Annotated in this window: 63 protein-coding genes and 9 pseudogenes (1 of these 72 running past the window's edge); 22 read left to right on the plus strand and 50 right to left on the minus strand. The window is 32.9% G+C overall.

Translation table 11 applies throughout. From position 1 onward, the window contains the following. Positions 1-121: 121 nt before the first annotated feature. Entirely contained in the window at positions 122-1,330 is a 1,209-nt protein-coding gene (locus COO03_RS14740) for an L-lactate MFS transporter (protein ID WP_097897884.1), read from the plus strand. Positions 1,331-1,379: 49 nt separating this feature from the next. Here COO03_RS14740 and COO03_RS14745 read toward each other — a convergent pair whose 3' ends face one another. Further along, positions 1,380-1,796 carry a permease gene (locus tag COO03_RS14745; RefSeq protein WP_230322480.1) on the minus strand — a complete coding sequence of 139 codons (417 nt, stop codon included), beginning with the start codon at positions 1,794-1,796 and terminating at the stop codon, positions 1,380-1,382. Between the two features lie 174 nt (positions 1,797-1,970). Between COO03_RS14745 and COO03_RS14750 the strand changes: the two genes are divergently transcribed. Further along, positions 1,971-2,411 carry an NUDIX hydrolase gene (locus tag COO03_RS14750; RefSeq protein WP_141523354.1) on the plus strand — a complete coding sequence of 147 codons (441 nt, stop codon included), beginning with the start codon at positions 1,971-1,973 and terminating at the stop codon, positions 2,409-2,411. A 134-nt stretch (positions 2,412-2,545) separates the two neighbouring features. Beyond that, positions 2,546-3,100: pseudogene (locus COO03_RS14755) on the plus strand (alpha/beta fold hydrolase); the annotation flags it as partial. A 245-nt stretch (positions 3,101-3,345) separates the two neighbouring features. Here COO03_RS14755 and COO03_RS14760 read toward each other — a convergent pair. Then, a complete protein-coding gene (locus COO03_RS14760) occupies positions 3,346-4,134 on the minus strand; it encodes a LysR family transcriptional regulator (protein ID WP_097897886.1) in 789 nt (262 codons plus the stop codon). Positions 4,135-4,254: 120 nt separating this feature from the next. On the opposite strand from COO03_RS14760, the gene COO03_RS14765 reads away from it, so the two are divergent. The 9 genes and pseudogenes from COO03_RS14765 (at position 4,255) to COO03_RS28030 (ending at position 9,959) form a co-directional block, all read left to right on the plus strand. Further along, entirely contained in the window at positions 4,255-4,803 is a 549-nt protein-coding gene (locus tag COO03_RS14765) for a DUF4865 family protein (RefSeq protein ID WP_097897887.1), read from the plus strand. Between the two features lie 44 nt (positions 4,804-4,847). Beyond that, complete coding sequence (locus COO03_RS14770; RefSeq protein WP_097897888.1) at positions 4,848-5,261, plus strand: tautomerase family protein; 414 nt, start codon at positions 4,848-4,850, stop codon at positions 5,259-5,261. Further along, the gene (locus COO03_RS14775; protein ID WP_097897889.1) at positions 5,261-5,569 is read left to right on the plus strand and encodes a carboxymuconolactone decarboxylase family protein; all 309 of its coding nucleotides are present in this window, start codon (positions 5,261-5,263) and stop codon (positions 5,567-5,569) included. The genes COO03_RS14770 and COO03_RS14775 overlap by 1 nt, the downstream gene beginning before the upstream one ends. A 581-nt stretch (positions 5,570-6,150) precedes the next feature. Then, complete coding sequence (locus tag COO03_RS14780; RefSeq protein WP_097897890.1) at positions 6,151-6,609, plus strand: hypothetical protein; 459 nt, start codon at positions 6,151-6,153, stop codon at positions 6,607-6,609. A gap of 67 nt (positions 6,610-6,676) precedes the next feature. After that, positions 6,677-7,200: pseudogene (locus COO03_RS14785) on the plus strand (DUF6843 domain-containing protein). A 54-nt stretch (positions 7,201-7,254) separates the two neighbouring features. Further along, a complete protein-coding gene (locus COO03_RS14790; RefSeq protein WP_097897891.1) occupies positions 7,255-7,839 on the plus strand; it encodes a GrpB family protein in 585 nt (194 codons plus the stop codon). Between the two features lie 41 nt (positions 7,840-7,880). Next, a complete protein-coding gene (locus COO03_RS14795) occupies positions 7,881-8,219 on the plus strand; it encodes a nucleotidyltransferase domain-containing protein (RefSeq protein WP_097897892.1) in 339 nt (112 codons plus the stop codon). A gap of 376 nt (positions 8,220-8,595) precedes the next feature. Continuing rightward, positions 8,596-9,087, plus strand: coding sequence for a hypothetical protein (locus tag COO03_RS14800; RefSeq protein WP_170958212.1), 492 nt, complete (start codon positions 8,596-8,598; stop codon positions 9,085-9,087). 123 nt (positions 9,088-9,210) lie between these two features. Beyond that, positions 9,211-9,959: pseudogene (locus COO03_RS28030) on the plus strand (LAGLIDADG family homing endonuclease). A gap of 783 nt (positions 9,960-10,742) precedes the next feature. On the opposite strand, the gene COO03_RS27100 reads toward COO03_RS28030, so the two are convergent. The 9 genes and pseudogenes from COO03_RS27100 to COO03_RS14845 all read right to left on the minus strand — a co-directional run bounded on the left by COO03_RS27100 (position 10,743) and on the right by COO03_RS14845 (position 14,652). Next, a complete protein-coding gene (locus COO03_RS27100; protein ID WP_176524432.1) occupies positions 10,743-11,111 on the minus strand; it encodes a hypothetical protein in 369 nt (122 codons plus the stop codon). Continuing rightward, on the minus strand, positions 11,098-11,280 hold the full coding sequence (locus COO03_RS27105) for a hypothetical protein (protein WP_176524431.1): 183 nt from the start codon (positions 11,278-11,280) through the stop codon (positions 11,098-11,100). The genes COO03_RS27100 and COO03_RS27105 overlap by 14 nt, the downstream gene beginning before the upstream one ends. After that, positions 11,277-11,867: an ImmA/IrrE family metallo-endopeptidase gene (locus COO03_RS14815; RefSeq protein ID WP_170958213.1), complete on the minus strand. Its 591-nt coding sequence runs from the start codon at positions 11,865-11,867 to the stop codon at positions 11,277-11,279. The genes COO03_RS27105 and COO03_RS14815 overlap by 4 nt, the downstream gene beginning before the upstream one ends. After that, positions 11,816-12,058, minus strand: a complete 243-nt coding sequence (locus COO03_RS14820; protein ID WP_097897894.1) for a hypothetical protein — start codon at positions 12,056-12,058, stop codon at positions 11,816-11,818. The genes COO03_RS14815 and COO03_RS14820 overlap by 52 nt, the downstream gene beginning before the upstream one ends. After that, positions 12,051-12,407 (minus strand): helix-turn-helix domain-containing protein, encoded by a 357-nt coding sequence (locus tag COO03_RS14825; RefSeq protein WP_097897895.1) that lies wholly within the window; start codon positions 12,405-12,407, stop codon positions 12,051-12,053. The genes COO03_RS14820 and COO03_RS14825 overlap by 8 nt, the downstream gene beginning before the upstream one ends. 120 nt (positions 12,408-12,527) lie before the next feature. Beyond that, positions 12,528-12,665: pseudogene (locus COO03_RS14830) on the minus strand (DUF1963 domain-containing protein); the annotation flags it as partial. A gap of 3 nt (positions 12,666-12,668) precedes the next feature. Next, positions 12,669-13,076: a J-domain-containing protein gene (locus COO03_RS14835; protein WP_097897896.1), complete on the minus strand. Its 408-nt coding sequence runs from the start codon at positions 13,074-13,076 to the stop codon at positions 12,669-12,671. A 327-nt stretch (positions 13,077-13,403) separates the two neighbouring features. Next, positions 13,404-13,781, minus strand: a complete 378-nt coding sequence (locus COO03_RS14840; RefSeq protein ID WP_097897897.1) for a YxiJ-like family protein — start codon at positions 13,779-13,781, stop codon at positions 13,404-13,406. 19 nt (positions 13,782-13,800) lie between these two features. Next, complete coding sequence (locus tag COO03_RS14845; protein WP_097897898.1) at positions 13,801-14,652, minus strand: patatin-like phospholipase family protein; 852 nt, start codon at positions 14,650-14,652, stop codon at positions 13,801-13,803. Between the two features lie 190 nt (positions 14,653-14,842). On the opposite strand from COO03_RS14845, the gene COO03_RS14850 reads away from it, so the two are divergent. Continuing rightward, the gene (locus COO03_RS14850) at positions 14,843-15,220 is read left to right on the plus strand and encodes a PH domain-containing protein (protein WP_097897899.1); all 378 of its coding nucleotides are present in this window, start codon (positions 14,843-14,845) and stop codon (positions 15,218-15,220) included. A gap of 165 nt (positions 15,221-15,385) precedes the next feature. Here the strand turns inward: COO03_RS14850 and COO03_RS14855 are convergent, their stop codons facing one another. The 9 genes from COO03_RS14855 to COO03_RS14895 form a co-directional block, all read right to left on the minus strand. Next, positions 15,386-15,856 (minus strand): GNAT family N-acetyltransferase, encoded by a 471-nt coding sequence (locus COO03_RS14855; RefSeq protein ID WP_097897900.1) that lies wholly within the window; start codon positions 15,854-15,856, stop codon positions 15,386-15,388. 7 nt (positions 15,857-15,863) lie between these two features. Beyond that, a complete protein-coding gene (locus COO03_RS14860) occupies positions 15,864-16,385 on the minus strand; it encodes a YfiT family bacillithiol transferase (protein ID WP_097897901.1) in 522 nt (173 codons plus the stop codon). A 32-nt stretch (positions 16,386-16,417) separates the two neighbouring features. Further along, positions 16,418-16,939, minus strand: a complete 522-nt coding sequence (locus COO03_RS14865) for a GNAT family N-acetyltransferase (protein WP_097897902.1) — start codon at positions 16,937-16,939, stop codon at positions 16,418-16,420. A gap of 327 nt (positions 16,940-17,266) precedes the next feature. Next, positions 17,267-18,028: a class I SAM-dependent methyltransferase gene (locus COO03_RS14870; protein ID WP_097897903.1), complete on the minus strand. Its 762-nt coding sequence runs from the start codon at positions 18,026-18,028 to the stop codon at positions 17,267-17,269. A 233-nt stretch (positions 18,029-18,261) separates the two neighbouring features. Beyond that, on the minus strand, positions 18,262-19,041 hold the full coding sequence (locus COO03_RS14875) for an undecaprenyl-diphosphate phosphatase (protein WP_097897904.1): 780 nt from the start codon (positions 19,039-19,041) through the stop codon (positions 18,262-18,264). Positions 19,042-19,336: 295 nt separating this feature from the next. Beyond that, on the minus strand, positions 19,337-19,711 hold the full coding sequence (locus COO03_RS14880; protein ID WP_097897905.1) for a nucleotide excision repair endonuclease: 375 nt from the start codon (positions 19,709-19,711) through the stop codon (positions 19,337-19,339). 152 nt (positions 19,712-19,863) lie between these two features. After that, the gene (locus tag COO03_RS14885) at positions 19,864-20,430 is read right to left on the minus strand and encodes a GNAT family N-acetyltransferase (protein WP_097897906.1); all 567 of its coding nucleotides are present in this window, start codon (positions 20,428-20,430) and stop codon (positions 19,864-19,866) included. A gap of 199 nt (positions 20,431-20,629) precedes the next feature. After that, positions 20,630-21,745 (minus strand): NAD(P)/FAD-dependent oxidoreductase, encoded by a 1,116-nt coding sequence (locus COO03_RS14890; protein WP_097897907.1) that lies wholly within the window; start codon positions 21,743-21,745, stop codon positions 20,630-20,632. A 106-nt stretch (positions 21,746-21,851) separates the two neighbouring features. After that, complete coding sequence (locus COO03_RS14895; protein WP_097897908.1) at positions 21,852-22,505, minus strand: YdeI/OmpD-associated family protein; 654 nt, start codon at positions 22,503-22,505, stop codon at positions 21,852-21,854. Between the two features lie 407 nt (positions 22,506-22,912). Here COO03_RS14895 and secY point away from each other — a divergent pair, with 407 nt between their 5' ends. Continuing rightward, positions 22,913-24,217: a preprotein translocase subunit SecY gene (gene secY, locus COO03_RS14900; protein ID WP_097897909.1), complete on the plus strand. Its 1,305-nt coding sequence runs from the start codon at positions 22,913-22,915 to the stop codon at positions 24,215-24,217. Positions 24,218-25,072: 855 nt separating this feature from the next. On the opposite strand, the gene COO03_RS14910 is transcribed toward secY, so the two are convergent. The 3 genes from COO03_RS14910 to COO03_RS14920 form a co-directional block, all read right to left on the minus strand. Beyond that, positions 25,073-25,396 carry an RNHCP domain-containing protein gene (locus tag COO03_RS14910; RefSeq protein WP_170958214.1) on the minus strand — a complete coding sequence of 108 codons (324 nt, stop codon included), beginning with the start codon at positions 25,394-25,396 and terminating at the stop codon, positions 25,073-25,075. 678 nt (positions 25,397-26,074) lie between these two features. Beyond that, positions 26,075-26,572, minus strand: coding sequence for a DUF421 domain-containing protein (locus tag COO03_RS14915; protein ID WP_097897911.1), 498 nt, complete (start codon positions 26,570-26,572; stop codon positions 26,075-26,077). Between the two features lie 284 nt (positions 26,573-26,856). After that, a complete protein-coding gene (locus COO03_RS14920; RefSeq protein ID WP_097897912.1) occupies positions 26,857-27,357 on the minus strand; it encodes an undecaprenyl-diphosphatase in 501 nt (166 codons plus the stop codon). Between the two features lie 767 nt (positions 27,358-28,124). Here COO03_RS14920 and COO03_RS14930 point away from each other — a divergent pair. After that, positions 28,125-28,679, plus strand: a complete 555-nt coding sequence (locus COO03_RS14930) for a TetR/AcrR family transcriptional regulator (protein WP_097897914.1) — start codon at positions 28,125-28,127, stop codon at positions 28,677-28,679. A 274-nt stretch (positions 28,680-28,953) separates the two neighbouring features. Here COO03_RS14930 and COO03_RS14935 read toward each other — a convergent pair whose 3' ends face one another. The 8 genes and pseudogenes from COO03_RS14935 to COO03_RS14965 all read right to left on the minus strand — a co-directional run bounded on the left by COO03_RS14935 (position 28,954) and on the right by COO03_RS14965 (position 35,652). After that, the gene (locus COO03_RS14935; protein WP_097897915.1) at positions 28,954-29,235 is read right to left on the minus strand and encodes a cupin domain-containing protein; all 282 of its coding nucleotides are present in this window, start codon (positions 29,233-29,235) and stop codon (positions 28,954-28,956) included. Positions 29,236-29,280: 45 nt separating this feature from the next. Beyond that, positions 29,281-30,699 carry an MATE family efflux transporter gene (locus COO03_RS14940; protein ID WP_097897916.1) on the minus strand — a complete coding sequence of 473 codons (1,419 nt, stop codon included), beginning with the start codon at positions 30,697-30,699 and terminating at the stop codon, positions 29,281-29,283. Between the two features lie 45 nt (positions 30,700-30,744). Then, positions 30,745-31,161: pseudogene (locus COO03_RS14945) on the minus strand (aldehyde dehydrogenase family protein); the annotation flags it as partial. After that, a complete protein-coding gene (locus tag COO03_RS26525; protein WP_306620453.1) occupies positions 31,136-31,342 on the minus strand; it encodes an aldehyde dehydrogenase family protein in 207 nt (68 codons plus the stop codon). The pseudogene COO03_RS14945 and the gene COO03_RS26525, both read right to left, overlap by 26 nt. Further along, positions 31,326-32,642, minus strand: coding sequence for an NAD(P)/FAD-dependent oxidoreductase (locus tag COO03_RS14950; protein ID WP_097897917.1), 1,317 nt, complete (start codon positions 32,640-32,642; stop codon positions 31,326-31,328). The genes COO03_RS26525 and COO03_RS14950 overlap by 17 nt, the downstream gene beginning before the upstream one ends. A 379-nt stretch (positions 32,643-33,021) precedes the next feature. After that, a complete protein-coding gene (locus COO03_RS14955; protein ID WP_097897918.1) occupies positions 33,022-33,900 on the minus strand; it encodes an SDR family oxidoreductase in 879 nt (292 codons plus the stop codon). A gap of 12 nt (positions 33,901-33,912) precedes the next feature. Further along, on the minus strand, positions 33,913-34,260 hold the full coding sequence (locus COO03_RS14960; RefSeq protein ID WP_097897919.1) for a lipase chaperone: 348 nt from the start codon (positions 34,258-34,260) through the stop codon (positions 33,913-33,915). Positions 34,261-34,278: 18 nt separating this feature from the next. Next, positions 34,279-35,652 (minus strand): aminotransferase-like domain-containing protein, encoded by a 1,374-nt coding sequence (locus COO03_RS14965; protein ID WP_097897920.1) that lies wholly within the window; start codon positions 35,650-35,652, stop codon positions 34,279-34,281. A 125-nt stretch (positions 35,653-35,777) separates the two neighbouring features. Between COO03_RS14965 and COO03_RS14970 the strand changes: the two genes are divergently transcribed. From COO03_RS14970 to COO03_RS14980, 3 genes and pseudogenes are all read left to right on the plus strand, one after another. Further along, complete coding sequence (locus COO03_RS14970; RefSeq protein ID WP_097897921.1) at positions 35,778-36,716, plus strand: DMT family transporter; 939 nt, start codon at positions 35,778-35,780, stop codon at positions 36,714-36,716. 213 nt (positions 36,717-36,929) lie between these two features. Then, positions 36,930-37,394, plus strand: a complete 465-nt coding sequence (locus COO03_RS14975; protein ID WP_097897922.1) for a GNAT family N-acetyltransferase — start codon at positions 36,930-36,932, stop codon at positions 37,392-37,394. Positions 37,395-37,689: 295 nt separating this feature from the next. Beyond that, positions 37,690-37,809 (plus strand): annotated as a pseudogene (locus tag COO03_RS14980) (IS3-like element ISBce13 family transposase); the annotation flags it as partial. Between the two features lie 111 nt (positions 37,810-37,920). Here the strand turns inward: COO03_RS14980 and COO03_RS14985 are convergent. From COO03_RS14985 to COO03_RS14995, 3 genes and pseudogenes are all read right to left on the minus strand, one after another. Beyond that, a complete protein-coding gene (locus tag COO03_RS14985) occupies positions 37,921-38,259 on the minus strand; it encodes a hypothetical protein (RefSeq protein ID WP_097897923.1) in 339 nt (112 codons plus the stop codon). A 303-nt stretch (positions 38,260-38,562) separates the two neighbouring features. Continuing rightward, positions 38,563-39,140: pseudogene (locus COO03_RS14990) on the minus strand (NUDIX hydrolase). A gap of 79 nt (positions 39,141-39,219) precedes the next feature. Then, entirely contained in the window at positions 39,220-39,777 is a 558-nt protein-coding gene (locus COO03_RS14995) for an HAD-IIIA family hydrolase (RefSeq protein WP_097897924.1), read from the minus strand. A gap of 234 nt (positions 39,778-40,011) precedes the next feature. On the opposite strand from COO03_RS14995, the pseudogene COO03_RS28150 reads away from it, so the two are divergent. Next, a pseudogene (locus tag COO03_RS28150) lies at positions 40,012-40,149 on the plus strand (MFS transporter); the annotation flags it as partial. A 69-nt stretch (positions 40,150-40,218) separates the two neighbouring features. Here COO03_RS28150 and COO03_RS15005 read toward each other — a convergent pair. The 7 genes from COO03_RS15005 to COO03_RS15040 all read right to left on the minus strand — a co-directional run bounded on the left by COO03_RS15005 (position 40,219) and on the right by COO03_RS15040 (position 46,582). Continuing rightward, on the minus strand, positions 40,219-41,034 hold the full coding sequence (locus tag COO03_RS15005; RefSeq protein ID WP_097897925.1) for a MerR family transcriptional regulator: 816 nt from the start codon (positions 41,032-41,034) through the stop codon (positions 40,219-40,221). Positions 41,035-41,901: 867 nt separating this feature from the next. After that, on the minus strand, positions 41,902-42,270 hold the full coding sequence (locus tag COO03_RS15015) for a hypothetical protein (RefSeq protein ID WP_097897927.1): 369 nt from the start codon (positions 42,268-42,270) through the stop codon (positions 41,902-41,904). A 716-nt stretch (positions 42,271-42,986) separates the two neighbouring features. Continuing rightward, positions 42,987-43,472, minus strand: a complete 486-nt coding sequence (locus COO03_RS15020; protein WP_097897928.1) for an SRPBCC family protein — start codon at positions 43,470-43,472, stop codon at positions 42,987-42,989. Between the two features lie 154 nt (positions 43,473-43,626). Then, positions 43,627-44,475: a GNAT family N-acetyltransferase gene (locus COO03_RS15025; RefSeq protein WP_097897929.1), complete on the minus strand. Its 849-nt coding sequence runs from the start codon at positions 44,473-44,475 to the stop codon at positions 43,627-43,629. Between the two features lie 27 nt (positions 44,476-44,502). Continuing rightward, on the minus strand, positions 44,503-45,138 hold the full coding sequence (locus COO03_RS15030; RefSeq protein WP_097897930.1) for an SDR family oxidoreductase: 636 nt from the start codon (positions 45,136-45,138) through the stop codon (positions 44,503-44,505). Between the two features lie 34 nt (positions 45,139-45,172). Continuing rightward, the gene (gene mtnN, locus COO03_RS15035) at positions 45,173-45,880 is read right to left on the minus strand and encodes a 5'-methylthioadenosine/S-adenosylhomocysteine nucleosidase (protein ID WP_097897931.1); all 708 of its coding nucleotides are present in this window, start codon (positions 45,878-45,880) and stop codon (positions 45,173-45,175) included. 24 nt (positions 45,881-45,904) lie between these two features. Further along, positions 45,905-46,582, minus strand: coding sequence for a DUF3885 domain-containing protein (locus COO03_RS15040; protein WP_097897932.1), 678 nt, complete (start codon positions 46,580-46,582; stop codon positions 45,905-45,907). Between the two features lie 375 nt (positions 46,583-46,957). Here COO03_RS15040 and COO03_RS15045 point away from each other — a divergent pair, with 375 nt between their 5' ends. The 3 genes from COO03_RS15045 to COO03_RS15055 all read left to right on the plus strand — a co-directional run bounded on the left by COO03_RS15045 (position 46,958) and on the right by COO03_RS15055 (position 49,995). After that, positions 46,958-47,653 carry a response regulator transcription factor gene (locus tag COO03_RS15045; RefSeq protein ID WP_097897933.1) on the plus strand — a complete coding sequence of 232 codons (696 nt, stop codon included), beginning with the start codon at positions 46,958-46,960 and terminating at the stop codon, positions 47,651-47,653. After that, a complete protein-coding gene (locus tag COO03_RS15050) occupies positions 47,643-48,797 on the plus strand; it encodes a sensor histidine kinase (protein WP_097897934.1) in 1,155 nt (384 codons plus the stop codon). The genes COO03_RS15045 and COO03_RS15050 overlap by 11 nt, the downstream gene beginning before the upstream one ends. Positions 48,798-48,981: 184 nt before the next feature. Then, positions 48,982-49,995: a D-alanyl-D-alanine carboxypeptidase family protein gene (locus tag COO03_RS15055; protein WP_097897935.1), complete on the plus strand. Its 1,014-nt coding sequence runs from the start codon at positions 48,982-48,984 to the stop codon at positions 49,993-49,995. Between the two features lie 61 nt (positions 49,996-50,056). Here the strand turns inward: COO03_RS15055 and COO03_RS15060 are convergent, their stop codons facing one another. The 9 genes and pseudogenes from COO03_RS15060 to COO03_RS15100 all read right to left on the minus strand — a co-directional run. Further along, positions 50,057-50,824, minus strand: a complete 768-nt coding sequence (locus COO03_RS15060; RefSeq protein WP_373605253.1) for a glycosyltransferase — start codon at positions 50,822-50,824, stop codon at positions 50,057-50,059. Positions 50,825-50,889: 65 nt separating this feature from the next. Continuing rightward, positions 50,890-51,363, minus strand: a complete 474-nt coding sequence (locus COO03_RS15065) for a DinB family protein (RefSeq protein ID WP_097897936.1) — start codon at positions 51,361-51,363, stop codon at positions 50,890-50,892. A gap of 17 nt (positions 51,364-51,380) precedes the next feature. Continuing rightward, positions 51,381-52,121 (minus strand): alpha/beta fold hydrolase, encoded by a 741-nt coding sequence (locus COO03_RS15070; protein ID WP_373605254.1) that lies wholly within the window; start codon positions 52,119-52,121, stop codon positions 51,381-51,383. Positions 52,122-52,274: 153 nt separating this feature from the next. Further along, entirely contained in the window at positions 52,275-52,823 is a 549-nt protein-coding gene (locus tag COO03_RS15075; protein ID WP_097897937.1) for a hypothetical protein, read from the minus strand. 128 nt (positions 52,824-52,951) lie between these two features. Further along, positions 52,952-53,482, minus strand: a complete 531-nt coding sequence (locus COO03_RS15080) for a GNAT family N-acetyltransferase (RefSeq protein ID WP_097897938.1) — start codon at positions 53,480-53,482, stop codon at positions 52,952-52,954. Positions 53,483-53,497: 15 nt separating this feature from the next. After that, positions 53,498-53,608 (minus strand): annotated as a pseudogene (locus COO03_RS27645) (flavin reductase family protein); the annotation flags it as partial. Between the two features lie 89 nt (positions 53,609-53,697). Continuing rightward, complete coding sequence (locus COO03_RS15090; RefSeq protein WP_097897939.1) at positions 53,698-55,638, minus strand: AMP-binding protein; 1,941 nt, start codon at positions 55,636-55,638, stop codon at positions 53,698-53,700. A 48-nt stretch (positions 55,639-55,686) separates the two neighbouring features. Next, entirely contained in the window at positions 55,687-57,228 is a 1,542-nt protein-coding gene (locus tag COO03_RS15095; protein WP_097897940.1) for an acyl-CoA carboxylase subunit beta, read from the minus strand. A 2-nt stretch (positions 57,229-57,230) separates the two neighbouring features. Continuing rightward, positions 57,231-57,671, minus strand: the 3' portion of a protein-coding gene (locus COO03_RS15100) for an enoyl-CoA hydratase (protein WP_097897941.1). 348 nt of this gene lie beyond the right edge of the window; 441 of the gene's 789 nt are visible here — the last part of the coding sequence; its start codon lies off the right edge, out of view; its stop codon occupies positions 57,231-57,233.

Raw genomic sequence — 57,671 nt, forward strand, 5'->3', positions numbered from 1 at the left:
CTTTTTGTATGTTATATACAATACGTTATCTTAATTTCCATTTTAATATTCGTATTTCGTATAGGATCATGGATATACTAATTTTGAAAAATCATGTCACTACAAGAAAGGGACAGTTAGCATGAAACAAGCATCTGTAAAACCATGGCTTATTGTCCTAGGCACAATTATTATACAAATTGGTCTTGGAACAATTTACACATGGAGTTTGTTTAATCAACCTTTAGTGAGTAAATTTGGCTGGGAACTTCAGGCTGTAGCGATTACTTTCTCCATTACCAGCTTTTCTTTATCGTTTTCCACTTTGTTTGCAGGAAAATTACAGCAAAAAATAGGCCTTCGTAAACTAGTTGCAATCGCAGGAATTGTATTAGGACTAGGCTTAATACTTAGCTCACGAGTTTCCTCATTACCTTTATTATATATATTAGCTGGTGTGGTAGTAGGTTATGCAGATGGGACAGCTTATATCACATCATTATCCAATTTAATCAAATGGTTTCCAAATCGTAAAGGTCTCATTTCGGGTATATCTGTTTCCGCTTACGGAATGGGAAGTTTAATTTTTAAATACGTAAATGGTATGCTAATTGATACAGTTGGGGTATCACAAGCTTTTTCATATTGGGGTATTACTGTTTTGATTTTAGTGCTAGTAGGTTCATGCTTTTTGCGTGAAGCCACTACAAATGAGGCAGTATCTCAAACATCGAGTAATGATTATACAACTCAAGAAATGTTACGCACAAAACAAGTATACCTTTTATTCTTTATGTTATTTACGTCATGTATGAGCGGCTTATATTTAATTGGTATGGTAAAAGATATAGGCGTTCAGCTGGTAGGACTTAGTGCTGCAACTGCCGCTAACGCTGTTGCAATGGTTGCAGTCTTTAATACTATTGGTCGAATAATTCTTGGAACGTTATCGGATAAAATAGGACGATTAAAGATTGTTTCAGCAACGTTTGTTATTATCGGATTGTCTGTTTTTACATTAAGCTTTATGCAGTTAAACTACGCAATTTATTTCGCCTGCGTAGCAAGTGTTGCTTTTTGTTTCGGAGGAAATATTACAATATTCCCAGCCATCGTAGGTGATTTCTTCGGTTTGAAAAATCATAGTACAAATTACGGGATCGTTTATCAAGGATTTGGATTTGGCGCGCTTGCAGGTTCGTTTATAGGTGTACTATTAGGCGGATTCCAACCAACTTTTATTACAATTGGTGTGCTATGTATTGTGTCCTTTATTATTGCAATCTCCATTCGCCCTCCAGGCCCAAAAAAGAAAAAAGAAATACAAAAATCATATCAAAAAGTCGTTTAATTCATATAGAATTTTTCGTAAAAAAGAGCCCTAATATGAAGGGCTCTTTTTAAAGAGATTTAAATTTTTTATTTCCAGTTATTTTATAAATTATATAGTTCGCACCAAAATACGTGACACCAAATAATAAAAAAAATGCTATAAATAAAATAAGAGCTATTAAACAACCTCCAATATCTCCATTAAAATTTGCAACTGCATTTGAAAAATCCCAATCCTTAACTTTGCTAATCATATACCCCAGAATATAAGAAGATACAAAGCAGATAACAAAAGCCAAAGCAAGATATACTGTAAATTCTCGATTCGATATTGCATTCACTATGTAATAACTAACCCCTAAAAATGTACCTAAAACTACTAAAAATAATAATGCTTTAAACAATTTCTTGATATTTATCCAACACCGAAACAGAAATTGCCTAAACGTGTTCCGTTTACGTCGTTTTATTTTATGTTTCTTCATTTCAATCATCCGTCCATAATCAACAGTCTGCCACAATTATACAATTTTAATATAAAGAATTCTATTGAAATTGTATGTAAACCTCTTGAACCAAATGCATTTGCATGTATTTTCCAAACATTAATGATAGAATAAAATAAATGCAGAAAATTCTATTATTAGAGGATGATTCCTATAAAAAGAGTAAATGTAACATATGCGCTACTTTACGATGAATTTCATGAAAAAGTATTGATGGTCAAAAATAAAGGAAGACATTTTTCTTATTTTACTTTACCAGGTGGTGCAGTTAAATTAGGTGAAACATTAGAAGAGGCCGCAATTCGGGAAGTAAAAGAAGAAACAGGTTTAGATATAACAGTGGAAGGGATTTTCTCAATAAGTGAGGCTTTTTTTGAAGAAAAAGATCATCATGTCATTTTCTTCAACTTTTTAGGAAAAGTAATTGGGGGAGAGATACATATATCACGTCCAAAAGAAATTGAAGAAATCACTTGGATGGACTTACAAACAGTAGCACCTTATTTGCGCCTTCCGGAACATGTAAAAGATTTATTACAAAAAAGAGAAACTGTACCTTATATTTTTAACGGGACAATTCTTCACAAGTCATAAAGCTAATATTTTTAAGGTGGGAAAACATCGATGAATCTACAATAAGAATTTCCTCTAACACTTCCCAAATAGGTAAAATAACTGAGACGCAGCAGATAGATACGCTTAGCGGACAAAAGCAGTTAACTATTTCATTCGCAGGACATTCTACAGGAGGGATGCTAGTTCTTGTTTATGCTATCGAAGCTTATCATAGCTTAACTAAAATAATTGCTGGTGGTACAGCTGCAATTAAAGCGTATATTTATCATAAAGGAAGTATTTATTGTAAAGAGAACGAACATTTTACAAGAATCATGAACATTATGGACGCTTTAAATAGCCCACATACACCAAAGGAGAACAGACAAGCACTGAATAAAGAGTGGGCACTTATGTCCTTTTTCTCTGAGGAGAAGTTTGAAAAAGCACTAAAACTGCCGAATAGCGGGAAAGTAGTCGGAGATCGTTTAAACTACTTTATTCAAGTTGAATGTAAAACGTATGATGTACGAGAAAAGTTAAAAGATGTAAAGATACCTAGTTTTATTTATTGTGGTAAATATGATGCGCAATGTCCATATGAGTTTTCAAAAGAAATTGCAGAGTTAATTCCTTTTTCTACAATGACTACATTTGAAGAAAGCAACCATAATCCATTTGTTGAGGAAATGAAAAAGTTTGAGATGTTTGTAAAAAGTACTTTGTGAAGAAATGAAGAATAGTAACTCCTTAAAAGAGCTAATAGAAGAATAGCGGGGGAGCAACTATGTATACATATTATTGAAATAAAGTCACGACGTTTTAAAAAATACCCCTTTAGATTTTTTTGTTTAAAGGGGATATTTTTTTGTCTCCGAAAGAAAAAGAACACCTAATGTTTGAAAAGTAGATTAAAGAAGGTCGCGTAAATTGGACTCTTTTTAAGAGTTATTTTGCAAGACGAATTCGTTTATCAATCAAATAGCTCGCTTGGGATTATTTTTTCTGATTCTCGAATCGTAAAAAAATTAATAGGTATTTTTTGTATAGGTACTTCCTCAATTTTTTCTAATTTATCATTGTTAATAGGTAAAAAAGCTAACCCCTTTCCCTGAGCAATGAATTCCTGAATAAGTGAATAAGAATCTAGCTGCTGAAGTTGCTTTTTAGAGAGATTATTCTCCTTCATAAATTCAATTGTATAATTTCTAAAGGGACATTGTTTATCATGGCTAACAAAAAAGAACTCCTTTGAATAGTCAATATTAGATTTTCCTTTTGCTTTTAGTAAACCCATAGAAACTGTTGTACTGAATACTTTTTGAAACGCTGGATCGGAATAATCCCCATAAGTTATGATCATATCAACTCTTTGTTTCTTTAATAGTTGTTGCAGGTGATTACTATTTTCCATATATATTTGATAATTCCTGAAATTTTCTTTGATACGGGTACTTAAATAATTTAACAAAATAGATTGTGAAGTCGCTATTCGATAAGAATCTCCACTCATTTTAATTTCATTTTTTGCTTCTTCTACTAGATTTAGTATTTTATTCGTATAATCTAACAAAATATCGCCTGATGGTAATAGTGAAATACCTTTGTTATATCTATGTAGTAACGGTGTTTCTAACTCTTGTTCTAATTTTTTAATTCTTTCAGTTACATTTGGTTGAACATAACCTAGTTCTTTTGCAGCTTTACTGATTGAACCTTCATTCACTACAGTTTTAAATATGATAAGATCATTTATTTCCATTCATTTCAACCCCTTATTGAATATCATTATAAATGATACCATGCATAATTTATACCTATTTTACACTGCTTTAATCTCGAATTATCATAATTTATATAATCTTGAAAGTGAGTGATAAACATGATTGGAATGCAATATAAGGTTATTTTGCCAAAAAATTATGATATGGGGATTATTAGAAAAAGGGTGCAAGACAATGGACATAAAACGGATGGTTTTCTAGGGCTTAATTTTAAAGCGTACTTAATCACCGAGGCAGAGAAAAACAAAAATTTATATAATTCCTATGCACCGTTATATATTTGGAATAACTATCAAGGAATGAACAAATTTATCTTTGAGGGTTTTTATGACAATATTTTAGAATCCTTTGGATGGCAACACATTAATATTGGTGTTCCTTTATCTATTAACTTAGACAAAGATTTTAATAAAAGTAGATATGTTGTTGAATATGCAGGAAATATTTCTAAAGGGAAATCATTAGCCAAAACACCATTTAATACTATTAATCAATATGTGAAAAATACAGAAAAAAGTTTGGGGAATTTATTAGTTTATAATCCAGATAAATGGGGCTATAGTCAATTCAGTTTTTATCAAGAAAAACCAAAAATTAACTCGTCAGACCATCTTACAGTATATGAAGTTTTGCATATTTCACAATAGAAATTAATATCAAAAATATACAACAAGAAAGGGAATGAGAATATATGCCTTTTGTTAACGTTTATTACCCTGAAAGTCTATCGAATAAAGAAGAATTAAAAAAGGTGAGCAATAGTATTCATCGTTCGTTAATTGAACACTTTGAAGTTCCTGAAAATGATTACTTTCAAATGTTTTTTCCCTACCCTTCTAATCAATTTTTTTACGATCCGTATTACCTGCTAGAAGGAGACAAAAAGAGAACAGAAAAAATAATGCATGTTTCTATTACATGTGGGCCAGGAAGAACAATAAATCAGAAAAAGAAATTGTATCAATCCATATCAAAAGCTATTTCTAATCATTTAAACATCTCTACAGCTGATATTTTTATTACGTTAAACGAAACATCTGCTGAAAACTGGTCATTTGGTCAAGGAGTAACACAAATGGTTAATATGACGGAGGGAAAAGAATAGTGAATGATCGTATTGAATCTAAAATACCAAATAAAATGAGAGAAATGGCTCCCGATTTTGTTGATTATAGCGAAAACATATTATTCGAAAAAATATGGAGAGATCCTACTTTAACATCCAGAGAAAGAAGTTTATGTACACTATCTGCTCTAATTAGTATCGGTAATACTGAACAACTACCATTTCATCTAAAATTAGCTGAAAAGAACGGAATTAACGAAAAGGAAATCATTGCTTTGATAACACATATGGCCTTTTACGTTGGATGGCCTAAAGCTGCCTCTGCGTTAAATATAATAATAAATTAAATATGATTACGTTAACTCTGCCAATTGTAAATTGGCTAAGCAGCATCAGTAGAGAGGGAGGATTAACAGAAATTGATTGGTTATGGAAAGAGTTGTTACAAGGGAAAATGTGCGCTCTTTATGTATCGGTATTATTTAAACTGGATTATCCTTACAAACTTGTAATGTTTATGTCACCTTCTCCAATAGCACTTAAAAACACTTCCCTTATATACTTGAATTATATTTACTAAAAGGGGAGTGAAAAAGCATGGATGAAGGAATTGGAGAAGTTGTAGTCGGCTTATGTGAATTCGTTCTTGAAATTTTGACTTATGGAAACACGAATGGAGAGAAAAAGGAGTAATTCCAATTGTCTTTCATTAGATATGCTACTTTACATCAGACACCTTTTTGTATAGGTGTCTTTTTACTTTGTATCGGACGACACTGCAAAGGATAATAAGTATTCTGCTAGCAATTATCTTATGTTTAAAATCTATTTTAAACATTATTACCGAAATATGGTAATGTATATGTAAAAGTTATCCAAAAGGACTCTGTTATAAAATTATAGTACAGAAGTCTTAGGGGGGAAATGCATGCAAGTACACAACGTAGTATTTACGAACAAACAACTCGAAGAACTTATACTGGATGAAAGTTGTGAAATACTGGAGAGTTTGAATAACAAAGAACAATTTATCAGTAGTTTCATTGAGTACTTTACGAAAGAATACAACAATGCAGAATGTGACTACGTAGAACTATTTGATGTTGATAGCCTAGACTATATGAATATGGAATTAGTAGATAATAAAGTGATCGTTACTGCTTCTTTGTTTGCAGGGTTGTCTATATGGTTGAATAAAAGAGCTTTAGGAAAAGTAACGGCTACTCTAGAAGGTATTTATTCATTCACTCTTATTGATAAAGATAGAAACATAATTACTTTAGATGAAACGTTACCTCTACATGATACTTCTTTTGTTATTACAAATTTCAAAGTGGAAAAACTACAAAGCATTGATCAATATTTTGATGATTATACAATTTTATAAGTAATGTCTTTGGTATATGGGATATATATGCAGGTGAAAGAATTTGATATATCGCGAGGGGATTAGCGTGAAAAAAACAATGATATATATCGGATTTATCACTACCTTATGTTTAGGTGGCTGTAGTTCACTTACACAAAGGACAACAGATGTCGTTTATCTCATCCCAGATGGATATGAAGGGGATTTGATAGTGCTTTATAATGTACCTGGTGCGAATCCATTACAAACAGAGGATGGATTCGCGTTGTATCCTTCTCACCAGACGGGACAGCTATTACGTCAACAAAAGATATGAAATACGGCATCGTAAATGATAAATACTACATTATCGATAAAGAGGGGAAACGAACAAAATTAGATTCAAGTTGTATCAGGCCGAAGTCTACAGGAAGTAGCACAGATCACGTTGGAGAAGGAAATGAACATACGTTTCGATTTGATCAATTAGAAGTGACACGAACAGCATGTGGTCCGCAATTTAAATCGGCTGGTAGAACAGTTCCTGAAAATCAACCACATCCCTCTGAGAAGAAATTAGAGGATTTGATTCAAAGTGTATATGATCAAAACTTATTAAAACAGAAATAAACCAGCCTACTGAATCACCTTTACCTGCTAGTAAGTAAAATGGAGGATTGTATTATGGATAAGAGTTTGTCAGAAATGTCACTTGAAGAACTGTGGGAACTGTTTCCGATTATACTGAAAGAACATAATCCAATATGGAAAGATTGGTATTTACAAGAAGAAAAACTACTTAACAACATAATCGGTAGTCAATATATTGAACGAATTAATCACATAGGCAGTACTTCTATTAACGGATTATTAGCAAAGCCAACGATAGATATATTGCTTGAAATAACAGAAGACTGCGATTTGAAATTTTTAGTGAGTGTGTTAGAGAAAAACGGGTATATCTTTGAAAAGCAACCACAAAAACCAGCACCACATATGATGTTTATGAAAGGCTATACAGAAAAAGGATTTGCCGAAAAAGTATTTCATCTTCATGTTAGGTATATAGGCAATTGGAATGAATTGTATTTTAGAGACTTTTTACGACTGCATAAAGATGTTGCCAAAGAGTATGGCAATTTAAAAAAGAGCTTAATAGACAAATATGAACAGGATAGAGACGGATATACGAAAGCAAAAACAGAGTTTGTTAACAAATATACTAACATTGCAAAAACGGAATTTGAAAACAAATATAACCCAAACTAATAAGCATTTTAATTCTTTATATAAAGAAAGGTGGAGTTAAAATGGATAACAAATTAGATAAAGCAACAGAATGCCAGTTACAGGTTCTTCGTGAGTTAAAAGTAATTTCTGAGTCTCTAAATATCAATTTATGGCTCAGAGGAGGATGGGCAATTGATTTCCTTCTTGGTCAAATTACCCGTATTCATGAAGATATTGACGTAGTGACATGGGTAGAACATAAAGAAACTTTAGAAAATGCACTAAAGGAAGCAGGATATGCTTTTCAACAGATCAGCAGCGGGCAAACTGATTTTTGTAAATCGGATTTACATAAACCAATCCATGAGCTCGATCCAGTTGATAAAAGGATACTTTATTGGTGTATACAAACTAAATAGCAATACTCTATTCTAAAGGGCGATTTATATGCATAAACAAACTTTATGTTTTATCAAAAAAACATGAATTACTTATGCTAAACCGTGAAAATTCTCCTTTGAAAGGGTTGTGGAATGGGATAGAAGGAAAAGTAGAAAATGGAGGGGTTTTTACATTGAATTCTAGATATGTTAACTGACAATACGTGAAGCCATGAAAACTTGTTATGAATGCGTGACTTTTCTTTAAGTCTTATTGGAGGTATCGTGATATTAAATAGGTATAATTGTACCAATCTACAAATGCTAATGATTATTCAAGCAACTCTTTCTATATACATAAATATATCTCTTCAGAGACACTTTATAAAAAACTGATTATGGAGTGAAAGGGATTATGAAAAAAGTATTCGTATTATCATTGTATAATTCAATAAAAATACCACAAAAAACGAGATATTTACAGGTTATTATTTCCATATTCGTATTAGGACTGTTGACGTGTCCTCAAAAATCATTTGCTTCATTAAACGAAGATGTACCATTCTTGATTAACAATGATACATGTCCTAAGCAAAATGAAATAGGACATGTAAGTTCAGATAGTGGCCTTATGGATGCATTGAATACAATTATTCCGAAAGTTTATAAAGATGAAAAGCATAAAGATTGGAAGATAGAAACTATAGCATATCTTCCAAAATCACCGCATCCAGAAGCTTATTATGCAATGGCAAAACATTACTGCGGAGAGGAAATAGCTAATAATTCTTGGTTTGTAGAAATATTATTTCCGCAATATCTACCAGCATACGATGCATCGCATGGACAAATCTTTGTGACTAAAAATAAACAGGAGAAATGGTTTGCTTGGTTTAGATTTCATTAATTATTTGGAATGAACATAATAAAAAAATTAACCCGGAATTAACATGTAGATCATACGTTCTCTTGATATGATATAAAAGAAAGTACATGTTTCATTTATATCTATTGAGGGGAGACAATTGAAATGATTGAAAGGAGTACAAAAAGAGCAAAATGCCTGCTGGAAAAAGCAGAAATGATTAAGCTTTATTTGGAGGGGGAGAGCACGTCAAATATCGCAAAATTAGCTAATGTTTCTCCTCGATACGTCCGTATGGTTCTGACAGATAACAATATCAAAAAAAGAGCAAGAGGAAGCTGGAAACGAAAGTACCATTTAAATGAGAATTACTTCAAAAACTGGTCTAATAACATGGCGTATATTTTAGGGTTCTTCATTGCAGATGGTGTTATTGTGAAGAATAGCCAAACTGTAAGCATTTCTCAAAAAGAATCTAGCATTTTAGAAGATATAAAAATAGAACTACATTCAAACCAGCCATTGTACCAAAACAAAAAACTGGCGTGTACATGTTGAACTTAAATAGCAAAATAATGAAAAGCGATCTCATGAACTTGCATGGAATCACACCGCACAAATCATACAAAGAACATCTACATCATTTTGTTAGAGGATATTTTGATGGAGATGGACATGTAAATTCTCAAAGGTATTTTGTGAGTTTTGTTGGTGGTTCATATAATTTTATGAATTCTTTAAAACAAATTCTTGAAGAGCGCAACTATAGACCGAATTTTGTTGATAAAGAAAAACAGTATCGCATATATCTAAGCGGTAAAAATACGATTAATAATTTCTCAGAATGGATTTATAAAGAAAAAGAATTATTTTTGCAACGCAAACATAAAATTTTTCAAATGAAGAATAACTAATTATAAAACTACAAATTGAGTTCATCTTGAAATCCAATTTAATAATCAATATGCAATCAGTTCGAATGCTAAAAAAACTGCAAAACATTCGAACTGATTATTTCAATAAAAACAAGACATACCAACAGAGTAGGCGGTTAAGTATCGTAATCATTAGTTACTTGTTTTTTACTAGTTAACATAATATAAATTATAGGAAGTTATATAAAAGTAGCATTCCCTTGTCTCTAAATACAAGTAAACTCTACAAAATGAGATGAGAGAGAAATATTTAGTCAAATTTGCTTTATATGCTATTTGTTTAAATCTTAGACATTTTCATGCTCATTTTATAAATAAGCGCGCCAGGATTTTTTGTAGCAATTCTTGAATCAAAAATCTCAAAGATTAAATTTAAATCGATTCATTTCATAAATTATATTTTGTTTTGATAAATTCTTTTAAATTTACACATGCAGTTTTTCATTCGTTTATATGTATATGATCTCTCATTATATTTTATTTATTGAATATGGTTCAATTTGGACTTTACTTAAATTACCACTTCGTTTACTGGTTTTTTGTAATTTTTATTTTAGTTGACATAATGTATCTCTACAAGCTTTTTTAGTTTTTTGCTATCTTGATGCTGTGTATGATCTATTTACAGCAATGTTTCATTACTCATAATATATATGTTATAATCCTTGTTTTTCCCTAATAAACAGCATTGCTCTACATATGAAAACAAATCGTTATCAACACCTATAAATGTAATGGTTAATTTACCACATAATTAATTGATTACACACGATGCCCATAATAAAGACATTTCCCATGGTTTTTATCGTTATTACTTATGAAAAAGCTAATATAATCATCTAAAATGATATTTTCGGCATTTAAAAATGATTCTCTAGCGTTTCTTACGGTTTCTCGCAGTGGCTGTATATAACTAAATGCTTTGTCACTCGCTATTAAAAAGCGTTGTTTCGCTTGTTTTGAAGTAAATTCAACTTTGAGCAGTTCATATAATTGTTGTTCTTCCACGTACAAAACAGTTTGAAATCGCGATAAATATTTTATATAACGCTGATCTACATCTTCAAGTAAGCGCATTTCCTTTGCGATTACATCAGTAATTAAAATCGGTGCATCTTTAATATAATTCAAAAAATAACGTTTCATTATGCTGAAAGTACGCTTTTTCGTGAATTGAAATAGAAGATGTATCATAGAAATAAATATTTTGTCTTTCAAGAATAATATCTATTATCTCTTCTAATTCTGTAACAAAATATGTATGTAGTTGAATAAAGTTTGTTAATTCTGGAGATGTCAATTCACGCCATCTCCCTTCACCTTATAGAAATAGCGCTTTATTTCTTCCAACACTTGTTTATTTGCCTGCTGTGCTGCTTCTGGTAATGTTTGTTGCTGCATCATTTTTTCTATTTTCCCTAAATTAATAACATTGCTGCGCTCGATCATATACGAATCAATGCCTAGCGCTTCAAATTCTTTATGATAATCAAATTTTTGATCAAAATTTTTCTCAATTGTAGAGTAATCAATTAGCTGCAATTCATACAGACGAATTAATATCGCTTTAAAAGGTGCTTTAAAACGACTCATACATGGAAATATTTTATGTAATGTTGTTTCATCATTTTTTTCAAAACCATTATAAAAAGTAATTAATTCATGTTGATCAATTAATAGTAGCGAAACAAAATAATCTGCTTTTCTTTCAGTGTGACTTTTATCAAGGCCGGCATGTACAATATGTAGTTTCCTATCTAACTCTTGGAGTGAAATTAAATGATATAATTCATGAAACAAGCTAAAATTTTGATAAATTCTAGGTTGATACGTATTCACATAACAAATGTATTTCTCTGTATCTGTTGCACGAATAAAACCACCCAAAGACTGATCTTGAATTGGTGCTTCAATAAAAAATGCTGCGTTGCGATATATTTTTTAGCACCTTCAATCATTGTCCAACCTTTTGGATGGTAATATTGTAAATATTTTCTTATTAAGTTTTCTACTTCTAACTTAATCTTTTTATTTTCCTCTATAATTTGGGGAAGGTCTACAAAATTAAGTTCAGACATGCGATTCACCCCTATTATAAATCTCAATAAGATCACAAAGTTTCGTTAATTGACGTAGTCCCTCTTCCCCACTCTCTGATAACATTCCACCTGCTGAAAATAGAAAGGCATGCTCTTCTTGACCTTTAACCGTATTATGAAAATCCTCTTTCATAAAAAATGTATGCTCATGTCCTAAACAATCCGCTAAATTTGCAGCAAAATCATAAATTCCATTCATTCTTTTTCCATTTAGGTAATCTAAAAAGTTCGACTCAGACATCCCTAGTCTTTTGGCTAAGCGCTTTCTTTTCAAACCTTCAGCCTCAATATATTGGTTCATATTCTTTACGATAAATTGTAAATACATTTCTTTCACTTCCTTTTTTATGTGATACATTTTATTTTTATTGATACTGAAAGAATTCTCTTAAATCGAAGAATAAAGCCACCCCCTGGATATTCATATAGAAAGCGGCTTTAAATTTCCTCAAAAACAATCCCGATTATAAAGTACATTTGTAAAATCTAAATTTATCAAGTCTTCTTTTCTTATAAAGAAATTTGCAACGCCGCAATCTCCCCACATAATCCCTAAAGAATCATCTGTATCTATTTGCAGCAGTAAAAATTAACGATCCAATTTCACTCTCATTTTTTGTGCTGATGGCGGACAAATCAAGTTATATTCTAAAATCTTTTTATTAATTGTACGAACTAATTTAGCTGCTTCTTTTGAATCTATATTCTCTTCTAGTTTTTCTTTTAGTTGATCGATTTCTTTCGAGAGCTCAATCCACCTAGGTAAAACATGATTATCTTTCAATGTTTTATAAAGTTGTTTTTCAGGATTATACGAAAGGCTTTTATCAATATTAAGTGGTTTCCCCTTACCAGGGAGGTCATCGAAAACTCCTGATTTTTCTGCACGTTTAACGATAGAACTAATGTGATCTTCATATGTGAAATCCCAAACCTTCTCATCTTTTACTAAAATCTCTTGTTTTTTTAGTTCTTTATCTAAATTCTTTTGATTCATATTCTCTCTCCTCATTTCTTTTTAAAATAACGTTTTTGAATTGTTCAGTGCTAACAAACCGTCAGAAAGATTTTTACGCAACCAAATCTCGTCATGACCGCCTCAAAACTCATTGTAGGTAATTTAGGTATTCTTTTTCTTTAAGTGTCTTATATAGGCTTCTACTAGCTTTTATTCTCAAGGATGCCAGCTGCCATATACATACGAAATCGTAACGTATTTTTATAGGTACTTCTTTTTTTATAAATAAATTCCTATATAAACAAGGTCATAATATTGTATATTTTATGAACAAAAAAACACACAAACAATATAGTCTGTGTGTTTTTATTCTTTCTCAGCAAGGTAGTAAAGTAATAATTTACGTGCCTTTTCATAATACATATAGTCTCTATAAAATAACGGATAGTTTTCAATCTTTTTCTCTAGAAAACGAAATTGTTTATATTGCTCAAAAAATGATGTGCGCAGCAAATTGATTTGATGAAACGGAATTTTTTCTGCCTTTCCATTTAGGACATAACTTAAAGTTCCCGCAATATTCATCCAGTAGATGTTAAGGGCAGCACTTAAACAATCATCTTCAGAAAATGCGTCTTTAAAATCTTTACGCATGTTGCGTACATCACGACACGGAAATGGCTGATATAAAGAATCATGTAGTCTCTGTAATTCTTCAAAAATTACTTTTTTCCCTAGTATCAATTGTTCACCCCTATCGTTATCATTTCTGTATCCATTTTAATAACTGTCCATATTGATTCTTTGCATCCTGATACCCAAGATTATATAAATTAACAAGCTTGTCTTTATTTCTTTCAATCCCACTTATAGGAAGCTGGACACTTGGTTGAATGACAAAAAAGTTATCTTTTTGTTCATTAGAACTCATATAAGAAATTGTTTCATTATACAATCGATAATGTTCTACTAAGAGCTCTGATATTTTCGGATAACGTCTATATAATAATTTAGCCATCGATGAAAATCTATTCCGATGTTTTATATATCCTTTTGGCTTTGTCATAATCACAACATTTTTGCGAAAACCATCCTCTTGCGCCTTTCGAATAGGAACAGGGTCAATTATCCCGCCATCTAATAATTTTTTACCATCATAATCTACAGCAGGTGCAATAAACGGTACAGAACTGGATGCACGAATAATTTTTAATATATCATTTCCATGCTCGTGTTTATTATAATAAACAGCTCTTCCTGACTCACAATCCGTTGTCCCAATTACAAACTGCTCACTTGTATCAAGAAAGGTTTGAAAATCAAATGGTACAATTTGATTTGGTACTTCATCAAAAAGAAAATCCATACCAAATAATTCCCGTTTCCGTATGAAGTTTCGATACGAAATGTAGCGATGATCAGACACTAGCTCTGTATTTACTTTTTTATTTCTTCCTTTTTGACGCGATAAGTACGTTGCACCCATGCATGCTCCGGCAGAAACGCCAACTACATAGGGGAAAAATACTTCATTCTCCATAAAGTATTCGAGTACTCCTGCAGTATATAAGCCTTTCATTCCTCCGCCTTCTAATACTAAACCGATATTTTTCATGTATACGCCCTCTGCACTTGTTTCTTGATTTTATTAATAATTCTATTTTAGCACAAGATATTATGATGAAGTATTAATAAATTCATTGCATTTTCTTTAAAAAGCTCTTGCTGTATTGTAAGAATCTATTACTCTATAACGTGATACAATAAAAGTAACTCATTCCATAGATCTAAAGGAGGAATTTCATATGGGTTTATTTAGCGGTATTTTAGGAAATGCGTCTGATGCGAATACAGATAGTGTAGAACGTGACTTACAAAAGATTATGCTTGATGATGAACAAGTTGAACATGCCTATAAACTAATTCGTGATTTAATTGTATTTACAAATCGCCGAATGATTTTAGTAGATAAACAAGGAGTAACTGGTAAGAAAACAGAATATCATTCTATTCCTTATAAAAGCATTACACAATTTAGTATTGAAACAGCAGGTCATTTTGATTTAGATGCAGAACTTAAAATTTGGATATCTAGTATGGAGCAACCAATTACAAAAGAATTTAAAAGTGACGACAGTATTTTAAGCGTTCAAAAAGCATTAACAAAATATACAACAAAATAACATCTTGTATTTTTATGCGAAAACAAAAGTGTTAACCCCGTATTTTTTGGAACAACATGCATCAATTTCTTTTAAAAATACAAAAAAACTATTTTCTTATATTATATAAAGAGGGATAGAAAATACAGATTTACTCTGTTTTATCTATCCCTCTAAAATCTATTTTTATACTGCCTTGATATAATAAACAAGTGTTGTATGATCATTCAATTTCTTTCTTACGCCAGTCTTAGTGTAACCCATTTTTTCATATAAATAACAATTACGTTCTTCCTCTAAAATGGTGTCTAGTTCCCAACTAGTTGCTTGAGGGAACATCTCCTCTATTAAAAGCATCACCTTCTGAGCTACCCCTTTTCCTTGATAAGTAGGCAAAATAAACATAGGACTTATCCGAAATTGCGTCTGCTTTTTCCAATGAACAGATATAGCTCCCGCAAGGATATCCCCAACTAATATTTTATAAACTCTACCATACGGATTATTTATTCTTGTAATTACTTTATCGACGGTTTCATTTGCAGGATTTGTCTCGTAATCCTTATATTTTTCTAGTAACGGCATAAATGCCTGTACTTGAATATTAAAAATATATTCTGCATCCAACTCTATCGCTCTTTCTAATGCTATTTTCATAACTCCCTTACCATCCTAAACGTTTTCGTAAAGAAGTAATATGTGCAGTATGATGACGACCGTGCCATGCGTATAATCCAATTGCAACCGCAAGCTTTGTCTCTCCTGATTCCGGATGATTAAACGTTTTTTCTAGATCAGCAGCTTCTAAAGAATATAATAGATTCACCCATCTTTTATGTAATGATTCTAACAATACAAGCGAAACATCTACTGGTAATCTTGAATCTGGAAGCTCTGCCCATTTTTCTTCTCTATACGGCTTAATCGTTGGATTATTTTCTGTAAGTGCTAACTTAAATCGAATATAACTATTCATATGACTATCAACGACATGATGAACAACTTGACGAACTGTCCATCCACCAGTTCGGTACGGTGTATCTAACTGATGTTTATCTAAATCCTTAATTGCCTTTGTTAATTCGTGAGGAAGATCCTCAATTTCTTGAATCCATTTGTCTATCATTTCTTCTGTAATATTTTCTTCATAAGTAAATTGCCCAATTGGATAACGTAAATCCTTCATTGTATTGTACCCCTTTTGTTTAAAAGTTCTATTTATACTATGTTAGTATATTTCCAAATGTAATAAATGAAATCCATTTTTTGACCGTTTAAATCTATAAATCCTTTATCGATTGAAATACGTGAAAAGCCGTTTTTTTCTAATACTCTTTGCGAAGCGATATTATTATTTGTTGTTTTTGCATGAATTTCAGTAACTTGATAGCTGACTGCTTGATCTAGAAGTAACTTTACCGCCGTAGCTGCGATGCCTCTTCTAAGAAACTTTTCTCCCACACGATAACCTAAATACCCTAATTGTTTCTCTTTCTCTATATCTACTAAATTTATGCGACCAACAATTCTATTCTCCATATTACGGACGAGGTAAAAGTAAGAAATTCCTTCTTCTTGTTCTTTTAATAGCTCATCAAGTTGTTGCTGAAATACCTCATAAATATAATAATCCGTACCACGACTTGGTACCATTTTTTCGAAAAACTCTCTGTTATAGCATTCAAAAGCAAATAATTCTACAGCATCTTGCTGCTGTAGCTTTTCTATGTACACTTCCATTCATCACTCATCCCTTTTTCAAATCAGCTAACTATTATATGTTCTTCTCCTAAGAATAAATATCCTGCTACTAAATTTTCATTATGTTCTTTTCATCCAACAGTATGATTTCCTTTTTCGCTTTTATTCATCCTTCCCCTTCATTACAAGTACCGTATGAGAAAATAGCCCACATGCAATGCCTATCTAATAAAGTCGTGATTGATACTAATAGCTTGAATTACGCTCTCCTTTCTTCGTGAAATAGAAAAAGGCAACCGATTTAATATCGATTGCCTTGAAATACGTATATTTTGTTTAGTTCCTATGCCACTAAGCTCTATGCTATTATCTCTTTCTTACAGCTTCAAAAGTGATGATTTGACTTGCATTCGTTAGTTGTTTTTCATAAACATAGTCAGCAGAACATGTAATATCAGAAAAACCTATACTTTCTAAAATAAGCTTAAACTCTTCAATTCCATACCAATGCATTGCAAAACGTTGTAACTCGGTTTGTATCAACTTTCCTTGACGCCATTTTTCGTATTTTAAATACGACACAGTAATTTGGTTAAGCCAATCCATTTCAATCGATTTGTTTTCCAATGTAATCCCATCTCCGTTAGGTAGAGAAAAAGTTGATGTATTAACTTCTCCTGCTTTCCAATCATAAGGTAGGAGAAGATCAACAATCAAACGTCCACCCAACGCCAGATGTTTATAAAAACATTTCAATGCGTTTAAGGAATCTGCACGACTTTCAATTAAACAAAATGAACCAGTAGGAATAATAATCGCCTCATAATTAGCTGGTAATGAGAATTCCTGCAGTTTACCCTGATACAAATGAGGATTTAGGCCTCTTTCCTCGCAACGTTTACGACAAGAATCCAACATTTCGGGAGAAGAATCAATTCCGTCAACTGTATATCCAGCTTCAAGAAGTGGGATAATCACACGTCCAGAGCCAACCGCTGCTTCGAGTATACCCCCTTGGCAATTCTTTAATCGTTCTTGATAATATTCAATATCCCCGCTTAAAGAATAACCAACAGGCTTTGTAAAATCATAGAGTTCCGTGCAAAGTGTACTGTAATTACTAAACATTTAATTTATCCCTCCGTTTTGTTGTACGGAAAATGTTTAAAAAGAAAACCCTATAATGTATTAACCCTTCCGTACCTCTAATTTAATTGGTAAGTGGAAAGATCTGACTGTCATAATATATCACTCACTTTCAATAAAGTATAATGATAATTTACCATGATTTACCTTTCTTAAAAAGAGAATAAAAGATTTACAGGTTCCTTTTGACTATATCTTTTCAAGAACACTCTTCCTTAAAATATGCCAGTAAACTGTAAAGTTAAAATTAAAGCGCCTAAAGCCCACACATAATACGCGAATACTTTAAGAGAATGTCGTTTTAAATATTGAATCATCCAAGATACGGCTATGTATCCAAAGAATGCTGCGGATAAAGTACCAACGATCAGCGATGTACTTGAAATCGCTTCGGCTTTTCCTTGAAATACGTCCACAGATTGTAAAACAATGGCTCCAACAATAGCAGGTGTGGATAACAAAAAAGAAAAATACGCTGCGGTTTCACGATCTAATTTTCTCCATAGTGCAGCGACAATCGTCATGCCAGAACGAGAGATTGCTGGAAATATAGCAACCGCTTGAAAAGAACCGATAATAAAGGCATCTTGATATGTGATGTCATCCATCTTTTTACGGCCATTTTTTTGTTTTTCTGCCATATATAAAAACAAACCCGTCACTAAAAACTCCCATCCAATTGTTACACCTGTCTTTGAAATATCTTCAAAGAAATCTTTAAATAATAAACCGATAATGACTGCTGGAATTGTCCCAACAATAAGCAAGAACATAAGCTTTGAAAATGGATTTTTAATTAAATAAATAAATTCTTTTTTATAGTAAATAAACACTGCAAGCAGTGTACCAATATGAAGCATCGTATCTAAGAAAAGACCCGCTTCATCTAAGTTAAATAAATGTCTTCCTAAGTACAAGTGACCGGTACTGCTTATAGGTAAAAATTCTGTTAACCCTTGAATAATTCCTAATATAAAAGCCTCTAACCAGTTCATGATGGTCTCCTTTCTTGTTTGCTTGTACCAGTATATGAAATAGATTTTGAGAGTATGTGGATAAGAAACATAAAAACAACCACTTAAAGTTTAGTGGTTGTTTCATTCATACTAGCCTTTATAATTTCTTTATCCAATCATCAAAATTATCACTTTCTAAATTCTTAACACTTTCCGTCATAGTTTTACTTGTCTTTCTTGAATAATCAAATGTTTTTAACGTAATGTCCTTTTATATAAAAAATCCTCAAATCATTATAGATTTAAGGATTAATAAACATTATATATACAGTTATTATTTGTAAAACACCTTATCAACGTTATATTTCGCTTGAAACTCATTAATAATATATGTTTCGTAAATTTCTCTTTCCAGTGGATCTTCTACAATACATACATCAATACGATATACTTCGTCACGATGTGCTTTAATTGGTGACACGTTGTCTTCAAAATGCTTTTTAATTCGTTGTCTAATCTTTCTTGCTTTCCCTACAAAAAGAAGCTCGTCATTAATATTATAAAACATAAAAATGCCGCCTTTATCTCTTGGGAACAAGTGGAAATCAATGAATCCATGAATTGGAGTAATTCTTGGTTCATCTCCTTTTATGACTTGTTTTCTTTCTGTTATAGAAACATCAACTGCAGGTACATCAATTTTAATCAAGCTACTTCACGTCCTCTTTTATTATAAAGGTAAATAATAGCACAATTATGTAAGAAAAGCTATTCGTGTTGATAATAAATACAGTTTAATTAAATGTACACGAATGATTTTGCTAAATAAGTATGCTTTGAAAATATTCTCAAAACCAGCTTTCAGTATCTACTAAATATTATAGGTATATCATTCATGCATTTTCTCCAAATCATATGATCACATGCCTTATCCCAATAATCCTTTAGCAAATAATCAGGACCTCCAAATTTTTTCTTCCATATTTTCTGTGCATTGGTATATCCACTATCCAAACAGAATTCTTTTATTCCTTTGCCCAATAAGGTAAGAAAAATCGCATTTAAAAGCAAATTTCCTATGCCACGTCTTTGGTAATTTGGGAGTACAAATACAGTTCCCACTTCATACAAATCTTTTAATGCGCCATCTGTGCAAATATTAATGAGTTGACTAGATGGACCAAATTCAATTGTCCCGATAATTTTATTACACTGTTTATCTACAGCTATCAAAAAATATCGATCTTTCCCATTACTATCAAAGTCACATATCAAGTACTGCTTTTTATTTTCAATTTCCTTTTCTATATCGTCAACTAGCTCCGATAAGCCTTCTTTAGCAAATGTATCTATAATGACTGTATGAAATAATTGATGTAACTCTTCATAATCTTCAATGGTTGGTCTTCTTATTTCAACGTTATACACGTATGGCAACTCCTTAATCCTTTAACATTGTATGTGTAATTGTTTTGTGCTATCTATTTCAAAATTACAATCAATATAGATTTTCTCTAAAATATGCAAAATTTCCTCTGCAAACATAAAACTCTTACTATGTACAATATAAAAAGAAACAAAAAAGATTAGGTAGTTGCCCTAATCTTTTTTGTTTCTAGCTCTACAACTATTCAATTGCGCCAGCTACATCATAATGACTTAAATCTAATTCTATCGGCTGGCCTAAAGCAAGTTTTGCAAGTTCAGATCCTAAGTACGGACCAGCGGTTAATCCCGAAGCACCTAGACCATTTGCAACGAGGATCCCTTTGAAATTAGGTAGTGGGCCAATTACAGGTAAGAAGCCTGGTGTGAACGGTCTAAATCCAACTCTTGTCTCCAGCATTGTACTATTTTCTAAACCTGGAGCGATTGACAATGCTTTATCAAACACTTCATGTAAGCCGCCTGCTGTAACTCGGTAATCCAAACCAGTATCATTTTCATGTGTTGCCCCTACAACAATCCGTCCATCTTCAAAAGTTAAAATATATTGATCGTTTGGCGGCATAACAACTGGCCAATTTTCAGTATCCGTATTTGGCATATGTAAATGAACAATTTGTGCTTTTTGGAAAGTTACTAAGAAATTAACGTCCAGCGGTTTTAAAATTTCATTTGCCCAAGCTCCTGCTGTTACAATTACTTGATCTGCTATTACTATTTCACCATTTACTGTAACACCTTTGATATGATTGTTTTCATGAATCAAAACTGCGTTTCCTTTTATAAAAGTAGCACCATGTTTTTTTGCTGCATTTACAAGAGACTGGCGAAGCGCTCGTCCATTTACTCTTGCAGCACCACTTATATGTACGGCACTATATTCTTCAGATAATGGCAGAAATAATTTTTTTGTTTCCTCTTGTGATAAGCGAGTAATTTCACCAATTTCAGGAGCATCCTCACGTCGTTTATATGCTCGCTCTTCCATTTGATCCAACTTTTTTTCGTCCGTATGAAGACTAATGGCACCTACACGGTTATAACCTGTATCTGTTTCGCCATCTGCTTCTAATTGCTGAATTAAAGAAGCGTAATATCGTGCCCCGCCTTTGGCAATTTTGTACCAAGCTTGATTACGCCGCTGTGAAAGCCAAGGACATACAATTCCTGCCGCTGCATCCGTTGCCTGTCCTAAATCTTGACGGTCAATTAATGTAACATGAGCTCCCGCCTTAGCAAGATGATAAGCAGTAGACGCTCCCAGAATTCCAGCTCCAACTACAATATATGATTTCATTTCAAACACCTTTTCTTATTCATTCTTTTATGTTTATTTACTATACAAAAGTTCCAATGCGTTCCCACAATTTCATTCTAATTACTTGTTTCATCATTGTGTATGTTTATTTTTTCTTTCTGCGGAACAAATCAATTGTTTTATACCCTTGTGAAAGGATTTCCACCATTTGTTGTAGACGTTTTTCACGTGTTTTTTGCTGCTTTGCAGAAAATAGATGGCGTGCCCAATCTTTTTGATACCCCGGTGTTAAATTTTGATAAAAGGTAAGTTCATTTGGATAATCCGCTAGTAACGCCTCTACATCTTTAATATTCTCTGCATAATCAGCGACACATTGACTAGCAGCAGGCGTTTTCTTTGCTTTCTTTTTTTCACGTTTTAAACCAACAACAGTGAAAACATCATCCATACTTACCATCCGTGCAAATTTCATATCACTTTTATCTACATATCCATCCTCTTCAACCTTCAATGCTGGGAACATTTCATCCCTGTGAATAAAAGTGTTATAACGCGTATTACCTTTTTTCGGATAAGCGAAAAACAAATACCCTTTCTCAAGTAATAGTTGTTCATTATTAAGTATAAATTGTGTATGCTTGGCCATCTCGTCAATTGTTTCTACGAAAATAAAAATAGCATCATGATCTTTAGAAAGAGTAGTTGCTTGTTCAGTAAAAACATCATAATCGTTTGGTTGATTAATTACTGCCATATTATTGTATTTATTAAGTTTCAATTTATCGATAATTGTCATAGCAGGCTCCTTTTTATATTTGAGTATTCATTGTTAGTTTTATCTTACCTATATTACTATAAAAGAGTATGACCTTGCTGCGCAAACCAAACTATTTAATTCGTTTATCAAATCCTCGTGAACTCATCAGTATTTTCTTTTGTAACATGTATTTTTCATTCTTTTCAGCCTTATCTATGTACATTTGTTTATTTATTAGTTATATTATGGTTATTGAATGATTACGATTATCAATCTAGCGCTTATATCAATACTTGTATTTCTTATATCCATGACAAAACTACAAAATACACGAAAATCCATTTGTCAAATGAATTCCATACGGAAGGAGGTTTGTGGTTTATTCATCGGGATATAATAATCAGTTTTCCTTTTAGATAACTGATAAAAATACAGGAGGCGACAGGATGTTTCGTACGATTTCAAACTTTATGAGAGTAGCTGAGATAAGAAGGAAAATTCTTTTTACACTTGCGATGTTAATTGTTTTTCGAATTGGCACGTTTATACCAGTTCCTCATACTAACGCAGAGGTATTAAAAATACAAGATCAAGCCAATGTTTTAGGTATGTTAAATGTATTTGGCGGAGGAGCATTGAAACACTTCTCGATCTTTGCTGTAGGTATCACACCATATATTACAGCTTCCATCATTGTACAGCTGTTGCAAATGGATGTTGTACCTAAATTTACAGAGTGGGCAAAGCAAGGAGAAATGGGCCGAAAAAAATCAGCTCAGTTTACTCGATACTTTACAATCATTCTCGCATTCATTCAAGCCATTGGAATGTCTATTGGCTTTAACAATATAGCAGGCGGACAATTAATTAAAGATCCTAGTTGGACTACATACTTATTTATTGCTACAGTTCTAACTGCTGGTACTGCATTTTTACTTTGGTTAGGTGAACAAATTACTGCTAACGGCGTCGGTAATGGAGTCTCAATGATTATCTTCGCAGGACTTGTTGCAGGAATGCCAAATGTCGTAAATCAAATTTATTTACAACAATTCCAAAATGCTGGAGATCAACTCTTTATGCATATTGTCAAAATTGTATTAATTGTATTAGTTATTTTAGCAATCGTTGTCGGTGTTATTTATATCCAGCAAGCAGTTCGCAAAATACCTATTCAATATGCGAAAGCTGTTTCAGGGAATAATCAATATCAAGGAGCAAAAAATACACATTTACCTCTTAAAGTAAATAGCGCAGGTGTAATCCCAGTAATCTTTGCTTCTGCTTTTCTAATGACGCCACGCACAATTGCACAGCTATTCCCTGACTCTAATATATCGAAATGGTTGAATACGAATCTGGATTTTGCGCATCCATTCGGAATGACCCTTTATGTTGGGCTCATCATTGCTTTTACATACTTCTACGCATTCGTTCAAGTAAACCCTGAGCAAATGGCAGAAAACTTGAAAAAGCAAAATGGATATGTTCCAGGTATTCGTCCAGGTAAATCGACAGAACAATATGTAACAAAAATTTTGTATCGTTTAACATTTATTGGTGCCATTTTCTTAGGTGCTATCTCGATTTTACCAATCGTATTCACGAAAGTTGCAACTTTACCGCCTTCTGCTCAAATTGGTGGTACAAGCTTACTCATCATTGTCGGGGTGGCATTAGAAACAATGAAAACATTAGAAAGTCAGCTTGTAAAACGTCATTACAAAGGATTTATAAAGAAAGTAAATTAACGCTTTAGACATATAAATTAAACATAATGAAACCCTCTCATTTTATATACGAGAGGGTTTTTATTTGTGAATGAGTAATAATCTAGCGAATCATTTAAAACAGACGTATAGGAGAAAAAAACTTTTGTGGATCTATATAAATACAAATTGAAAAATCGGCATAAAACCTTTCTTTTTAGGTGGGAGAGAGAATCTGGCCATGCATAGAAGCGGTCAGATCCTTTTCCTGTCGCATGCCAAGTGAAAACAAAGAAAGAAAACAAGTGCAGGTCACTTTTTGTTCTGCATAGCCGTGACATATGTACTGGAAAATCAAAATGGATATATATAGTGGTACAAAAAGGCTTCTTTTAATTCTACACCAAACAAATCATACTTATGATTTAGAAATCAATAAGTGTAAATTCATGTTCATTCAAATGCTTCTTATGATATCCTTAGACTATGTTCTACAATTTAATGTAAGGAGTTGAGTGGATATTACTACATTAGAAAATATATATAAAGCTTCTGAATTATTACTCGTTTTATCTACATTTTGCTTTTACATGTATTTACGGAAAATTAAACTAAAAAGAAAACTTACCGTTTTTGAATTTTCAATGTATATCGTATCACAACTTGCATACATTCTTTGGGGAATTAGCTTTATTTCTAAAACATGGGGTTGAAATAAAGTTGTACGGTTTTAAAAAGAATTATACCGTTTATAAAAATGATGATAATACTAAGTCGTTTTTATAAATCAACATTCATAACTTATTTTGAATTAAACTTTTTTCAAAAGTAACAATAAAAAACATACACAACTCAAAAAAGCCCTGTTTAAATAGGGCTTTTTTATTAAATGAATATCTACATGCTTATTGAAAGCTCATTCATAAAACGAATTATATCATCACTTTGAACGGTTTTATCCGCAATTTTATTTACTTGTACTATGTCACAGTTTTTACAAGAGTGAACAATTTGATATCCTTTTTTAGAATGATATTTTAATTGAACAGGTTCCATCATTCCTTTGCATTTCGATTGTCTATCCCCAGGCATTTTATCATCTAAATGCTTAGAATATAAACAAAACGGACAATGATTCCGGTAACTCCCATTACTAAGTGGAAACACATTTTTATTACAATGCTCGCATACAAATCCTTTATTTTCATTAATTCTACTCACGCTTCCATACCTCCTAGATTTTAAATCACATCTAGGGAGGATGGGTTCCGTTTCCTCTTCCCGTTCTTTACGGTTTTCAGGCTTGATTAAGCTAGTGACACATTCACCGTCATTCCTCTTGGGTTAACGATTACTTCTGTTTCCATCTTCATTATGACATATTTCATCCATAAATCCGGACCACGACTAGTTTTATTATTTTGTACTAGCCACTGTAAGACGGGATTACTCCCACCTTCCAACAGTATGTGTAATCTTTATCGCACTGACATTGGCGTCGTCCCCAATTAAACGTGAGCAATATGTTTCTTGAATATAATAATTCTCCTTTCTATTTATTAAATTTTCACCCAAAAACTGTCGTGGCAGTTAAGGGCATATATAATTATAACATATAAAACTTTTAATTTAGTGTATTTTCTGTCTTTTTCATAACCGCATTTTCTCTATAAGCATGCTTTATATTTAAAAGGATCCTGTGAAACATTAGCGTCAAACATTCGTTCAAAAGTACCTATTTCCTGTTGTGAGAGATTCGATGAATATAGAAATTCCTTTATTGACATAAAAAGCACTTCTTCCGTTTTTACGGGCATGTTGATTGGATTAAAAAAACTTCAAAGTGTATCGCTACATGTCCTAAAACAACAAAAAATAGTTAATATCTCTCCATATTAACTATTTTTTCAGATTGTATTGGTGTAATATCTTTTCTAACATTTCACAAGTAACTGGCTGTGCCCCAGCTGTTAGTTGATATCCAATGCGACCGTTCGGTTCTGCTGTTGCTTGTTGTAATGTTTTAATATCGTGAATTCCTTGTTGTCTTAAATGCATAAATAGTTGCTGTTCTGTCATTTTAGCACGAATTAAATTCCTTTTTAAAAGCTTTCCATTTTCAACAACAATGATGCTATTACCGTTTAAAAATTGTTCCATCTTTCGCGATTTCAATTCTAAAAAATGAATGATAATTAAAATGCTTGAAAATATAAAAGCTACCAGAATAGACGAACCTATCTTTCTGCTTAGTACAGGTTCTACAATAATGCGTCCAATAGAGACAACGACAATAATCTCAGCTCTTGTCATCTGGCTAATAGATTTACTTCCCGTCAACTTTAAAACAAGAATCCCCGTAAGGATTAGAAGTATGCTTTCAAAAAGAATATTCATCAACAATCCATTCCTTTAATGGTAATTTATGAATAGCATTAATCACATTCTTTATTGTTTACATAGTACATAAAACCAAAACCAAGTATATACTAGATTTACCTAGCATGTACTTAGCTTTGGTTATCCTTCAATCCTTATTACTCCTCAACTCTTTACTAGATTTTTTCAAATTTCATGAAGTGTTTTTTAATTTATGCCTTCTGTCCTACTCCACAAACAAAAGAAGCGGATGTTCCCTTTTCCAATTTTCAAGAATAACATAGGGAACCTTCCTCTTCTTTTCACTTAAATAATTTGGTGAACTTATTAGTAACCACACTTGTTAGACTACCTATAACAGCACTTCCGATTATATCGAATGGGTAATGATGTCCTACCCAAATACGTGAAAAACCTGTCAAAATTGCTAATAACCACATAATAGAGCCAATGAAGCGTTGGTAAAATAAAACGGATGTCGCTACAGCAAAAGCTAGAGCAGTATGTTTACTTGGAAATGAAGAATTATTCTTCGACGGGATAAGCAAACGAACGCGATGGAAAATAAAAGGGCGAGGTTTAAAATAAAAAAGTTGGATAATACGGTTTATAAACAACGTGACTCCTGCTGAAATTCCTGCATACAAGATGATTTTTTTGTAGAAATTGTTTCTAAACCACATAAATATTAATATGACTAGGTACAGATATCGAGTCTTGTTTGAAAGAAAAACCATTACCGTATCCATAGTAGCTCCTCTTCCTGCAAGACGATTAATAACTTTAAACAATATATAATTCATTACAGATGTTCTCCTTTATTTCTGAAATAATACATAAATAGCATTCCCTCCTTAAAGAAATTCCATGTGAGATTTTCTATGTTATGCACTTTTTTAAGTCCCTTAATCAATAAGAAATGGAAAACAATTTATGACTGGATTGTCGGGACGGCCGTTGTTCGCTAACAAATTTAAAAGGGCCCCCACAATCTATAAACCATACCTCCAACAAAGAACACTAAACCTAAAACTAATACTATAAAAACAAGGATTGATTTTTTATTATCTTCCATGAAATTTACCTCCTGAAAAATTGTTGATTCTGTATAAATTTCCCCACCATAAAAACCTTTAGTCATAATTATGGCTAAAGGTTTTTATCATCATACTTATGCAATAAAAATGTTGAATTTTATTTATTTCCTTAACTTGATGGCTATAATCGGACAGAGTAACCATTTTTATCTGTCTCTGGTGAACCAAGTATCCTTATACTATACTCATCGATATATTGTTTGTTCCAGAGAATACTTGAGATAGTCGAGTTAAGTGCCTTTTCGGACAGGAAGTTGTGCTGTATTATGGAAGATATGTACCGTTCTGTTTTTAATCGGGAGTTTGGTTACTTCCAATCTGCTAAAAAGAAAGGTGTTATGTGTTAATAAGGGAATTGTCCCAATAGAGAATATGGCACAGACAAGAATTTGAAAAATTTTCAGGGTACGAAAGTTGAGTAACTTAGTTTAGATAACTTTTTCAACAAATTTCTAATTTAAGGAGTACTGGGTATGAGAGAACGCATTATAAGAGCTTTTATTGAAGAGATTCATGATAAAGGCATGAAGTTTACAATGGATGATTTAGCGAAACGCATTGGTGTAAACAAACGATACCTTTATCAACATTTTTCTTCAAAAGTTGAAATTTTAGAATTAATCATTGATCAATCGTTATCGGAATTTGATGAACAAACAGAACAAATTATGAATAATACATCTTTAAGCCTGATTGAAAAAATCAGACAGATTTGTACTGTATTACCCAATTTTGAATTTTACGACTTCAAAGTGTTGGAACAAATGAAGCGCTATTACCCTGAGCAATGGAAAAAAGTGAATGACGCTTTGAGCGAGTGGGAAGCTCTGCGCTTGTTACTCGAAGAAGGTATGCAGCAAGGTGAACTCATTGAAATCAATCCAACACTCGCTGTAAAGTTGATCATAGATGCTACAAATTCTGTCTTTGATCAACGTTTTTATATGGAAAATAATATGACCTTACCAGAAGCACTCTCATCTATCGTAGACGTATTATTGTTCGGCTTAGTCAAAAATAAATCATAATAATGGTCTAATTTAAAAAACGGGTAAAGGAACGTTTGCTACACCCGTTTTTTTGTCTTTATAGGGCCTTCTTGCCTTCTGTATTATCCTGAAAAACGATAGATCCATCAACTATTGGGTTTTTTATGTTTGAATATTCTGAATTTTAATCGCATAAAATTAAGAAGCAATCGCATATGACGCAAGGTCGGATAATGGCGCTGTGTATCATAAATCACAAATATTTAGGCAAAGTATACGGCTGTGATAAGCGAATGCCGCTCCTAATTTTGCATTATTTCAAATTGATCTCATGGTTCATTTTGTAATTCTTTTTCAAAAATTCTGGGCAATCCCATTCACAAACAAGATCTTTAGCCAAGGAAACGACCCAATCCTTTGTAATATGATATTTTTCTCTATCAACAGTAATAAACACTTCACCATCTGTCACATAGAAAACTTCCTGCTCTTCTACATGCCAAGTTCCTTTGTTAGGTTCGCCTACCCACGCTTCCCAAGTGTCAACACCTAATTGTTGTGCTTCTTCTGCTGTAAGTTTTTTCGCAAAAAACATGATAATCATCTCTCTTTCTTATAGGTAATTTTGAAAGAATAGGTTCTATAAACGTACTGTCTTAACATTCGTATCTTTTAAACGTTTGAACTCTTTTTTCATAAAGTATATGGCAATGAGAACGCCTGGGATTTCTGCAGCAGGACCTGCGTACCATATACCTTCTACACCCCAAGATTTCGGGAAAATAAATAAAAATGGGAACAAGAACAACAGCATTTTGCTAACATTAATAAACGTTGCGGTCCAGTTTCTCTCTTGGGATTCAAAATAACCGGATATAAGCAAGCTGACTGCATTAAGCATAAACAAAGAGTTGAATACAACTGTCGACCAAATACCGAGTTTCTGCAATTCAGGATTACCGCCGGAAAAAAATGATACAATCGGATTTGCAAAAATGATTAGTAAAGCTGTCGCAATCAAAAAGAAAGCAACCGTAAAAATGAGTCCAATCTTAATTGCTTGTTTAACACGATCAAGATTGCCCGCACCGTAATTATAACTAATGATCGGTTGAAGTCCGGTCATCCCACCGAGCGCTGCTAAGGCGAGCAGATTTGTAATATAACCGTTTTGAATTGTGAAAGCAGCAACGTGCAGCCCACCACCGTAGCTTTGCAGTAAGTTGTTGAAGAAAATAATGGCAAAAAACATCATGAACTGACTCGAAAAAGATGCAAAGCCTGTCCAAGCCACCTCACCAATTGTCTTGAGATTAATCATCATATCTTTTATTTTTGGCTTAAGCTTTGTTTTACCAAACCAAAAATAAAGGATTAGTAAAACAGGAATCGATTGTGAAATTGTATTCGCCCACGAAGAACCCATCATCCCCATGTCATATTTCACTACCATAATCCATTCTGTAATTCCGGCAACAGCCGCTGCAATTAACCAACTGTTCATTGATAATACAGGTTTTTCATCGATATTGGTAAAAATACTTAGTACAACCGCCAATATCGTTATTGGCAATGAAATCCACAATAGCCGGCTGTATTGCACCGCATATGGAAGTGCCTCCTGACTTGCTCCGAATAAAGTCATGATTTGATTTTCAAAGACCAATCCAAGTACGGCTAGTAAAATTGAGAAGAAAAGAGTAAACCATAAAGTTTGCCCCATAATACTCCTGCCTTCTTCAATTTCCCCTTTTCCAAGTCGAAGTGAAATGACCGCTCCGGCTCCTATACCAAAGAGAACTCCAAGCATACGGGTAATAACCATGATCGTAAACCCAATTCCAATCCCTTCGACTTCCAACTCCTGAAAACCGCTGACGAAATAGCCATCGACAACCGATACCACTCCAAGAATCGCATTAGCCATAATCCCCGCCAAAGCAAACCGGAAATATAGTAAAGGAATACTTTTGGTTCCAAGTGCTGAATCATTTACTGGCTTATTCATCATTTCTGCTTTTTCTTTCTTCGGTGAGGGACGGTTTCCTACTATTTCCATACGCATACCCTCCTAAAAATAATTTAGACAGCAAGTTAAGCCAAATTAATTCGCATACCAACCGACAGGCTTGGCATGCTGGTGGATGTTGATTTGCTTCATTTCCATAAAGTGCTCCAGCCCAGTAACACCTAACGCTCTGCCAATTCCACTTTGCTTATATCCTCCCCAAGGCCCTTCAACATAAGCGAGGTGATAACTATTAATCCAAGTAATGCCCGCACGCAATTTACTAATGACACGTTTCGCTCGATCCATATCTTCAATAAATACAGCACCAGCTAATCCATAAATGGAATCATTGGCTTTTTGGATGGCATCTTCTTCACCTTTAAATTTCTCTACAACAAGGACTGGACCAAAAATCTCTTCCTTAACAATACGCATATTCGCGTTAACATCAGCAAAGATCGTTGGTGCAATAAAAAATCCTCGATCAAGCCCATTTTCTGTCAAACGCTTTACGAGCCGCCTTGATTGCCACCTTCGCATCTTCTTCTGATCCATCAGCAGACGTTGCGATCACCTCTGTAGTCGCAGGATTAATAATATTTCTTCTAGCACCGGATAATGCTTCTACCCATTTCCCGTCAATGAACATGTTAATTTTCACAAAAATCTCTCCTTTATGCAAAAATATCATGCAGTTTGAAACCAATATGTGCTAGATTTACAAGCATAGTTTTCTGATTATGGAACGGGAATGATTTTAGGCGTTCCTTTTCAAATCGATATCCGCCTGCATTCCCCGTAACAATCCATTGTGCCAATAACTTTCCAAACAATGTCGAGAGAGAAGCGCCGTGGCCCGTATAACCTGTTGCGAAATATGCGCCTTCTTTGGATCGGCCGATAACCGGAAATGTATCAATTGTAACCCCTATAAATCCACCCCAACGATATTCAATTTTGCTTCCTGCCAGTTTCGGCATCAAGTTTACCATCGCATCGTAAACTTTTTGATACACGCCATCACCTAAGTTTGGACGAATATCGCCACCGCCAAATACGATTCGATTATCTGGTGTACGACGGAAATAGTAAAGAAAACTACTCGTATCAAAAACCATGCGATCTTTAGGAATGACAGTATTCAACAATGACTCTGGAAGCGGTTCAGTTGCAATAATACGTGCCGAAATTGGCAGTACGCCTTTGTTCAGTTCATTTATGATTTTTCCAGAGTAACCATCTGTCGCCACAATAATGTCTTTCGCAATAACAGAACCTTTTTCTGTTTTAACTTTCACACTATTTCGGCCGTACTCGATGGATAATACTTTAGAATGCTCAAAGATCCTAGCACCGATCGATTTAGCTGCTTCTCCCAAACCAATTGCATAATTCAGTGGATGGAATGAATAACTTAAGTCATCTACTAAGCAACCATGATAAACCGGAGAATCAATTTCTTGATGCAATTGACTTCGATCGAGCACTCTTGATTCGTACCCGAAATTTTCATTTAAGTATGCGCTTTCAAGTTTCAATTCTTCAAAATGCTTGGCTTTGTAAGCCACTACAATGTGACCTGTATTTCTAAAATCACAGTTAATTTGATGTTCATCAATAATGTTTTTTACCAGTTCAATACCAAATAAGGAGAGATCGTTTAGCTGTCTAGCCTCGTCGGGACCATACTTTTTGGCAAGCTGCTGCATCGTTGGCTTATAGCCTGGCAATACCATCCCACCGTTACGACCGCTGGCGCCGTATCCGATCGTTTCTTGCTCTAGGACAATGACATTCTTGCCTAATTTTTGCAAATGATAAGCAGAGGAAAGACCTGTGAAACCAGCGCCAATAATAATAACATCCGTCTCTTCATTTCCTTCTAGAGTTTTTCCTTTCTCATAGCTATTTGCAGTCGCTGACCATAGAGAAAGTGTATTCATTTGATTCATCTTATCACTTCCTTCTTCCTGTTTATTTGAAAGAAACATTTTAGTGGAGAATACTGAATACAAAGGTGCACAAAATTTTTTTTACTACTTGATTTGCAGGGATCTTCTCTTTAGAAATCAAGCGGTATAACTCTTGTAACTAAAAATGTTATTATAGTTACAAGTTAATTATACTGAATATACTGAATTTTTCAACTGTTTTTCTCCTTGTTTTTGGACTAATACTTTGGCAATTTCTAATGTAAACTGATTCACAGGAAGACCTCATTTATTGGGATTTAATTCCATTAAATGAAGTCTTCCTTTTTGCGTATTTATTTAGCAACATATTATTAGTTTTAAACTAAAATTATGAAAGAAAAAGTATAAAATTCTATATTTGATATACAGAATCTTATACTTTATTTAGCATGATACATCACTTTTCCTGAAGAACATTCTCTTCAAAATATTTACCCCAATCAGGTTGTCTCCCATCAATATCTTTAAATCCGTATTCTCTTGCTAATTCCCATGAACTAAGTGCTTTCCCTGTTTTATTATGAACATTCGGATCACTTGCTAAAGTAGCGATTGCTCTTCCAACAAAGAAAGGTGTTTCAGATGCAATAAAATGAGGATCTTTTTTTACACCTTCTTGCCAGTTTTCTTCTGTTACGCCAAATAAATCTAACATTGCTTCCGAACGAAGGAAACCAGGACTTACGGCAACTGCAGTAATATTATGCTGCTCTAAATCTTTTGCCATTGCTTCTGCTAAATGGATGGTTGAGATTTTTGCTAAACTATAGTATAGGTTACCACGGTACTGATAATCGACACCGTCTGTAATTTCAATAATAAGTCCTTTCTTATTATTCACCATTAGCGGTACACCGTAATAGCTCGTCATCATATGTGATTGAACAGCACGCTGTTGCATAAGTAATCCATTATGTAAGTTGTGTTCCCAAAATGGTTTTCCCCATTCAGTAAGCGGATCGCCGCCCCAAACATCATTCACTAAAATATCAAGTTTTCCGTTTTGTTCATCTTGAATTCTTGTAAATAACGCTTTAATATCTTCCTCTACTGTATGATCCACACGAACAGCAATGCCTTCTCCTCCTTGTTTTGTAACAAGGTCTGCTGTTTCTTCAATCGTTTCTGTTCTTCCCATTGATGATAAATTGCCCTTTGTACTTCTTCCTGTTACATATACAGTTGCTCCCGCTTCACCAAGCATCATCGCAATACCTCTTCCTGCACCGCGTGTTGCCCCCGCTACGACTGCAACTTTTCCTTGTAATGGTTTCATATAAAGCTCTCCTTAATTTTCATTTTCTAATTTAACTAATTTAGGTACATGCTCTCGATCATACTTTTTTGTATATTTCTTTCCATCTGGAGTAACAAATTGTAGCGTAAATTCACCACAAACACCACTGTAAAAATTGAACTCACCTTGTGAATTCGAAATAGCGCGTTCTTCATTTGCGACTAAGTCTTCATAAATTTTAACATTCGATACAGGAAGGCTGTTATGATCTACAATAATTGACTGTATTTGAACAGCAACCGTTTTACATTCTTCACTTTCTTTGTTATATATAACAATTGCTAGTGCTACAATTCCCACAATAATACATATTAACAAGGCTATTATTTTTTTCTTCATAATAAACCTCCTAAAGTATTAGTCTTTTTTAAAATGGAAATCTACACGATTCACTTGTCTCATTTCCTCAATTACTTTATGAATTCCTACCTCGATTTTATCTTCTTTCACATTTGATACGTTGAGTTTTAAAAGTTTGTCCTTACGGAAAAAAGATAAATAATTTTTATCAATAGATTCTATATATATCTGATTTTGTCGTAAGTTCTTAATAAGCGTATCCGTAACTATACTTTTTTGTAATGATAAGCACGTATGGATTCCTATTTCGTTTCTTGCTCTATATGTAAACAAATGTTGATTTTCTTCATAAGCTTTTTCCAATGCCCCCGATAACATCTTAGATCTAGCATAGTAAGACAATCGAATTTTTTGTTTATGTCGTTCAAACATCCCGCTTTTTATATAGATTTCTAAAGCAGCTTGGGAAATCATTGAACTATCAATATCTAATAGTTTTTTATATTTATGAAACGCCTCTGCAATAGAAGAAGGAATAACTGCCACGCCTACACGTAATCCTGGAAAAATAATTTTTGAATAGCTTTTTAAATAGATTACATGGGAAGAATGATCGTAACGATACAGAGGATCTATCTTTGGATTTTGTTCTAAATCTGCTAAATAGTCATCTTCTACTATAAATACATTGTATTTCTTTGCGAGAGAAATAATCTTTTCGTTTTCATTTTTAGAATAGGAAGTGCCAAGCGGATGATGAAATCTTGGAATTGTATAAAAGAACTTAATTTTTTCCGTCCGGAATATTCTTTCTAACTCATTTAAGTCAATACCTTCAGTAGTGCGTTCTATACCAATTACAGGAATGTTGTTTGTTTCTAGATATTCAATAAATAGATGATAACTTGGCTGTTCAATGAGTACTGTTTCATTTTGATTCGGAAATGGTATAGAGGTTAATATAACTAGTGCTTGTTGAACTCCTGATGTAATAAAAATATTTTCTTCTTTTGTGAAGACTTGATAATTTGCTAGTTGCTTTTGCACAACTGCAATTAAAGATGGTAATCCTTTAGGTGTACCGTATATAAATAAATCATTCTTGTACGTGTCAATTGCCTTATTGATACAGTGCTGAAAATCTAAGTATGGAAATACATCTGGATCTGGAGCTGATGAAGCGAAATCAATTTTTTCTGTTTCATTTTCTTCATAATTCCCCATTTTCTTCACAACATAATATCCACTTTGGGGTACGGAATAAATAATATGACGCTTCTCTAATTCATGGAGCGCACGTATAATGGTTGCTTTGTTGCACTGATATTGCGATACCAGTGAACGTATAGACGGTAATTTCTTTCCTTCTTTTATCTCTCCTTTTTGAATCATGGTTTCTAACTCATTTAATACATTTAAATATTTATACATGATTACACCTCCACATTCATTTTGTACCGGTACAGTTTATATTTGTTCACATTGTAGCACTGACTTAGAAAGATTACCATGTACATATACTGGCCAGTAACAAATTAACTATATGAGGTGGTATTATGAAAAACACAACAAAAGCATATACAGCCGCATTACTATATGCATTTATTATCGGCTTTTCATTTATGTTTGTGAAATTAGCATTAACTGTTACAACTCCGATTGATATACTTGCCCATCGTTTCACGGTTGCTTTCTTAATAGCAACTATCCCGGTTCTTTTCGGGTTTATAAAATTAAATATTTCATTCAAAAACATACTTACACTTTTACCATTAGCGATATTTTACCCGGCATTGTTCTTTGCTTTCCAAGCATTTGGTTTAGTATATACAAGTTCATCTGAAGCAGGGATTATACAAGCTGCCATTCCTATATTTACAATGATTTTAGCGTCCTACTTCTTAAGGGAGTCTGCAAATACATGGCAAAAAATATCTGTACTCATTTCTGTAATTGGTGTCATTTATATATTTGTAATGAACGGTATGGAAACGCATGAAACTAGCTTTCTTGGTATTATTCTTATTCTGTTATCTGCATTATCATCTGCTTGCTATAATGTATTAGCTCGAAAAATGACAAAGAAATTTAAATTAATTGACTTAACTTATATGATGACAGCAATTGGTTTTCTCAGTTTCAATTTTATGGCCATCATTGAACATATAAATAAAGGGACACTTAGCTTATACTTTACACCATTTACAAATGAAAGATTTCTTATATCTATTTTATATTTAGGCGTATTATCTTCCTTGCTAACTGCATTTTTATTAAACTATTCATTAACTTATATCGAAGCAGCTAAAATGAGTGTTTTCAGCAACCTATCCACACTTATCACGATTATCGCAGGGGTTTTATTCTTGCACGAACAAATTGCATATTATCATATCCTTGGCGGAATTCTAATTGTTCTTGGTGTAATAGGTACGAATTTTGGGAGTAAAAAAGGAGTTTCTACTAAAGAAAAGAATACCTCTATTAGTAAATAAAAAAGTGAGGGATATATGGTGCAACAATCAAATACTATTGATATCAGTAAATGTGTTTTGTAGAAAAAGAACTCGAGTTACTCGAGCAAATATAAGTAAATAACAATCTACTATCTAATCCATGAAAAGCTGTAAAGTTATTTAAAAGACAATAAAAGAGCGAAGGAATTACCTCTGTTCTTATAGAGTTTTAATATACTAGGAGGAATTATAATGGTTGAATTAAAACCTATGAGTCAAGAAAATTTTCAACAGTATATTATGAAAGCTATTGATAACTATGCAAAAGAAAAGATCACTTCTGGAAATTGGAATGAAGATGAAGCAATCGACCTATCCAGAAAAACATTTACCGAACTGTTACCACAAGGTGAAAAGTCTGAGTTTAATTACTTATTTTCTATTTTTCACGACCAAAACATAGTTGGTATGATCTGGATTGCTCAAAAATCACCTATAAATCATGATGAAGGCTATATTTATGATTTTATTATCTTTGAGCAATACCAAGGGCTAGGATATGGCAAGAAAGCGATGAAAGAAATCGAAATTCTTGCTAAAGAATTAGGAATGAAAAAAATTTCTCTTCACGTTTTTGGCCATAACACAATTGCACGTGAATTATATGAAAAGTTAGGTTATGAAATTACGAATATAACGATGGTAAAATCAATTTAAAAAGCTATTGTATTACTTCATATAGAATGGATGGATCTCTTTGTACAGTCTCATCCTGAAAGGAATTAAACCTTTTTATAAAAATTAAAAGCGTGTTTTAAGAAATCTTTTTTTCAAAACACGCTCTTTTTCATTTTTATGTTATTAGTAATAATTTCATCAAACTTTCAAACTAAGATTTGAATTATTCCATACAAATAAATTAAGGACAACATATTACTGCTGGAGTTAGTATAGTCATATAGACGCAACTTAGTTAAGTCCTTACAATGGATTTCAAGGAGGAAGTGTCCGTATGACAAACAAGAAATTTAATGAAGAGTTTAAAAAAATGGAGGTTGCATTATATCGTTCGGGACAACCTGTAAAAGCATTAAGCAGCGAGTATGGCGTATCAGAAGTAACCATTTATGAATAGATTAAAACATATTTTTCAGTGGCCTCATTTGTTTCAAAGTCTTTTTTGTTTATATAGTCTATGTAAAACAAACAGATATTTAAAATTCTCTATCTCATAAATTGAAATCTAGTTTTTTTGATTACTACCTTCTTCATACATATAAATGGCGTTGCCTCCTTGTATTAATACGACTACGCGGTCATTCTTTTTGTATTCAATCATTGCACCTTCTTCTTTTTGTATTTTCCATCCAGCTAACCAAAGTCCTGCTTTATAATCAAAAGATAAACCGTTCGAAAAACATGTCCCTCTGTATTCAAAATCCTTATGTTCTTTCTGTTGTATATATTCCGCACGAGCAGGAACTGGGAACCCATTTATCTTTGATTCAGTTGTTCGATTATAAAAAAACAAAAATCCGATTGTAACTACTATTGATATTGTGTATAACCATTTCCGCTTCATTATATTTAGCAACCCCTTTAATCCGCTTTTTTGAACAAATTGAAAATTTATCCTTCACTCCCATCCGTCTTCATTATATTATAATTTTTCATTATAAAAACATTGAGAGAAAAGGGAATTTTCACGAAATTAAAGAAGGTATTAGTTGGTTCCGCATTGTCACTTGGTCTGATACTTAGTCAAATGTCACCTACAAGTGCGGAAGAAAAAAATCGGTTCTGGTGCGAAAATCCCAAAATTCTTGTAAATAATCTTTTAAACTTGAACATACTGATACTATTACTCTAAAGAAGATGTCCTTCTTCATATATTTGCACCAGAACCCAAAATTTCAGGTTCCTCATTTAACAGATCTGCCAAAAATAAAAGTTGTGGAAAAGGCTCTAAAATTAAATCTTTGTTAAAATCCTCTTTCAATAAAGCTAGTCCGTTTTGATCTAAATACTCGTTTAATGTAGTTTGATGACTACAAATTAGTTCAATATCTTTAGGTGAAAGTAGTAATAGCCCATGCGTTTCAGAGGATGGTTTCGGTTTAGTTTCGGAAAATGAAAGATACATAACTGGTAAAGATTTATCTGGGCTTCCAATAATTAAAATGGGTGCTATTTCATCAACAACTTGTATTTTGTTATATTGCCCATGACATTTCTCTTTATAATATGTAATCGGTGAACTTTTAGGTGTAATAATCATAGAGGCTTCTTCATATACTTCACGTTTAGCTGTTTCTAAGCTGGTTTCATCCCCTTCTCTATGTCCACATAGCCTTACTACACTAATCTATCTCCTCTTTTCGTTGGACCAACTTGAAAAACAAATAAATTTTTGTATAAAACATATGCTCCCGATGTCCGTACATTTTTGTTTATATCCAACATTCTTCTCCCTCCAAAGTAAATAAATACAATTTTGTATAGAAAGATATGAATCTTTTGTAATTAGTTTACCATAATTTTATTATGAAGATTTAATATCCTTTGCAATCCAATTTACAGCATCCAAAAGATTATCCGCTATATATTGAGGAACTATTCCTTGCCACGCGCTTCTATATTTTGTTAAGGAGCTTTCTCCCCATCCTGTTTTCACTAAAATCTTTTTTGCTCCTGCCTTCTCCGCAGCAATCATATCTGAACTCCCCGTATCTCCAACCACATAGCATTCCCTCAAACTCAAATTATGTTCCTGTGCAGCTTTTAAAAGTAATCCAATATTGGGTTTTTGACATTCACAGCTATCACTAGGCTTATGTGGGCAATAATACATACCATATATACATGCAGATTGTTTTTTTAATGATTGTTCCATCATTTTAAATCCTATTAACAGTTCTTTTTCAGTAAAATATCCTCTTCCGATTCTAGTTTGATTTGTAAACAGGAACACTTTTATTCTTAAAGTATTTAAAATTCGAATTGCTTTTGGGGTAAAATCATATAGAGTAAATTCATATGGATGCATTCCTCCTCCGGTACCTCCAATTGTACCATCACGATCTAAAAAGACAGCTTTCACTTTTTACTCCCCCAATTATTAACAAGTTTATATAATTTAAAATCAATCAAAGTAGGTATTTACGATTTCTTGAAGAATTTTATATTTATCAATTACAGATCGGTATAAAGATTATCTTCACTATAAATCTATGAAAAGGTGGTTAGCTACAATTGTGACAGTGAATAAAGAAACAGAATTACATTCTACTTTGAAAGTTGAAAGTAGATTACCCGCTTCCTACACGATTTTTATTTTTGCTTTACTTTACTCATTTCTAGACTCGGTGATTCTTTGTATACCTTTGCTCTGCCTTGGATTGCTTATCATCTAACAGGATCCGCAGTCATTATGAGTTCACTTTTTGCTATTAATTGTATTACTTACTTTCTACGTTACATTTGACAATGGTTATTAAGCAGAAAAAAAGCACTATACATGTGCTTTTTTCTGCTTAATCTTTCATTTTTTAATCGGATAACAAACTTCTGTAACCCACTTATTAGGATCCGCTTCTATCGCTGGACTGACATGATATATATTAAACATAGGCCCTGCTAACTCATACCCTTCAGATTCAATCCATTTTGCAGCAGCTTCATTTACTGCTGTCATTTGTTCGTAACTTCCACTTACTGTAATGGAAGCTATTAAAGATGAATCCACATTTTTAAACGCAACGTTTTTTGTACTTTCATATTCCCCTACTACATTCATTTGTATTTCTACATCTACATCTTTTTCCTTATACTCTTTGTCATGAAATACAGCCAAACTATAACTTGGATTAGCTATATTTACATTTTCCAATCTTATTTCTTGCATTAGTATATTCCATAACTCACCTTCACAATTATAAGATGGAATCACTTTCCGAACGCTCGCCACTTTTCTCTCTGGAATCTTTTTTATAGCAACATGGTAACTCATCTCAACAACATCCTCTCTCATTGTTTTTATTGAGTCTTCGAGGAGGCGTAACTGTTTTTGAAGATTATTCATTTCTTCTTTTATTTGAGAATTACGAATAAAGAAATGTTCTTTTATAGATTCTAAGTTTTCATTACTATCTAATATTTCTTTAATAGCTGCTATGCTAAATCCCATTGCTTTTAAATTTTGAATTTGATTTACTTTCTTTAATTGTGCAGCCGAATAATAACGGTAGCCCGTTTGAATATCAATTTTTTCTGGATTTAGTAGTTCCATCTTATCGTAATGTCTCAACATTCGAACACTAATTGAAGAAAGTTTCGAAAAATCTCCTATTCTAAACATTAGTTCCTCCTATATGTTACTGTTATTTCGAAGCTCAAATATAGTTTAAACAATGACATAATGTGAGAGTCAATTGACACTTATAAAAAATATTTCCCAGTACAAATATTATGTGTAATTGGACATGTAACAGTAATTATTTTTATCTACAATTCTTTTTACTATGTTATAATTATATAATAACATAGTAATATGGATACGTTTAACAAACGAATCATGAATATGATATCCGTTTCCAATCAAAGACGACTCAAAATGGATTCTTTCATTACATATAACATCTCTTATTATTTTATCGACATAGCAAGTTGCATTACCATTCGTATTGGGATATCATCTGTATTTGCGATAATGTATCCTGGTGCCCACCATTATCCTATGTTACCGAACGTTTTCGAGGTATTTCAAACCATGTTATTAGCATTGATTTAATTATATTTTACCCTAAAGCAATATATAACAATTTAAAGAGATTTAGGGTACCCTTTTGAAACAATTCTTAGAACCCTTAATATAAAGGATTCTAAGAATTGTCTGAACTTGAATTTAGTATTTTAAAATCTATAGAAAACATTTCTTTTTTCGGTAGAATTAAATGACTCTCTTTCAAGTTTTCCTTTAAATCATGGGCATATAAAATATTATCGCCGTTTTCAGTAAAACTTCCTGGCGATAGAGAATATAGGTAATGACCTAACAATTTAGTTCTGAATACTTTCGAAGATTTTGGATACTTATATTCTTTCAATAAATTAAAATTTTTATCATATTCTACAATATGACCTTCAACAAAAGTTACATAGTATTTATCTTCATATGCATGCACTCCAACTGTATTAGAATAAGGTAGCTCGATGTATCTTGTAGTTAGAGTACTCTTGTTAAAAATACTGAGTTTTTTTCAGAACTAAAGATGATTTCATCATTAGTTTCAATAAAATTTTCAGGTGAACCAAAAGTCTCAAAACTATATTCTTTCAATTCCCCCGTATCAATATTAACTGTATAGAGAAGACTTTTCTGCTCATGGGTAAAATCATTAAAAACGTAAGCTGTGCGCTTTGATTGATCATAATCGATTTGTGCAATATAACCTACTAATTTAATCTGGTGATTAATATTGGTACCTTTAATAAGTAAAGTAGAGTCTTTCAGATCATCATTTAAACCTTTAATTACTATATTATCATCTTCGTAAATTGCAGAAACTCCGGATTTTTCTTTTTCTCGTGCCAATTCAACTTTATTCTTTTGATCAATAAAAGCACGATTACCATTGGTAACGGAAGATAAAACAAATTTATCTTTATTTTTTATAGTATCAAATTAATAATAATTTTTTTAAACAGGAAATTTAAATTGAAAAAGAAATCAATGTAAAGTGAAATACTAATAATGAACATCCTGCCTGCTAATTTTATTCTGAAGAGATTATATTATAGGATACAAAGATAGGTATTATAACGATCTTTACACTATCTGATTTGAAACATGGTAAGCTAAGATTCCGTTAGTGTATCCGTCTTGAATCGTAGACAAATAAGTTTTTCTTATTATTACCGTAAACTAGATAGATGATATCTGTAAGAAGCACCTTTCCAGTTGAAATTTCTTCAATCCTAACATTTTCCTTTCGTACAAAAAACACCCTATAGAATANNTATTCTATAGGGTGTTTTTTTATATTACTGTTAACTCTTATTTAACTCTCGCATATACTTCTTGGAATGTTTTATATTCTTCTTTAGTTGCTGACACCAGAGTTCCTTCTATAACCGTTTCCCTTTCCCATCATGTTCAATAAATGTTAATGTATTTTGCAAGAGACCATATTGGGTTGAAAGGCCACAGTAAAAGGAAGCAAGGCAAGGCACTGTCAAAACTTTTTTATTTCACGATAAAAACATTTTTATCATATAATAATTACATAATAATAAGGTTAATTCATATCATTATTTCTGAATTTTATTAACTACTAGCTTATATCTTTCATACCATTTTTCCCACTCATCTTTTGGAAACTCCATATCATGGCCATCTAATACAGAAGAAAAGATTTCTAAACATATATGCCATCCTGATAAGTCTTTTGGTGTGTGATCATTTATTTCATGAATAAACTCCCTTAATACGAATAGACAGCCCTCTGGATTTTTATGTATTTCAAATCGAACTCGATCTTCTCCCCATGTAAATTCTAATACCGAATTGATTTGACATTCTAAAATATCGATATCAATAAATTTACCTGAACCATCCATCATATCAAATTTTATCATACCTCCTTTTCGCAAATCCTCTACGTGAAGGTTTGGCATCCATCTTGTTAACTTTTCATTCTCTGTTAATACATCCCAAACTTGTTCTACTGAATAATGTAACGTACGATTAAATTGAGCTACATATTCATTATCTATTTTCTCTATTAGAGCTAACATTGTCATACCTCCATTTGAATTCAGTTACATAATTTATTACAGTCACTAAGTTATTTTCAGTTCACTATCACATCAAAAAGCAAATAAAAAATATAAATCCTTCAGTTTCTTTTACAGTATGAAGCTGAAAGATTTTCCTATTTTCAGCTTAACATTACAATGCAAAATACATTTCATACTGAGTCAACGAACTTTTTTCAAACCCACATTTTTTTACAAAGCCTTCAAGCAAACCGTTATTAGGGAATCCAATAGAAAGACTAGCAAGCTGTAATTCTTTGCTTACTATTTGTAATAAACTTGTGGCCATCCCAATTCCTCTACACTCTTTATCTACAAATAAAAAGCTAATTTTCCCAGTTTTATTCACACAGATGCATCCCTTTAAGTCATTATTAATATAAGCACCATAATACACATTTTCTGTTTTCTTCATATAATCGAGATCATTTTGCCAATTTATATGAAAGTTTAACCATTTTTGTACCCCTATTTGAAACTCATGAAACTTAATTTGCTTTATTTCTATATTTTCCATACTCTTACTTCTTAGTTTTGAAAAACCCTTTAGATTATAGTAAGAAAGGTCATATATTTTTTCATATCCTAACTTATTATAAAATTGAATTGCTCTATCATTACCAACAATAACTTCTAGAAACAATTGTTGGCATCCATTTTTTATCGCTTCTGCTTTATGAAGCTCAAATAACTTATTGCTAACACCAGTCCCGCGAAAGTCAGGGTGAACCGCTAATGTTCCACATCTCATTGTTTTTATACTTTCATAGTCTTTAATGCCACCAAGTATAACACCAACTGGTTTATTTTCATCTAGTGCTACATGAGAGTGTTCTAATTTATTCCCTTCTGGACCGAAAAATCTTTCTATAAAGTCCTCTTTTGAAACTTCCATCTTTATAATATAATCAGAGAAACCATCTCGAAAAGCTTCGTACACTAAATCTATATTTACTTCGCTACATTTTTTATATTGAATCATAGTAAAACTCCCACCCACCTTTTCCTATTAATTTGAAATAAACGGACATTTTCTGTTGTACGTATCATCATTCATTTGCTTTATAATAAACGGAGCAATATCGCCATTTTGAATCTTAATTCCTGGTAAATCTACGAGACTTTCTTTTACTTTACTGCTGCCTTCTCCCTCTACAACAAAAGGCAATCGCACTATAGTCCAATTCACATTACTATTTTGTATCAAGTGTAATTCCTTAAACTTATCTTTCATCATATCCGAAAGAAATAAACGAAATAACATTGCACCTATTCTATTTAGTAAACTCTTTTGATCTCCTTGTACATCCAATGAACCCCCAGAAACGAGAATATATCGTTTTATTTTGTATTCTTCCATTATTTCTAAAATATGATTCGTAACCGTGCTAAATATATATGCCTCTTTTTTAGGTTGACCTACCGCATTAATAACACCATTGCAACCTTGTAATAATTGACGTATTGCAGAAACATCTCGAGCATCTCCTTTTATAACATCCAAATGCTCATGGGATTGTTTAAATTTTTCTGGATTTCGTGTAAGAACACGAACAAAGTACCCTTCTTGTAATGCTTGATTTACAAGATATTTACCAGCCTTTCCGTTTGCGCCGATAATTGCTATTTTATTTATTATTTGCATTGTTAAAGTTAGGCCCCTTCTGAAAAATAATAATTTAGTGACGAGCTATCGTCACTTCATATACACGTAAAAACGCAATTAAATATTCACACGCTCTCTCACATGCTAACATTTTAAATACTTTTTGTTCTTCCGCTGTTTTGTCATTCGCTTGATCTGATGCTGCTTTTAAACATAAGAACGGTTTCTTATTTACATGACATACATATGCAAAAGCAGCTATTTCTTGATCAATAGCTAATGCACCATATACAGTATGGAGTAAATATCTCATCTCTGTACTACGAATTCGCTGATCTCCTGATATAAAGGTACCAAAATGTACAGGATCATAAGAACGTATTTTTTTCATTTGTCTCACAAGATATTTTGTTGTTTCAATAGGGGCTGCTCTGCCAGTATATAAATCGAAACTATCTGTTCCTGTTCCCGCAGCTGTCACATCATGTTGTAATGTTTTAAGTGCTACAACAATATGACCGTTTTTTACTTTCTCAGATAAACTTCCGCAGATTCCAGTCATAAATAATTGTTCTGGCTGAAATTCACTTATTAGTAACTGTACACAGCTAGCACAGTTTACTTTTCCGACGCCTGTAATTACAGATATCACTTCTAATTCATTTATAGAATGAAAATGAAATTCCCAAGCTGCTCGCTTTTCTACACGATGACTTGGATAATAATGATGCAAGTATGTAAGTTCTGGCTCCCATGCAGATACAATTGCAATACGTTTCATTACACTTTTCACTTCCCCCTATTTTCATTTGAATAAATCATCAATACTTTCTCGCTCATAACATGGAATCCAATTTTTATATTTTTTATATAAATACCTTATTATTTCTTTATTCTTCGCAATGACCTCACATCCTCTATCATCATAAATAAACATGATAATATCTTTGGTTGCATTGACAAAAAACACATCTGGATAAGAAATCTCTTGTTTGCTTCCTAAACGTGGATGAAGCGAGGGGATACTTTCATTATTTACAGCTTTAAGAAGTGAAGCATATCGAATATCTTCTTTTTGACACTGTAAAGAAAATTGATATGTACAATAACCCCCCGCCTCTTCTTCCTCTTCAAACATATATGGTAAAGTTTCTTGTTTGACATGAAACTTCAACTCTTTTTTCTTAATGTAACGATTATATACTTTTATTTTCTTTTGAACCTTTGATTTATCTTTCTTCATTCTATATACATTGGTTACTAGAAACATTGTATCTTCTATAGAAAATATGTCATGAAACAGTTCTTTATTATATTGATAAACTTGAGAAAAATAATTCATATTTAGCTCATCTGAGTTATTTTGTAATTGATATTTTCCTATTCCAAAATCAAAATGCAAATGATTTTCCCATTGAAAATAAATACTCGGTTTTAGAATGACTCCTGGAAATGAACCATTCATATACTCTTTTAGTTCCATTTTTACATCCTTTCTAATGTTTTTTGGCTATTTTCCTTGCTTTGTTTACAAATGTGGACTCAATATTACACAAGTGAATAAGCAATCGTACTTTAATAAAAATTTTTCATATAACTTTCCAACTCTCTGGCTGGCTCGAATAGATATAGTTTTTTATGTAACATGTTACTCTCTTCGCAATAAAACTTTTATTCAAGATATCACGAATAAAAGATAATCCTTCCATTTCTTATTCGTGATATATTTTTTAAATTCCTTTTTAATACGTTACATGAAATTTTATATAGAATCTTAAGCCCTAACACCTAAATGTTTGTTATTATATTAATGTCGATGAAATGAAATGAAACGAAATGAAATGAATTTAAATATCCAATGGAAAAAAATATTTTAATTATTGATGATGATAAAGAAATTGTAGAATTACTTGCCGTTTATTTACGAAATGAAGGATACAATATTTATAAAGCTTATGATGGTGATGAAGCTTTACATATGCTATCTATGCATCAAATTGATCTTATGATTTTAGACATTATGATGCCAAAGCGTAACGGATTGGAAGTTTGTCAGAAAGTTAGAGAAGAAAACACAGTACCTATTCTTATGCTAAGCGCAAAAGCAGAGGATATGGATAAAATATTAGGTCTTATGACAGGTGCTGATGATTATATGATTAAACCATTCAATCCACTAGAATTAATCGCTAGAGTGAAAGCATTATTACGTAGATCTTCATTCCAGTATACTGCATCACAAATAAAAGAGGACGGTATTATTCGGATTCGCTCTGTCGAAATACATAAACATAATCATACTGTTAAAGTAAATGGATCCTATATTAAACTTACATCTATTGAATTTGATATCTTATATTTACTTGCCAGCAATACTGGTAGAGTATTTAGCTCAGAAGAAATATTTGAAAGAGTTTGGAACGAAGATGGTTACGGTTCTAATAAAACTGTAATGGTTCACATTAGTAACTTAAGGGATAAACTTGAAACTGGCATAAATGCTGAAAAACTGATTCATACTGTTTGGGGAGTAGGTTATAAAATTGAGAAATGAGGCATTTGAAATATTAAAAGTCATTCCAAAATGGAAAATTATTTTTTGGCTTTTATTAGCACTTTTACTTACACCTATTACTGAAGTTGTTATGTATCGTCTTGTTACAAGCGTAATCGATAGTTCCCTTACATTAACAGAATTAAATAAAGAAATCGTCAGAATTATTGGCTATGAAAAATATAGGGGATTAAAAGAATCTCTTTGGGCCATGATGATATCTTATCTATATTGGTTCTCTATTTTCTCGTTCTATGTTTATATTTTTTATCGCCACGAAAAGAAATTATACTATGGAGCTTGTATTAAAAAAATGATTGAGGAAATTCGTTACATTGCAAACGGAAACTTTAATCATAAGGTTTCCATTTTGCAACATAATTATTTAAAAGACTTAGCAACTGGCGTGAATCAAATTGTTGAACAATTAAAAGTTTCCATTGAAGAAGAGCGTCAAACCGAGCAAGCTAAAAGTGAACTGATAACAAATGTATCACATGACTTGCGAACCCCGCTAACATCAATTGTTGGCTATGTAAATCTTATCCATGATGATAATTATAGAGATGAAGTTGAACTACGTCATTACATTCAAGTTATTTATGATAAAGTAAACCGTTTAAATATGTTGATGAACGACTTGTTTGAATATACGCGTGTTCAAAATAAGGAGCTAAGTCTAAATTATGTACCTATTGATATGATTGAATTACTGGGACAATTAACCGTCCAATTTCGTATACAGCTCCAAGAAGCAAATATTGAGTGTAGGCCTTCTTTTCCATCTCAAAAGCTAATGGTACTCGCTGATGGTGATAAATTAGTACGTGTATTTGAGAATTTAATTATAAACGCGATCACTTACGGAAGCGATGGGAACAATATTGATATTACTGCATATGAAATCAATAATATGATTACAATTGAGATTACCAATTATGGACAGCCTATTCCAAGCACTGATCTCCCTCATATTTTTGAGCGTTTCTATCGCGTTGAAAAATCTCGCTCTACATATACCGGGGGATCTGGACTTGGGTTAGCAATTTCCAAAAGTATCGTGGAACTTCACAATGGAACTATTGAAGTATATAGCGATGAAGAAAAAACTACTTTCACGGTAAAATTACTTCCCTATAAATAGTAAAATGATTTATATTTTCTCCAAGGTCCGATTTCTTAACTTAAGGAATCGAACCTTTTTCCATAACTATCCAATATTTAATGATTCCTTAACATTCTTTAGAAATTCTTTACCTTTTCTTTCTCCCTTATTAATTATTAATTTTTACAATAGTAATATTGATGTAATAATAGGAGGATCGCTTATGCAATTCTTAAAAAAAGTAATGATTCTATTCTTATCTTTTCTTATCACTGCAGTTATTGTGTTATATTTTTATGTTTATGTAAATGGACCTACTGTTAAAGCTAAATCAGCTATTTTAATAGATGCCTCTACAGGTAAAGTTGTTTATAAAAAAAATGAAGATACTCCCTTTCCCACAGCTAACTTATCCAAATTGATGACGGAATATATTGTATTAGAACAGATACATAATGGTATGATCAGATGGGAAGATCATGTGAAGATAAACAATCAAATCTTCCAGGTTGAAGGAAATAACATTGATATAGCAAATAGAGAACAGGTAACCATTCGCGACCTATTTCACGCGATTGTTTTAACAGGAGACAATAGAGCTGCACTAGCTTTAGCAGAGCATATATCAAAAAACGAACAGGGCTTTAAAGAGCTAATGAATGAAAAAGCCAAACAATTAGGATTATCTAGAAAAACCTATTTTGCAAATGCAACTGGGATGACAAATACACAAGATCAAAACTCCCAAATTACTGCTTTAGACGCCTCGAAATTAGCTCGCCACTTAATTAATGATTACCCAGTTATATTAGAAATTAGTATATTGACCTCTTATCAATTCACCTTCAAAGAGACTCATATTTTTAATACAAATAAAATGTTATATTCGCTTGATAAAAACGTAAAACTTAAAGGTGCTGATGGTTTACAAACTAGTTTCTCGAATACTACTGGCTATAGTTTCGTTGGAACCGCGAAGCAAGGAAATAAAAGGCTTATTTCAGTTGTATTAGAGACAAATGGAGAAAACGCCTCATTTATAGAGTCAAAAAAATTATTCAATTATGGTTTTGACCCTACTCATTTTCCATCTCTTCAATCTCTCAAAGATTATGTTACATCATGGGTGTCATCACTTTCGTTTAAGAACCTTTTCGTACAAACAATAACGATTTTCTTGATTATTGTCATCTCAATGATAGTGTATATACGAAAAAAAGATTCAGAGGATTTTTAACTAAAAGGCCTCTTTTACATAAAAAAAACCGGCTTGTATGTTCTAAATAAGTCGGTTTTCCTTATTTCTCTTTTTTCTTTTCATAATATAATTCATCTGCATATTTTCTATTGGTTCCCTTTAAATATGCCAAAATAATTTGAGGTCTCTTTACTAACGTCCAATCACCATGCTCATCAAATTTCCTACAAGATGTTGTCATATAAGCTTTCTTAATGGTAGTAAAGCCTTTTCCATGGACCTTACCGTATTTTTTTAAACGCATTGCAAATTCCGCATCTTCAGCCATTAATAAATCCTCATTAAAACCACCAATTGCTTCAAAATCTTTTCGATAACACCAAAACATTCCAACAGAAACAAATCCATATTTAAAAATGAGAGGAATAATTAACAATAATCCTGAAACGATAATTCCTAATGAAATACGTTCAAATTTCCCTTTTACTCCCCCTCCTATATATTTTCCAGTTTTTAAATACTCATCTATTTCTCTTAACATATTCTCACTCATCCAGCTATCAGCATCTATTGTAACAATGATTTCTCCTCGAGCTATTTTCGCTCCAGCATTTCTAATTTTAGATAGGTTCTTATTCTCATCTTGTAAAGTTATACAATGATAAGATTGTGCAATTTCTTCTGTGCGATCACTACAACGATTTAATACAACAATTACCTCCATTTGATTTTTATAATATTTGGATGCAGCAACAATAGAATCAAGACATCGGCCGATGTATTTCTCTTCGTTATGAGCAGGGATAATAATCGAAAATTTAATATCTTGTTTATTCTGCATTTCAACAAAACTATTGTTTTCGTTCACCTTGCACCCTCCCTTATAAGACTGAAATTAAATAGACAAGTGCTAATAACGAATGACGGATATATCTATCTAATCTTCCCCAACAAACCTCTTCCAATTAAATTAGCTGAGATTGGCTGAATGTCCAATTCTCTAGACCATATAGATAATTGACCAATATGATGTATTTCATGCGCAATCACATGCCGCACAACCTCACCATATGTATACGTCTTATTTGTCCATGAAGCTGTTACTATTTTATTCTCTAAATCACTCGACCATGCTTGTAAAAAGAGTTCCAGTTCTTCTCGATAGGAGTCCGAAAGTTTTTTCACTTTCTGAAGTGACTGATACTCTTGAAATTGTGGTTCAACATCCTCCTTTCCTTGAAGAGCACGAATCCAGCTATACTCCGCATCTACAATATGAAATAGCGTTTGCAAGACCCCCCCAACTCCTCCAATTCGTTTACAAAGTAGTTCTTCTTTTGAAAGCTGCTTACACCATTCAAACCACTCCTCTCTTACTTGCCAATTGTATCGAAATAAGGTCTCCAATTGACTCTCTCCTCTCTTTATTGTATATAATCTATAACCCATTTAACAGCATCTATCACATATTTTGGCTCATCTCGTTGAATATAATGGCCACTATTAGGAGCAATCATAAACTTATGACATGTTGATAACTTTAATAGGTCTTTTTGCAATTGTAACCACTTCACTTGAGCTTCCTTAGAATAAAAAGCTTTTTTACCTGCCGCAACTACAACAAGTGGAATATTCCCCATTGATTTACAACATCGTTTCGCCTCACCCAAACTATACATAAATTCTTCGTATGTACTTTCATATATAAATTGCTTGTAATATGCTTTTTGAAATTCAAAAGGCATGATGGGTAGAAAGTCTTCTTTATAATTTTCTGGTGTGGAATCTATCAATATGATTCCTAAAGTTTCTTCTGGATAAAAAGAAGAAAACAAACGAGCATTTATACCTCCATAGGAGTGTCCTACCAATATATAAGGAGGTTTTAACTGTAACCCATCCAATAACGCTCTCAGTTCCTTAGCTATCTCAGAACTAATTCGCCTATTAGAACTTTCTTCACTTTTCCCTAATCCAGCTCGATCATATAAAACCACTGTCCCATATTCTGCAATTTCCTTTGAAATTTCATCCCAGGCTTTTGAATAATCACCATAGCCGGCATCCATAATAATTACTGGTTTAGCCTTCTCCCCTTGTAATATCTTAGTATATAATTTAAAGCCATCTATCTGTACGTGTCTTTCTTGTTCTTTACTTATCATCTTCCGCTCTCCTACCAATGTATTACAGTTTCTTTAATTATAACATTCGGACAGAAAATTCTTTCATTTTATGATGTGATTTTTAACAAGGAGGGCTACACAATCATTTGTCACACCCCCTTACAAATATTTACTGGATTAAAGTAAAATTTATTATAATTCTCTTTTCCTTATTTCTCCTAATATTTGACTAACAATCAAACTTATAGGGTAGGAACCATCAATAACAATATCTGAATTTGGTTTTACATTGTTAACCATTTCTAAATAAGCCTTTCTTCCATCTGATACATAATGTTTTAAATCGTTATGTACTTCGTCTATTGGATTTTCTGTAAAATCTCTTACTATCCTTCTAGCCATTGCGATATCTAGAGGAGTGTCAATATATATAGCTAAATCAATAAATTTTCGCATCTCACTATTTAAATACGCAAAAGGATAATCAAGCAAAATATAATTAAGCTCAGTATTATTTAGGAGAGACTGAACGTCAGTAATAAGAGGCGTCAATGTCCATTTGTTGTAGTCCGCTCCTTCATCAACCCATTTACAAATATCTGATGGACATTCATCAAAATCATAGTTATCAAAATATATAGCTGTAGAATGATGTAGTTTACGATTTAGTCCCTCTGTAATTGTAGTTTTCCCTCCTCCAGAAACAGCTGCGATAGAGATTATTTTTGGTTTTTGATTCATAATATACCCCCAAGAAGAATTATATAAGTTATAATATTACTGTATTTCATTTGTAAGATTCCTATATAACAGATAATTTTCATCTAATTATATAAATATACTTAACTTAATTTTATTCTAAAACGATTCTACTGTATACTACACCACTTATTGCATGAAATACTCATTTCCCATAAGTTCCAATACTCATCCCCTATTTTCCGTGCATCTCTCAGAAACTCTTCTTTTACAAATCCAACCTTTTCATAGCATGTAATAGCAGCTATATTAAAATCAAATACCCCAAGGGAAACTCTATTTAATTCCAATTCTTCAAATGCAATATTAAGAACTGTATTTATCATCCTTTCTCCAATAGATTTCCCTCTCATATCTTTATCGCCAACTAAAACTTTTCCAATTCTTGCAGACTTATTTATTCGATCAATTTTCCCAAGTGAAATATGCCCGATAACCGTTCCAGTATCTTGTTTTATCATTTTATATACAAATACATCTGCATTCTCATGATTGGCATTCTCTATATATTTCTCTAGTTGCTTTTCCTGTAATGGGTATGTAAAGGCTGGACCTCCCCACTGTAATAAAAACTCTTCTGAATCAATCCAATCTATAAGTTGTTTAAAGTCACTTCTTTCAAAATAATCAAGTTGAATCATTCTCTATTTCTCCTTTTACGCTCGATAATTCTTCCCTAACTCTTCTCCAATTGAAAAATAATGTCTAAAATTATAAAATAAAGGCTTCCATTTTTGTGGATCAATATGATTTTCATTTTTTATTATTTATTCATGCCAAGCGATTCTCCCATACTCCAGTTGTCATAAGAACAATAAAAGATGAGCTCTTTTTATAAAAGGGCTCATCTTTTATTTCATATTTGACTAGATTGTAACCCTTGAATATGCGAGACAACCTCTGGATTTACAAGTGAAGATAAATCTCCTAACTCTTTTCCTAAGTATGCTGCTTTAATCACACGTCTCATTACTTTAGAATTGCGTGTTTTCGGTAAATCTTCTACAACATGTATATCTTTTGGACATAACGCTTTTCCAATATGAGAGTTTACTAAACTCATTAATTCTTTTTTTAGCTCCATTGTGAATGTTACTCCTTCTCGTAAGACAACAAAGCAATGACAAACTTCACCTTTCACTTCATCTGGCACCCCAATTGCCGCTGCTTCTATTACATGATTATGCTTTACAAGAATTGATTCATATTCAGCTGGTCCAATACGTTTTCCTGCAATATTTAATGTATCATCGGAGCGTCCAGTAATGATATATTGTTCCCCGTCATAAATAACCCAATCACCATGTACCCATTTATTTTCAAAACGTGACCAATATGTATTAACATAACGTTCGTCATCTTCCCAGAAACTTTTCGTCATTCCAACCCAAGGCTTCTCTAGACATAATTCTCCAACTTCATCACGAATTGGATTACCTTGTTCATCTAACACAACAGCTGCCATTCCAGGTAAAGATGCATTGAAACTAATCGGTGCGATTGGTTTCACTAAGACATTCCCAAAAATCCCGCCAGAAATTTCCGTTCCTCCCGAATAGTTACAAATTGGTACTTTTCCTTTTCCAACTTTTTCAAAGAGCCACATCCAAGGATCTGGATTCCATGGTTCACCCGTTGACGCAAATACTTCTAGACTCTCTAGAGAATGTTTCTTTACATGCTCATCACCTTTTGCCATCAATGCTCGAATTAATGTTGGTGAAATGCCAAGATGAGTAATTTGGTATCGGTCAACCGTTTCCCACAATCGACCTGCCTCCGGATAATCTGGGACACCTTCATACATTACCATTGTCGCTCCATTAATAAGAGAACCGAATAATAGAAATGGTCCCATCATCCAGCCCATGTCAGTAACCCATAATACACGATCACCTTGCTTAATATTCATACCAAATCCTGCATCAAATGCCGATTTCAGAGGAAATCCAGCATGTGTATGTACTGTTCCTTTTGGTTTACCAGTTGTCCCTGATGTATATATAAGCATAAGTGGATCATCACTCTTCATTTCTTCAGCATGTGTAAATGGTTTTTCTTTTTCAAGAATACTCCATGAAACGTCATAGTTATGAGGTGTAAAATCATTTCCCGCATGGCGAACAATAACAACTTTCTCAACAGATGGGCATTCTTCACACGCCTTATCTACCTCATCTTTTAAAGAAACAATTTTACCACGACGTGAGAATCCATCAGCTGTAATAATCATTTTTGAGCCTGCTGCTTGTACACGGGTCATGACTGCATCAGCTGCAAAACCCGAAAAAATTGGGGAAATAATCGCACCGATTTTCATTACTGCCAGCATGGCAACAACTGTTTCAGGTATCATCGGCATATAAATCGTTACGCGATCACCTTTCTCAATTCCTGAATGCTTGAGTCCATTTGCAACTCGGCTTACCCAATTATCAAGTTCTTCATATGTAAACGATTTTGTTGTACCATTCTCTCCTTCATACATAAGAGCTGGTTGTGTTCTTGTTTCTTCCTCTGCTAACCAGCGAGATAAAGCAGATTCTACTACATTGCATGTTCCCCCTGTATACCACTGTGCAAATGGTGTACCATTTTCTAAATCTAGTACTTCTGTATATGGCTCCATCCATTGATAGCCAACTGCACGCTCTGCTTCTCCCCAAAACCATGCAGTTTCTTCAATTGATTTATTATAAAACGCTTCATAATCCTCATAACCAAGTGATTTCATCCACCCATATAAACGTGTTTTATCTTTATATTCTTCTGTCGGAAACCAAACAGCTTGTTTCAATGTTTTTCCCTCCTTATTTTTCGAACAAGAAAGCCCTAAATAGGGCTTTTACACTGGATAAACTGGATGTTTTCGATCTGTAAATACTTGATATTTACTCATGTACATTTCAAAGCGTTTCTTTAACTCTTCACGTAAATCATTCGGGTGAACAATACCGTCAATTACCATTTCTGATGCTAGACGATAAATATCAATATCTTTTTTATACTCTTCACGTTTTTCGGCAATAAAACTTGCACGCTCTTCTTCTGGTAATGCTGCAATTTTATTTGCATATACGGCATTGACAGCAGCTTCAGGTCCCATTACAGCAATAGAAGCCGTCGGCAATGCTAAACAGCAATCTGGTTCGAAGGCAGGTCCTGCCATTGCATACAAGCCAGCGCCATATGCTTTACGCACAACAATTGAAATTTTTGGTACTGTTGCCTCACTCATTGCAGAAATCATTTTCGCACCATGACGAATAATACCAGCTCGCTCAACTTTTGTTCCAATCATAAATCCAGGCACATCAGCAAGGAATAATAATGGAATATGATACGCATCACATAAATTAATAAACTTCGCTGCTTTGTCAGCAGAATCATGGAATAGTACGCCGCCTTTCATACGAGGCTGATTAGCGATAATCCCAACAGGTTTTCCATCGATTCGCCCTAATCCTGTAATAAGCTCTTGAGCAAATAGTTTTTTCACTTCAAAGAAGGAGCCTTCATCGATAATGCGATTAATAAGATCTTTCATATTAAAAGGAGCATTTTGATTTTCTGGGATGATTTGTTCTAATGTTTTTTCGAACTGCTTTGGTTCTTGAGGTCTCATCGTAGGAGCATTTTCTAAGTAGTTGCTTGGAAAGTAAGAAATATATTGTCTCGCTTGAGCAATTGCATCTTCTTCTGTTTTGCATAAAACATCTCCGCACCCTGATACAGAGCAATGCATACGGGCACCGCCCATTTCTTCAAGTGTTACTTTTTCACCAATAACCATCTCAGCCATACGCGGAGAACCTAAATACATAGATGCATTGCCTTCAACCATCATAACGACATCACAGAAAGCAGGAATATAAGCGCCACCAGCTGCAGAAGGCCCAAATAATAAACAAATTTGCGGCACCTTACCTGATAGCTTCACTTGGTTATAGAAAATTCGCCCTGCACCGCGGCGTCCTGGGAACATTTCAACTTGATCAGTTATGCGCGCACCAGCAGAGTCAACAAGATAGAAAAGTGGCACACGTAACTTTTCAGCTGTTTCTTGGATTCGTAATATTTTTTCAACAGTACGTGATCCCCAAGATCCTGCTTTCACCGTTGAATCATTGGCCATAACACATACAGTACGGCCATGCACTTTACCCGTTGCAGTTACAACACCATCTGCTGGTAATCCTGTTTGCTCACAATTCGCAAATAATGCGTCTTCTACATATTCACCGTTATCAAACAAAAGAGCTAGGCGATCTCGAACAAAGATTTTTCCTTTTGCTTTATTTTGCTCATGATATTTCGGTGCGCCACCTTGTTTAATTGTTTCAACACGTTCTTGAAATGAATTGGATTGTTGTTTTTGTTCTAGCACATTTACTCCCCCTTATACATCGGTTTACGTTTTTCCTTAAATGCTTGTAATCCTTCCAATCGATCTCTCGTATGGATGACACCTTCGTACGCTTGTTTTTCCATTTGTAATCCGGTATGTAAATCTACTTGTATACCATTTGAGATTGCTTGTTTTGCTAATCGAACAGCAATTGGACCATTGCTAGCAATACGCTCTGCAATTTCAATTGCTTTTTCCTCTAATAGATGAGCTGGTACCACAAACTCTACCATTCCATATTCCTTCGCTTCATGTGCTGAAACACGTCGTGCTGTATAAATTAATTCTTTTGCTCTGCCAACACCAATTAATCTTGGCAAACGCTGCGTACCACCAGCTCCTGGGATAATAGCTAGAGATGTTTCGGTAAGTCCAAGGCTTGCTGTTTCTGCTGCAATTCTAAAATCACATGCTAAACTTAA

The organism is Bacillus sp. AFS098217, from assembly GCF_002551815.1.
Lineage (GTDB): Bacteria > Bacillota > Bacilli > Bacillales > Bacillaceae_G > Bacillus_A.

Coding starts and splice junctions, on each gene's coding strand:
- COO03_RS14740 (WP_097897884.1), top strand. CDS start 122: ATGAAACAAGCATCTGTAAAACCATGGCTTATTGTCCTAGGCACAATT.
- COO03_RS14745 (WP_230322480.1), bottom strand. CDS start 1,796: ATGAAGAAACATAAAATAAAACGACGTAAACGGAACACGTTTAGGCAA.
- COO03_RS14760 (WP_097897886.1), bottom strand. CDS start 4,134: ATGGAAATAAATGATCTTATCATATTTAAAACTGTAGTGAATGAAGGT.
- COO03_RS14765 (WP_097897887.1), top strand. CDS start 4,255: ATGATTGGAATGCAATATAAGGTTATTTTGCCAAAAAATTATGATATG.
- COO03_RS14770 (WP_097897888.1), top strand. CDS start 4,848: ATGCCTTTTGTTAACGTTTATTACCCTGAAAGTCTATCGAATAAAGAA.
- COO03_RS14780 (WP_097897890.1), top strand. CDS start 6,151: ATGCAAGTACACAACGTAGTATTTACGAACAAACAACTCGAAGAACTT.
- COO03_RS14790 (WP_097897891.1), top strand. CDS start 7,255: ATGGATAAGAGTTTGTCAGAAATGTCACTTGAAGAACTGTGGGAACTG.
- COO03_RS14795 (WP_097897892.1), top strand. CDS start 7,881: ATGGATAACAAATTAGATAAAGCAACAGAATGCCAGTTACAGGTTCTT.
- COO03_RS14800 (WP_170958212.1), top strand. CDS start 8,596: ATGAAAAAAGTATTCGTATTATCATTGTATAATTCAATAAAAATACCA.
- COO03_RS14820 (WP_097897894.1), bottom strand. CDS start 12,058: ATGTCTGAACTTAATTTTGTAGACCTTCCCCAAATTATAGAGGAAAAT.
- COO03_RS14825 (WP_097897895.1), bottom strand. CDS start 12,407: ATGTATTTACAATTTATCGTAAAGAATATGAACCAATATATTGAGGCT.
- COO03_RS14835 (WP_097897896.1), bottom strand. CDS start 13,076: ATGAATCAAAAGAATTTAGATAAAGAACTAAAAAAACAAGAGATTTTA.
- COO03_RS14845 (WP_097897898.1), bottom strand. CDS start 14,652: ATGAAAAATATCGGTTTAGTATTAGAAGGCGGAGGAATGAAAGGCTTA.
- COO03_RS14850 (WP_097897899.1), top strand. CDS start 14,843: ATGGGTTTATTTAGCGGTATTTTAGGAAATGCGTCTGATGCGAATACA.
- COO03_RS14855 (WP_097897900.1), bottom strand. CDS start 15,856: ATGAAAATAGCATTAGAAAGAGCGATAGAGTTGGATGCAGAATATATT.
- COO03_RS14860 (WP_097897901.1), bottom strand. CDS start 16,385: ATGAAGGATTTACGTTATCCAATTGGGCAATTTACTTATGAAGAAAAT.
- COO03_RS14865 (WP_097897902.1), bottom strand. CDS start 16,939: ATGGAAGTGTACATAGAAAAGCTACAGCAGCAAGATGCTGTAGAATTA.
- COO03_RS14870 (WP_097897903.1), bottom strand. CDS start 18,028: ATGTTTAGTAATTACAGTACACTTTGCACGGAACTCTATGATTTTACA.
- COO03_RS14875 (WP_097897904.1), bottom strand. CDS start 19,041: ATGAACTGGTTAGAGGCTTTTATATTAGGAATTATTCAAGGGTTAACA.
- COO03_RS14890 (WP_097897907.1), bottom strand. CDS start 21,745: ATGAAATCATATATTGTAGTTGGAGCTGGAATTCTGGGAGCGTCTACT.
- COO03_RS14895 (WP_097897908.1), bottom strand. CDS start 22,505: ATGACAATTATCGATAAATTGAAACTTAATAAATACAATAATATGGCA.
- secY (WP_097897909.1), top strand. CDS start 22,913: ATGTTTCGTACGATTTCAAACTTTATGAGAGTAGCTGAGATAAGAAGG.
- COO03_RS14915 (WP_097897911.1), bottom strand. CDS start 26,572: ATGAATATTCTTTTTGAAAGCATACTTCTAATCCTTACGGGGATTCTT.
- COO03_RS14920 (WP_097897912.1), bottom strand. CDS start 27,357: ATGAATTATATATTGTTTAAAGTTATTAATCGTCTTGCAGGAAGAGGA.
- COO03_RS14930 (WP_097897914.1), top strand. CDS start 28,125: ATGAGAGAACGCATTATAAGAGCTTTTATTGAAGAGATTCATGATAAA.
- COO03_RS14935 (WP_097897915.1), bottom strand. CDS start 29,235: ATGTTTTTTGCGAAAAAACTTACAGCAGAAGAAGCACAACAATTAGGT.
- COO03_RS14940 (WP_097897916.1), bottom strand. CDS start 30,699: ATGGAAATAGTAGGAAACCGTCCCTCACCGAAGAAAGAAAAAGCAGAA.
- COO03_RS26525 (WP_306620453.1), bottom strand. CDS start 31,342: ATGATATTTTTGCATAAAGGAGAGATTTTTGTGAAAATTAACATGTTC.
- COO03_RS14950 (WP_097897917.1), bottom strand. CDS start 32,642: ATGTTTCTTTCAAATAAACAGGAAGAAGGAAGTGATAAGATGAATCAA.
- COO03_RS14955 (WP_097897918.1), bottom strand. CDS start 33,900: ATGAAACCATTACAAGGAAAAGTTGCAGTCGTAGCGGGGGCAACACGC.
- COO03_RS14960 (WP_097897919.1), bottom strand. CDS start 34,260: ATGAAGAAAAAAATAATAGCCTTGTTAATATGTATTATTGTGGGAATT.
- COO03_RS14965 (WP_097897920.1), bottom strand. CDS start 35,652: ATGTATAAATATTTAAATGTATTAAATGAGTTAGAAACCATGATTCAA.
- COO03_RS14970 (WP_097897921.1), top strand. CDS start 35,778: ATGAAAAACACAACAAAAGCATATACAGCCGCATTACTATATGCATTT.
- COO03_RS14975 (WP_097897922.1), top strand. CDS start 36,930: ATGGTTGAATTAAAACCTATGAGTCAAGAAAATTTTCAACAGTATATT.
- COO03_RS14985 (WP_097897923.1), bottom strand. CDS start 38,259: ATGAAGCGGAAATGGTTATACACAATATCAATAGTAGTTACAATCGGA.
- COO03_RS15005 (WP_097897925.1), bottom strand. CDS start 41,034: ATGTTTAGAATAGGAGATTTTTCGAAACTTTCTTCAATTAGTGTTCGA.
- COO03_RS15020 (WP_097897928.1), bottom strand. CDS start 43,472: ATGTTAGCTCTAATAGAGAAAATAGATAATGAATATGTAGCTCAATTT.
- COO03_RS15025 (WP_097897929.1), bottom strand. CDS start 44,475: ATGATTCAATATAAAAAATGTAGCGAAGTAAATATAGATTTAGTGTAC.
- COO03_RS15030 (WP_097897930.1), bottom strand. CDS start 45,138: ATGCAAATAATAAATAAAATAGCAATTATCGGCGCAAACGGAAAGGCT.
- mtnN (WP_097897931.1), bottom strand. CDS start 45,880: ATGAAACGTATTGCAATTGTATCTGCATGGGAGCCAGAACTTACATAC.
- COO03_RS15040 (WP_097897932.1), bottom strand. CDS start 46,582: ATGGAACTAAAAGAGTATATGAATGGTTCATTTCCAGGAGTCATTCTA.
- COO03_RS15045 (WP_097897933.1), top strand. CDS start 46,958: ATGGAAAAAAATATTTTAATTATTGATGATGATAAAGAAATTGTAGAA.
- COO03_RS15055 (WP_097897935.1), top strand. CDS start 48,982: ATGCAATTCTTAAAAAAAGTAATGATTCTATTCTTATCTTTTCTTATC.
- COO03_RS15070 (WP_373605254.1), bottom strand. CDS start 52,121: ATGATAAGTAAAGAACAAGAAAGACACGTACAGATAGATGGCTTTAAA.
- COO03_RS15075 (WP_097897937.1), bottom strand. CDS start 52,823: ATGAATCAAAAACCAAAAATAATCTCTATCGCAGCTGTTTCTGGAGGA.
- COO03_RS15080 (WP_097897938.1), bottom strand. CDS start 53,482: ATGATTCAACTTGATTATTTTGAAAGAAGTGACTTTAAACAACTTATA.